This window comes from Hyphomonas sp. (assembly GCF_041398465.1).
GTDB lineage: Bacteria > Pseudomonadota > Alphaproteobacteria > Caulobacterales > Hyphomonadaceae > Hyphomonas.
Window position 1 is genome coordinate 111,965 of sequence record NZ_JAWKUS010000005.1, and the last position, 56,055, is coordinate 168,019.

General features: G+C 60.2%; 56 protein-coding genes, 1 pseudogene and 1 riboswitch (2 of these 58 only partly in view). Of the genes and pseudogenes, 39 read left to right on the forward strand and 18 right to left on the reverse strand.

Annotation, left to right across the window (positions count from 1 at the left end):
• The 6 genes in view from metH to R3C98_RS15590 are tightly spaced (at most 3 nt apart) and all read right to left on the reverse strand, a layout consistent with a single transcriptional unit that may run on beyond the window.
• Positions 1–962, reverse strand: partial view of a methionine synthase gene (gene metH, locus R3C98_RS15565; protein WP_371314993.1) — the 5' portion only. Its footprint begins 1,669 nt before the window's first position; the window shows 962 of its 2,631 coding nt (coding positions 1–962); the start codon lies at positions 960–962; its stop codon lies beyond the left edge, outside the window.
• Entirely contained in the window at positions 959–1,387 is a 429-nt protein-coding gene (locus tag R3C98_RS15570) for a gamma-glutamylcyclotransferase (protein ID WP_371314994.1), read from the reverse strand. Before R3C98_RS15570 ends, metH begins: the two co-directional genes overlap by 4 nt.
• Positions 1,384–2,457 carry a homocysteine S-methyltransferase family protein gene (locus tag R3C98_RS15575; protein WP_371314995.1) on the reverse strand — a complete coding sequence of 358 codons (1,074 nt, stop codon included), beginning with the start codon at positions 2,455–2,457 and terminating at the stop codon, positions 1,384–1,386. The genes R3C98_RS15570 and R3C98_RS15575 overlap by 4 nt, the downstream gene beginning before the upstream one ends.
• Entirely contained in the window at positions 2,458–2,886 is a 429-nt protein-coding gene (locus R3C98_RS15580; RefSeq protein ID WP_371314996.1) for a VOC family protein, read from the reverse strand.
• Between the two features lie 3 nt (positions 2,887–2,889).
• Positions 2,890–3,777, reverse strand: coding sequence for a methylenetetrahydrofolate reductase [NAD(P)H] (gene metF, locus R3C98_RS15585; protein ID WP_371314997.1), 888 nt, complete (start codon positions 3,775–3,777; stop codon positions 2,890–2,892).
• On the reverse strand, positions 3,774–4,751 hold the full coding sequence (locus tag R3C98_RS15590; protein ID WP_371314998.1) for an ArsR/SmtB family transcription factor: 978 nt from the start codon (positions 4,749–4,751) through the stop codon (positions 3,774–3,776). The genes metF and R3C98_RS15590 overlap by 4 nt, the downstream gene beginning before the upstream one ends.
• A 150-nt stretch (positions 4,752–4,901) precedes the next feature.
• On the opposite strand from R3C98_RS15590, the gene R3C98_RS15595 reads away from it, so the two are divergent.
• The 6 genes from R3C98_RS15595 (at position 4,902) to R3C98_RS15620 (ending at position 11,146) form a co-directional block, all read left to right on the forward strand.
• Positions 4,902–5,666, forward strand: coding sequence for a VacJ family lipoprotein (locus R3C98_RS15595; RefSeq protein WP_371314999.1), 765 nt, complete (start codon positions 4,902–4,904; stop codon positions 5,664–5,666).
• 34 nt (positions 5,667–5,700) lie between these two features.
• The gene (locus tag R3C98_RS15600) at positions 5,701–6,327 is read left to right on the forward strand and encodes a phospholipid-binding protein MlaC (protein WP_371315000.1); all 627 of its coding nucleotides are present in this window, start codon (positions 5,701–5,703) and stop codon (positions 6,325–6,327) included.
• A gap of 471 nt (positions 6,328–6,798) precedes the next feature.
• The gene (locus R3C98_RS15605; protein WP_371315001.1) at positions 6,799–8,649 is read left to right on the forward strand and encodes a tetratricopeptide repeat protein; all 1,851 of its coding nucleotides are present in this window, start codon (positions 6,799–6,801) and stop codon (positions 8,647–8,649) included.
• 34 nt (positions 8,650–8,683) lie between these two features.
• Entirely contained in the window at positions 8,684–9,256 is a 573-nt protein-coding gene (locus R3C98_RS15610; protein ID WP_371315002.1) for a hypothetical protein, read from the forward strand.
• A 45-nt stretch (positions 9,257–9,301) separates the two neighbouring features.
• Positions 9,302–9,805, forward strand: a complete 504-nt coding sequence (locus R3C98_RS15615) for a tellurite resistance TerB family protein (protein ID WP_371315003.1) — start codon at positions 9,302–9,304, stop codon at positions 9,803–9,805.
• Positions 9,806–9,952: 147 nt separating this feature from the next.
• Entirely contained in the window at positions 9,953–11,146 is a 1,194-nt protein-coding gene (locus R3C98_RS15620) for a murein L,D-transpeptidase (protein ID WP_371315004.1), read from the forward strand.
• Between the two features lie 6 nt (positions 11,147–11,152).
• Here the strand turns inward: R3C98_RS15620 and R3C98_RS15625 are convergent, their stop codons facing one another.
• The 5 genes from R3C98_RS15625 to R3C98_RS15645 form a co-directional block, all read right to left on the reverse strand.
• Positions 11,153–12,817: an amidase gene (locus R3C98_RS15625; protein WP_371315005.1), complete on the reverse strand. Its 1,665-nt coding sequence runs from the start codon at positions 12,815–12,817 to the stop codon at positions 11,153–11,155.
• Positions 12,818–12,832: 15 nt separating this feature from the next.
• On the reverse strand, positions 12,833–13,897 hold the full coding sequence (locus R3C98_RS15630; protein WP_371315006.1) for a glycosyltransferase family 2 protein: 1,065 nt from the start codon (positions 13,895–13,897) through the stop codon (positions 12,833–12,835).
• Between the two features lie 83 nt (positions 13,898–13,980).
• Positions 13,981–15,645, reverse strand: coding sequence for an energy-dependent translational throttle protein EttA (ettA, locus tag R3C98_RS15635; protein WP_371315007.1), 1,665 nt, complete (start codon positions 15,643–15,645; stop codon positions 13,981–13,983).
• 84 nt (positions 15,646–15,729) lie between these two features.
• Positions 15,730–16,032 carry a YciI family protein gene (locus R3C98_RS15640; RefSeq protein WP_371315008.1) on the reverse strand — a complete coding sequence of 101 codons (303 nt, stop codon included), beginning with the start codon at positions 16,030–16,032 and terminating at the stop codon, positions 15,730–15,732.
• A 21-nt stretch (positions 16,033–16,053) separates the two neighbouring features.
• A complete protein-coding gene (locus R3C98_RS15645; RefSeq protein WP_371315009.1) occupies positions 16,054–16,686 on the reverse strand; it encodes a tetratricopeptide repeat protein in 633 nt (210 codons plus the stop codon).
• Positions 16,687–16,819: 133 nt separating this feature from the next.
• Between R3C98_RS15645 and R3C98_RS15650 the strand changes: the two genes are divergently transcribed.
• The 5 genes from R3C98_RS15650 (at position 16,820) to R3C98_RS15670 (ending at position 22,577) form a co-directional block, all read left to right on the forward strand.
• Positions 16,820–19,129 carry a DPP IV N-terminal domain-containing protein gene (locus tag R3C98_RS15650; protein ID WP_371315010.1) on the forward strand — a complete coding sequence of 770 codons (2,310 nt, stop codon included), beginning with the start codon at positions 16,820–16,822 and terminating at the stop codon, positions 19,127–19,129.
• Entirely contained in the window at positions 19,126–19,347 is a 222-nt protein-coding gene (locus tag R3C98_RS15655) for an RND transporter (protein ID WP_371315011.1), read from the forward strand. The genes R3C98_RS15650 and R3C98_RS15655 overlap by 4 nt, the downstream gene beginning before the upstream one ends.
• Before the next feature lies 1 nt (position 19,348).
• A complete protein-coding gene (locus R3C98_RS15660) occupies positions 19,349–19,912 on the forward strand; it encodes an NUDIX hydrolase (RefSeq protein WP_371315012.1) in 564 nt (187 codons plus the stop codon).
• Positions 19,913–19,931: 19 nt separating this feature from the next.
• A complete protein-coding gene (locus R3C98_RS15665) occupies positions 19,932–20,351 on the forward strand; it encodes a DUF1330 domain-containing protein (RefSeq protein WP_371315013.1) in 420 nt (139 codons plus the stop codon).
• A 459-nt stretch (positions 20,352–20,810) separates the two neighbouring features.
• A complete protein-coding gene (locus R3C98_RS15670) occupies positions 20,811–22,577 on the forward strand; it encodes a carboxylesterase/lipase family protein (protein WP_371315014.1) in 1,767 nt (588 codons plus the stop codon).
• Here the strand turns inward: R3C98_RS15670 and R3C98_RS15675 are convergent.
• A complete protein-coding gene (locus tag R3C98_RS15675; RefSeq protein WP_371315015.1) occupies positions 22,563–23,030 on the reverse strand; it encodes a GAF domain-containing protein in 468 nt (155 codons plus the stop codon). The two genes, R3C98_RS15670 and R3C98_RS15675, sit on opposite strands and share 15 nt — an antisense overlap.
• A gap of 140 nt (positions 23,031–23,170) precedes the next feature.
• Here R3C98_RS15675 and R3C98_RS15680 point away from each other — a divergent pair, with 140 nt between their 5' ends.
• The 6 genes from R3C98_RS15680 to R3C98_RS15705 are packed head-to-tail and all read left to right on the forward strand — an operon-like array spanning position 23,171 to position 29,431.
• On the forward strand, positions 23,171–24,019 hold the full coding sequence (locus R3C98_RS15680; RefSeq protein ID WP_371315016.1) for a DUF4129 domain-containing protein: 849 nt from the start codon (positions 23,171–23,173) through the stop codon (positions 24,017–24,019).
• Positions 24,016–25,242, forward strand: coding sequence for a DUF4350 domain-containing protein (locus R3C98_RS15685; protein WP_371315017.1), 1,227 nt, complete (start codon positions 24,016–24,018; stop codon positions 25,240–25,242). Before R3C98_RS15680 ends, R3C98_RS15685 begins: the two co-directional genes overlap by 4 nt.
• Positions 25,229–26,185, forward strand: coding sequence for an AAA family ATPase (locus R3C98_RS15690; RefSeq protein WP_371315018.1), 957 nt, complete (start codon positions 25,229–25,231; stop codon positions 26,183–26,185). The genes R3C98_RS15685 and R3C98_RS15690 overlap by 14 nt, the downstream gene beginning before the upstream one ends.
• Positions 26,182–27,495 (forward strand): DUF58 domain-containing protein, encoded by a 1,314-nt coding sequence (locus R3C98_RS15695; RefSeq protein WP_371315019.1) that lies wholly within the window; start codon positions 26,182–26,184, stop codon positions 27,493–27,495. Before R3C98_RS15690 ends, R3C98_RS15695 begins: the two co-directional genes overlap by 4 nt.
• Positions 27,496–27,500: 5 nt before the next feature.
• The gene (locus R3C98_RS15700; protein ID WP_371315185.1) at positions 27,501–28,493 is read left to right on the forward strand and encodes a stage II sporulation protein M; all 993 of its coding nucleotides are present in this window, start codon (positions 27,501–27,503) and stop codon (positions 28,491–28,493) included.
• Positions 28,490–29,431: an RDD family protein gene (locus R3C98_RS15705; protein ID WP_371315020.1), complete on the forward strand. Its 942-nt coding sequence runs from the start codon at positions 28,490–28,492 to the stop codon at positions 29,429–29,431. Before R3C98_RS15700 ends, R3C98_RS15705 begins: the two co-directional genes overlap by 4 nt.
• Before the next feature lie 62 nt (positions 29,432–29,493).
• Here the strand turns inward: R3C98_RS15705 and R3C98_RS15710 are convergent, their stop codons facing one another.
• A complete protein-coding gene (locus R3C98_RS15710; protein WP_371315021.1) occupies positions 29,494–30,084 on the reverse strand; it encodes a hypothetical protein in 591 nt (196 codons plus the stop codon).
• Between the two features lie 427 nt (positions 30,085–30,511).
• Between R3C98_RS15710 and atpD the strand changes: the two genes are divergently transcribed.
• From atpD to R3C98_RS15780, 14 genes and pseudogenes are all read left to right on the forward strand, one after another.
• A complete protein-coding gene (gene atpD, locus R3C98_RS15715; RefSeq protein WP_371315022.1) occupies positions 30,512–31,957 on the forward strand; it encodes a F0F1 ATP synthase subunit beta in 1,446 nt (481 codons plus the stop codon).
• Positions 31,954–32,397, forward strand: coding sequence for a F0F1 ATP synthase subunit epsilon (locus R3C98_RS15720; RefSeq protein ID WP_371315023.1), 444 nt, complete (start codon positions 31,954–31,956; stop codon positions 32,395–32,397). Before atpD ends, R3C98_RS15720 begins: the two co-directional genes overlap by 4 nt.
• Positions 32,394–32,669 carry an AtpZ/AtpI family protein gene (locus tag R3C98_RS15725; protein ID WP_371315024.1) on the forward strand — a complete coding sequence of 92 codons (276 nt, stop codon included), beginning with the start codon at positions 32,394–32,396 and terminating at the stop codon, positions 32,667–32,669. Before R3C98_RS15720 ends, R3C98_RS15725 begins: the two co-directional genes overlap by 4 nt.
• Positions 32,669–32,932: an ATP synthase subunit I gene (locus R3C98_RS15730; RefSeq protein ID WP_371315025.1), complete on the forward strand. Its 264-nt coding sequence runs from the start codon at positions 32,669–32,671 to the stop codon at positions 32,930–32,932. Before R3C98_RS15725 ends, R3C98_RS15730 begins: the two co-directional genes overlap by 1 nt.
• Complete coding sequence (locus R3C98_RS15735) at positions 32,932–33,633, forward strand: F0F1 ATP synthase subunit A (protein WP_371315186.1); 702 nt, start codon at positions 32,932–32,934, stop codon at positions 33,631–33,633. The genes R3C98_RS15730 and R3C98_RS15735 overlap by 1 nt, the downstream gene beginning before the upstream one ends.
• Positions 33,630–33,878, forward strand: coding sequence for a F0F1 ATP synthase subunit C (locus tag R3C98_RS15740; protein ID WP_371315026.1), 249 nt, complete (start codon positions 33,630–33,632; stop codon positions 33,876–33,878). The genes R3C98_RS15735 and R3C98_RS15740 overlap by 4 nt, the downstream gene beginning before the upstream one ends.
• Positions 33,875–34,600, forward strand: coding sequence for an ATPase (locus tag R3C98_RS15745; protein WP_371315027.1), 726 nt, complete (start codon positions 33,875–33,877; stop codon positions 34,598–34,600). Before R3C98_RS15740 ends, R3C98_RS15745 begins: the two co-directional genes overlap by 4 nt.
• Positions 34,584–36,083 (forward strand): F0F1 ATP synthase subunit alpha, encoded by a 1,500-nt coding sequence (locus R3C98_RS15750; RefSeq protein ID WP_371315028.1) that lies wholly within the window; start codon positions 34,584–34,586, stop codon positions 36,081–36,083. The genes R3C98_RS15745 and R3C98_RS15750 overlap by 17 nt, the downstream gene beginning before the upstream one ends.
• Complete coding sequence (locus R3C98_RS15755; protein WP_371315029.1) at positions 36,080–36,889, forward strand: F0F1 ATP synthase subunit gamma; 810 nt, start codon at positions 36,080–36,082, stop codon at positions 36,887–36,889. Before R3C98_RS15750 ends, R3C98_RS15755 begins: the two co-directional genes overlap by 4 nt.
• 75 nt (positions 36,890–36,964) lie before the next feature.
• Positions 36,965–38,041 (forward strand): helix-turn-helix domain-containing protein, encoded by a 1,077-nt coding sequence (locus R3C98_RS15760; protein WP_371315030.1) that lies wholly within the window; start codon positions 36,965–36,967, stop codon positions 38,039–38,041.
• Between the two features lie 131 nt (positions 38,042–38,172).
• Positions 38,173–38,826, forward strand: a pseudogene (locus R3C98_RS15765) (TonB-dependent receptor plug domain-containing protein); the annotation flags it as partial.
• A gap of 65 nt (positions 38,827–38,891) precedes the next feature.
• A protein-coding gene (locus R3C98_RS15770) for an IS3 family transposase (RefSeq protein ID WP_371312552.1) occupies positions 38,892–40,030 on the forward strand; the annotation gives its coding sequence in 2 pieces (ribosomal slippage) (positions 38,892–39,150 and positions 39,150–40,030; 1,140 coding nt in all).
• Between the two features lie 50 nt (positions 40,031–40,080).
• Positions 40,081–40,968 carry an alpha/beta fold hydrolase gene (locus R3C98_RS15775; RefSeq protein ID WP_371315031.1) on the forward strand — a complete coding sequence of 296 codons (888 nt, stop codon included), beginning with the start codon at positions 40,081–40,083 and terminating at the stop codon, positions 40,966–40,968.
• 216 nt (positions 40,969–41,184) lie between these two features.
• Positions 41,185–43,353 (forward strand): acylase, encoded by a 2,169-nt coding sequence (locus R3C98_RS15780; protein WP_371315032.1) that lies wholly within the window; start codon positions 41,185–41,187, stop codon positions 43,351–43,353.
• A gap of 51 nt (positions 43,354–43,404) precedes the next feature.
• On the opposite strand, the gene ygiD is transcribed toward R3C98_RS15780, so the two are convergent.
• From ygiD to R3C98_RS15795, 3 genes are all read right to left on the reverse strand, one after another.
• Positions 43,405–44,190, reverse strand: coding sequence for a 4,5-DOPA dioxygenase extradiol (gene ygiD, locus R3C98_RS15785; RefSeq protein ID WP_371315033.1), 786 nt, complete (start codon positions 44,188–44,190; stop codon positions 43,405–43,407).
• Positions 44,187–44,837 carry a YceI family protein gene (locus tag R3C98_RS15790; protein WP_371315034.1) on the reverse strand — a complete coding sequence of 217 codons (651 nt, stop codon included), beginning with the start codon at positions 44,835–44,837 and terminating at the stop codon, positions 44,187–44,189. The genes ygiD and R3C98_RS15790 overlap by 4 nt, the downstream gene beginning before the upstream one ends.
• 107 nt (positions 44,838–44,944) lie before the next feature.
• Positions 44,945–45,817, reverse strand: a complete 873-nt coding sequence (locus R3C98_RS15795) for a LysR family transcriptional regulator (RefSeq protein ID WP_371315035.1) — start codon at positions 45,815–45,817, stop codon at positions 44,945–44,947.
• A gap of 115 nt (positions 45,818–45,932) precedes the next feature.
• On the opposite strand from R3C98_RS15795, the gene R3C98_RS15800 reads away from it, so the two are divergent.
• The gene (locus tag R3C98_RS15800) at positions 45,933–46,508 is read left to right on the forward strand and encodes an NADPH-dependent FMN reductase (RefSeq protein WP_371315036.1); all 576 of its coding nucleotides are present in this window, start codon (positions 45,933–45,935) and stop codon (positions 46,506–46,508) included.
• Between the two features lie 11 nt (positions 46,509–46,519).
• Here the strand turns inward: R3C98_RS15800 and R3C98_RS15805 are convergent, their stop codons facing one another.
• The gene (locus tag R3C98_RS15805; RefSeq protein ID WP_371315037.1) at positions 46,520–47,167 is read right to left on the reverse strand and encodes a TetR/AcrR family transcriptional regulator; all 648 of its coding nucleotides are present in this window, start codon (positions 47,165–47,167) and stop codon (positions 46,520–46,522) included.
• Positions 47,168–47,276: 109 nt separating this feature from the next.
• Between R3C98_RS15805 and R3C98_RS15810 the strand changes: the two genes are divergently transcribed.
• The 7 genes from R3C98_RS15810 (at position 47,277) to R3C98_RS15840 (ending at position 55,486) form a co-directional block, all read left to right on the forward strand.
• Positions 47,277–48,269, forward strand: coding sequence for a phosphotransferase family protein (locus R3C98_RS15810; RefSeq protein ID WP_371315187.1), 993 nt, complete (start codon positions 47,277–47,279; stop codon positions 48,267–48,269).
• A 27-nt stretch (positions 48,270–48,296) separates the two neighbouring features.
• A complete protein-coding gene (locus tag R3C98_RS15815) occupies positions 48,297–49,523 on the forward strand; it encodes an acyl-CoA dehydrogenase family protein (RefSeq protein ID WP_371315038.1) in 1,227 nt (408 codons plus the stop codon).
• 19 nt (positions 49,524–49,542) lie between these two features.
• Complete coding sequence (locus R3C98_RS15820) at positions 49,543–50,580, forward strand: alcohol dehydrogenase family protein (RefSeq protein ID WP_371315039.1); 1,038 nt, start codon at positions 49,543–49,545, stop codon at positions 50,578–50,580.
• Between the two features lie 113 nt (positions 50,581–50,693).
• Positions 50,694–50,884: riboswitch (cobalamin riboswitch) on the forward strand.
• Between the two features lie 163 nt (positions 50,885–51,047).
• Complete coding sequence (locus R3C98_RS15825) at positions 51,048–52,895, forward strand: TonB-dependent receptor plug domain-containing protein (protein ID WP_371315040.1); 1,848 nt, start codon at positions 51,048–51,050, stop codon at positions 52,893–52,895.
• A gap of 8 nt (positions 52,896–52,903) precedes the next feature.
• A complete protein-coding gene (locus tag R3C98_RS15830; RefSeq protein WP_371315041.1) occupies positions 52,904–53,746 on the forward strand; it encodes an ABC transporter substrate-binding protein in 843 nt (280 codons plus the stop codon).
• A complete protein-coding gene (locus R3C98_RS15835) occupies positions 53,743–54,732 on the forward strand; it encodes a FecCD family ABC transporter permease (protein WP_371315042.1) in 990 nt (329 codons plus the stop codon). The genes R3C98_RS15830 and R3C98_RS15835 overlap by 4 nt, the downstream gene beginning before the upstream one ends.
• Positions 54,725–55,486, forward strand: a complete 762-nt coding sequence (locus R3C98_RS15840) for an ABC transporter ATP-binding protein (RefSeq protein ID WP_371315043.1) — start codon at positions 54,725–54,727, stop codon at positions 55,484–55,486. The genes R3C98_RS15835 and R3C98_RS15840 overlap by 8 nt, the downstream gene beginning before the upstream one ends.
• Before the next feature lie 134 nt (positions 55,487–55,620).
• Here the strand turns inward: R3C98_RS15840 and R3C98_RS15845 are convergent, their stop codons facing one another.
• Positions 55,621–56,055 carry the 3' portion of a hypothetical protein gene (locus tag R3C98_RS15845; protein ID WP_371315044.1) on the reverse strand. 162 nt of this gene lie beyond the right edge of the window, so only the last 435 of its 597 coding nucleotides appear in the window; its start codon lies beyond the right edge, outside the window; its stop codon occupies positions 55,621–55,623.

Sequence of the window (56,055 nt, forward strand, 5' to 3'; positions counted from 1 at the left end):
CCGTGAACCAGCGCATGTTCCAGACGTTTCTTCACTGGCGCCTCGCGCCATGACAGGTCCTTGACGGCCGTCTTGCCTTTCTGGCCCTTCAGGCCTTCAGCGATCTCGATCAGGCGTTCGGTCGCATCGTCACGGCGATTGAGGATGACATCTTCGACCCGCTCACGCAGTTCAGGCTCAATGTCGTCATAAATGTCCAGCTGGCCAGCATTGAGGATCCCCATATCCATGCCTGCCGGAATGGCGTGGTAGAGGAATACAGAGTGCATCGCCCGGCGCACGGGTTCGTTGCCCCGGAAGCTGAAAGACACGTTCGAAAGGCCACCGGAGATATGACAGCCCGGGCAGGTTTCCCGGATAACGCGCGCAGCCTCGATGAAATCCACGGCGTAATTGTTGTGTTCCTCAATTCCCGTCGCGACTGCAAAGATGTTGGGGTCGAAGATGATGTCTTCCGCCGGGAAGCCGACCTCTTCGGTGAGTATCTTGAACGCCCGCTGACATATCTCGACTTTGCGATCTTTCGTGTCGGCCTGCCCGACCTCATCGAACGCCATGACGACGACAGCCGTACCATAGGACAGGCATTTTGCCGCCTGCTCACGGAAAATGCCCTCGCCTTCCTTCATGGAGATCGAGTTGACGATGCACTTGCCCTGAACGCATTTCAGGCCGGCCTCGATCACCTCCCATTTGGAACTGTCGATCATCACCGGAACCCGCGCAATATCCGGTTCGGCGGCAATCAGGTTCAGGAAGGTGCGCATCGCCTCGGCACCATCCAGCATGCCTTCGTCCATATTGACGTCGATCACTTGCGCGCCGTTCTCCACCTGCTGGCGGGCAACCTCAACGGCATCTGCGTAGCGCCCTTCCGTGATCATGCGACGGAATACGGCGGAGCCTGTCACGTTGGTGCGTTCACCGACGTTCACAAAGGACTGGGAAGCGTTAGAAGTCATTTTCTCGTTTTTCCGGCGTCGAGCGGCCAGTTGCCATCGGCGACGGGTGGGAACCCATCAACCGGTTTGTTGTACCAATAAATCCAGGCGGTCTCGCCGGTTTCGTTTCCTGTGCCGTCGCACAGCGGAATGCGCGTGCGAATATAGAGGCTGGTGGCCGGGTCGTCGGTCACATCCTCGAACTCATCCATGGGGCCGATAATGGATACATCGCTCATTTTCCAGCGAATGCCGTGGCAAAGCTCATCGCCAGCCACCACGCCGGGAAAACCACCCAGATCGACCATCCGCCCACGGAACCGGCATGGTGCACCAAAGACACCCGCACTGCCGAGCGGCAAGTCTGCTGGCTGGCCTGCAGCACCGAGTTTCAGGAGACCGTAGAAGACGAAGAGGTCTCCGGCCTGAACGGGCGGGTTGGTCACGAAGCCACCTCGAACGGCTCCAGCCCGGCAAGGCGCATCGTGTGCTTTTCCGGGGCCGGATCACGCGGCTTCACACCTTCCACGGCTTTGGCGATGGCAGCGATGTGTTCTGGCGTGGTGCCACAGCAACCGCCCAGAATGTTTACGAGGCCGTCTTGCGCCCAGCCGCCAACAGCGCCGGAGGTCTGTTCCGGCTGTTCGTCATACTGGCCCATCTCGTTCGGCAGACCGGCATTCGGATAGGCAGCAACCAGCGTGTCCGCGATGCGGGAAAGCGCAGCGATGTGCGGACGCATCAGGTCCGCGCCGAGCGCGCAGTTGAACCCGATGGCGAACGGCTTGGCATGGCGGACCGAATTCCAGAAGGCTTCCACAGTCTGGCCGGAAAGCGTGCGGCCAGACCGGTCGGTAATCGTGCCGGAGATCCAGATCGGCAGCTTTTCCATGCCTTCGGCTTCAAGGTCCATGATCGCCTTGATGCAGGCCTTGCAGTTCAGCGTGTCGGTGATCGTTTCGATCAGATAGAGGTCGACGCCGCCCTCGTTCAGCGCCTGGATCTGCTGGCGGTAAGCCTCATACACTTCATCGAAAGTAACAGAGCGCGCGCCGGGATCATTCACATCCGACGACATGGACAGCATCTTGTTCAGCGGCCCGATGGAGCCTGCGAGGAAGCGCGGCTTGTGCGGCTCCTTCGCGGTCCACGCATCGGCCGCAGCCCGGCCGAGCCTTGCGCCTTCAAGGTTGATGTCGCGTACGGATTGCGCGTCCAGCTTGTAGTCGTCCTGCGCAATGACCGTCGCACTGAACGTGTTCGTCTCGGAAATGTCTGCGCCAGCGCCATAATAGGCGTCGTGCAGATCGGTCACGATGTCGGGCCGCGTGATGCAGAGGATGTCATTGTTCCCCTTCATCTGGCCCGGATACTTCGCCTCGGTGAAGCGGTCACCGCGATAGTCCGCCTCTTCCAGGCCGCGCCGCTGGATCATGACGCCCCATGAGCCATCGAGAATGAGGATGCGTTCTTTCGCGGCTGCCTTCAGCGCAGCAATCCGTTCCTGCCTGGTCATCTAGAGCTCCATGGTTCCATCTTCGCGCAAAGGCGAATGAGGGTTGTAGGCGACTTCCCGGAGGTGGCCGTCCGGATCCGCGAAATATCCGGAATAGCCGCCCCAGAAGACTTTCTCCGCGGCCTTGATCAACTGGCCGCCAGCCTCGATCGCGCGGATCATGGCGTCATCGACAGCCTCTTCGCTCATCTGGTTCCAGGCCAGCGTGACCGCCCGAAAGCCTTCGCCCCGCGGCAGGACGCCGGCGTCCTCTGCGAGCGGCTCCCGGCCATACAGACCAAGCGCGACGCCGCCCATATCAAAGAAAACGACCGCCTCTTGAGAAGCTGGTGCGCGCTTCAGGCCGAGCTTTTCGTAGAACGCTGCCGAGGCCTGTACATCAGAAACTCCGAGGGTGACCAGCGTGATGTGGATTGGATTGGAAGACATGGGTCAGGCCGCCTGAGCAGGGTGAGGTTTCAGGCCGAGCAAGCGGCAGGTGGACAGGGCCAGCCCCGCCCGGTTCAGCGTATAGAAGTGGAAGTTCTGCACGCCCTGCTCGGCGAGCTTGCGGCTGAGATCTGCCGCGACATTCGCCGTGACCAGTTCGCGGGTTTCCTCGTCGTCGTCGAGGCCATCATAAAGGTCTGCCAGCCAGTCCGGTATAGTCGCGCCACAGAGTCCACTGATCCGTTGTAGTCCGCGGAAGTTCGCCTGAAGCATGATACCGGGCACGATAGGCATGGTCACGCCGCCTGCCCGGGCCTTGTCCAGGAAGTTCAGATAAGTCTCCGGCTCGAAGAAGAATTGCGTGATGGCACGGTCTGCTCCAGCATCCTGCTTGGCCTTGAGAAAGGCAATCTCGGCATCCCAGCCCAGACTCTCAGGGTGAAGCTCCGGATAGCAGGACACTGAAATCTCGAAACATTTTCCGAGTTCAGGCCGATGCTCGCGCAGGCCCCGGATCAGGTCCACCGAATCCCGGAAGCCACCCGGATGCATTTCGAACTTCGCCCCCATCCCCGCCGGCGGATCACCCCGCAGCGCCACGATGTGCTTCACCCCCGCCTGCCAGTACTCCTCGGCAACCGCCAGCACTTCCGCCTTCGTCGCCGACACACAGGTCAGGTGACCAGCCGGTTTCAGGCTGGTTTCCTGGGCGATGCGTTTGACAGTTTCGTGAGTCCGTTCACGGGTGGACCCGCCGGCCCCGTAGGTAACAGACACGAAGTCCGGCGCCATGGGCTCCAGGCGCTGGACGGTATCCCACAGGCGGTTTGCCATGGCATCGCTTTTTGGCGGGAAAAATTCGAATGAAACGTGGGGCGTAGAGGTGCTCATGCAGCGGACTCCTGCGCGTTTGCGGACTTTTCGGCGGTCCAGATATGGACGGTAAGTCCTTGTTCGTTTTCGGGTGGCGGCGCGAATGCACGCGGCTCGGACAGTTTCAGTCCGGCCGCAGCAGTCCACCCCTCCATGGCGTCAGGCGAGAGGCCAAGGCGGTGGTGACCATGTTCGGTGCGGAGAAATTCCAGGTCATGCGGGGCAAAGTCCACGACAAGAAGCCGCCCGCCGGGCTGGAGGATCCGTCCGGCTTCGGCAATCACCCGGTTCGGCGCATCAACATAGTGTAGCACCTGATGGATGATGACGAGGTCGGCCGAAGCATTCTCGAATGGAACGGCCGTGACGTCTCCCTGACGGACACGTGCGACGGGGCTGCCGTGACGCTCCAGATTTGCGCGGGCCACCGTCAGCATGTGATGACTGAGGTCGATCCCTTCGGCCTCCACAGCACGCGGAGCAAAAAGCGCGAGCATCCGGCCGGTACCGGTGCCGAAGTCCACAACCCGGCGAAAGGGCCCCGGCCCGGCAATCTCGAGCAAGGCCTGTTCTATCGCTTCGTTCGGGTAGTGGAGTGTTCGAATGGCATCCCAATTGTCTGCGACGGACGAAAAATATGCTTGCGCAGAGGCAGCCCGCGTCGCGCTGACTTCGTCGAGACGTTCTGCATCCCGTAATATTTCGGGCACTCCGTCTCCTAGTTGCTCGAATAGGGAATCCAGGAATATCCGGCCATCACCCCGGCTTGCGGCGCGGTAAAAGACAAAAGATCCCTCGGGCAATCGCTCAACAAGCCCAGCCCCCGTCAGCGCTTTCAGGTGGTGCGACAGGCGCGGTTGGCTGAGGGAAAGAATTTGCACGATTTCACCGACGGAAAGGTCGCGTTCACGCAGAAGTGCGAGAATACGTAAACGGGTTGGCTCTCCAGCCGCCCGCAGCCGCTCCAGCGTAAGGTCAAATCGCTCGCTCATGAAGAACATATAAACATTCTTTTATATGTTTTGCAAGAAACCAAACCGCTGTTGCAGCATAGTCGCATGTAATCGGAATTACATAAGTGCGTGTTGCGTCAATTGGGGGAAACAACCATGTACCGGTCCAGGAAATGGGAAATCGCAATCATGAAATTCCGAATTGCGGCCACCGCGATGGCCTTCACGCTCGGTGCATGCGCCACAACTCCGGCAGATCCATCAGACCCCGGTGCTGTCGCCGATCCCTATGAAGGTTTCAACCGGCAAATGTTCGCGTTCAACAATGGCGTGGACAAATATGCACTTGGTCCGGCGGCTGGCGCGTACAAGACCGTCACTCCGGAATTTGCCCGCGACCGGATCGGCGATTTCCTGCGCAATCTTCGCGCACCCGTTATATTTGTGAACGACGTATTGCAGGCGGAACCGTCAAGAGCGGCCGATACGTTCGTTCGTTTCACCATCAACACGACCGTCGGCATTGCTGGCCTGTGGGACGCTGCAGGACAAATGGGTGTGGAGCGCCACTCCGAAGACTTCGGCCAGACGCTGGCCGTTTGGGGCATCGATAGCGGCCCCTACCTGGTCATGCCCATAGTGGGTCCGACCACACCGCGTGATCTTTTCGGCATGGGTGTAGACCACGCCATCGATCCATTGACGTGGACAGAATTCGACGGCGATCCCGACCTCGACGACAAAATTGCCACCGGCCGGGGTGTATTGTCTGCGCTGAATGCGCGTGTCGCACTGGAAGATCAGATCGAACAGCTGAACGCGCAGCCGGAACCGTATGTGGCCCTTCGCCGTATTTATTCATCTCAGCGTCAGACTGAGATTCGTAATGGTCGTCCGGTGGATGATTCAGAGTTGTACGAAGATCTCCCAGATTTTGACGAATTTGACGAATAGCCAAGCAGACACGACTGAAGCAGGAGCTCGCCCTTTGAAACGCCTTGTGACCCCCGCCATCGCCCTTGCTGCGCTTGCCGCGCTGGCGCTGCCGGCTGCAGCGGACGCAAAAACAGAAGCCTATGTTCAGAAGAATGCCAGTGAGGTGCTGGCGTCCCTGAACGACCCATCCCTCAATGCCGACGAGCGCACTCAGAAATTCAATGCCTATATGGACGAATTCACGGACATGAAGGCTGTCGCCAATTTCGCAATTGGCAAGTATGCCCGCCGTTTCAATGAGGCTGAGCTCGCTCAATACCAGAAGGTTTTCAGGGATTACGCGCTTTCAGTCTACGAAAACGAGCTCGATGCCTATCGGGGCGAAGCGGTGGTCGTGAAAGATTCGGTCGACCGGTCCGAAACCGATTCGATCGTGAATACGGTCATCCGCCGCGATGACGGCAAGGACATGGACGTCCGGTGGCGCGTGCTACTGCGCAATGGACAGTACCAGGTGGTCGATGTCGCGCTGAACCTCGACGGAAACCTGATCTGGCTTGGCATAGAACAGAGGGCGCAATTCCTCGCCCTGCTTGATCGCACAAACGGTTCGGCTCAAGCGCTCATCGACAAGATCGAAGGCATGACCAAAAAGCTGGAAAGCGAAAAGCGCACCTGATTTTCCTGGCTCAATCCGCTGGAAAATGGCCCGTTTCCCTCGTGGAAGTGGGCTTTTTCTTGTTCGGTGGCACATAATCTCTGCGTCGAAGCACCGCGCAAGCGCCGCCTCGGCTGACGACCGACTCTTGTACAATATACATACACCGTTGCGCCGGCATTGAACGCCACATGACCGGCGGCGATTGAGGTGTTATGGTTAATTCAAGGCGGCAAGACGGTGCGGTGCTTTCGCGGTACCGTCTGACAAGTCGGAAGACTGCTGGAACTGGCGGGTGAGGCGATGACGGCACAAACAACTCGGTTCGGGAAAATCTGGACCGCGCCTCTCAGCGCGATGAGCTTTCTGTTGATCGTCAGTTGTGCGTCCGCGGCCCCAGGCACCCCCACTGAAGCTTCGGCAAATACCTGGTCAAATCTGGGTGATTGCTTCGACCGAACGGTTGTTGTTCCGGTGACCGGAGCAGAGGCGATGGCGCAAACCTGCAGCGGCAGCTCCGCCGCCGCTGATCCATCCCGAAGCGGCATCGAGCGAGCAAGCGCCTTTTTCAATGCTGCCAGCGCCTATAATGCCATCGCGGCTGCAGGTTCCGCGAGTGCACTCTGCGCAAGCCCTGGCGCTTGCAGTCAGATGGCACTTAGCCTGCTGGACCAGTCCCTCACATCGCAGCAGGACAACCAGGTCAGCACGACCGGCAGCGCAACCCAGGTCGCTATAAATAAGCGCTTCATCCTGCGTCGGATGCTAGAACGCAGCCGGGCCCTGCGCGGCGTCGCCAATAGCGGAACCGGGAACGCGAGCTGCGGCACGAGAAACAGCTGCTTGACCGACGCCGCTGCCCTGCTTTCCTCGATCTCTGTCGACATTCCGCCGGCTTCTGAAGCGCCGGAAGCTGCACGCCTTGGCTGCGAGATTCTCGACACACGGTGGCGCGTGAACAGCGAGATCGGCCGTGAGCGTGAGTATCTTTATGTCGAAGACCTGAGGCGCCTTGTGAGTGCGTGCCCAGACGATGCAGCGGCCGCGTCCGACCAACTCGCTGAAATCTCTTTTGAACGAGCAGAGCGCGTCAAGGAAGACCTGGTGAAGGCTGATCCCCTTCCCTCGATCGAAGCATCACTGGGCGCGATTACCGACTATCGCGATACGCTGGACACCGACCGGTTCCAATTACCCGCCAATCGAGGCATGGGCGCCGTATATCAGGCGCTCGCAAAACGCGACCCGGCCGGCACCCGCACTTATCTGGAAAGTGCAGTGGCTGCGTACCGGAATGCGGTGACACTCTCTGCATCCGGAACACCAGCCGAGCGCGCAGGAGACTACGAACACCTCGGCACGTCACTCCTGTCTCTGTCCAAAGTATCCGGCGCACCAGGATCGACAGAGCGCTTGGCACTTTCCCAGCAGGCCGCAAGTGCTTTGCAGGACTCCATCAATCTTGCTCCCACTCCTGCGCGTTACACCTTGCTGGGCGACGCATACGAAGACACCGGGCAGTGTACTCTGGCAATCCCGGCATACCAGGCGGGCATTCCGGGACTCACAGGCGCAGACAAAATTTCCACAATCCTGTCGCTTTCATCCGCCTATGATGTCTGCGGGCAACCGGACCTCGCGCTGCAAACGCTCAAGCAAGCAAATGCCGAAGGGGATGTCTCCGCCGATGTCCGCTACGAGATTGGTCGCAAAGAGTTCGACAAGGGGAACTTTGCGGCCGCGCTCACCGCACTGCGTGCCGCAGAAAGCGGACTGAACGGGATGCAGGCGGCCGAAGCCAACTACATGATGAGCGTAGCCGAGACGATTACCCACCCCGACGGCTGGCAGAAAAATGCGCTCGAACACGCTGAGCGCGCTGTGTCACTGAATGCACGGAGCCGGGCGTACAACCGGCAAGCCTGTCTGGCGACCATTCTGAAGGGCGGCAAGACGGTGAAAGACGGAAGCGCCGTTGCCCGTTGTCCTGGATCAGGCGAGCCGGAAGCCAGTCTCCTTCGAGGCATGTTCTTCCTGAAGCAGGCCCAATCGATGGATGTCAGCGCCTACAACCTGGCCTCCCAGACCCAATGGCGCAGTATCCTGAGAGCTGCTGAAAACGAATTCGCCAATGGACTGAAAGCGCTCGCAGACGTGAGCGACCATGAACGCGTGGTTTGGTTCGATGACCTGCAGGCAGACGTTGATCTGGCGGCCAGGCTCCAACAAGGCCAGAAGGTGATCCAGCGCTGCAATCGGGAGATCACGCTTGGCCCGCAGGATCCTGTCTGGAATGATCTGAATGCCTTTTACGGTCATTACGGAGTGCTCAAATGCTCCTGACGTTTACGAACATTGAGAATGAGGAAAACTGGGTATGACGGTGCCAACAGTCCAATCCCCCGACAATTCGGACATGCAAGTGTTCCAGTCCGTGCCCACTCATAACGACATGATGGCCCTCGCCGGCCAAGTAAAGGAAGCCAAGCGCGGACAAGCCCGGCTCCTGATCATGGTCATCTTCCTGGCCGGTGTCCTCGCCGCAGCAGTGGTCGCGCTGTTCATGGTATTTTCGAACACGAGCGCTCAGCTGGTAGAGGCAGATCAGAAGCTGGCAACCCAAGCTGCAGAAATGAAAAAGCTCGAGACCCAAGTTTCAAACCGCGACCAGGTGATTGCGCAGCAACAAGCGACCATTGCGAGCTACGCTGGCTTCCAAAGCATCGTTCAGCTGCAACAACAATCCAAGGCGCTGGAAAAGGACATTGCCGACCTTCTGGCCCAGCCCAGCCGGGCGAATGCCCCCCGCCGCTTGAAAGAATTGCCGGACAATGTGGAATGGCTGGACGATGTCATTACCGCCCTCACAGAACGTCGGGAGGCACTGGCAGAATTGAAATCCGATGTCGAAGCCTGGCCGCCGGTTCCGGCGCCTGTCCGGCCTGATTGATCCAGCCGTTTGCCTCAATAGCCATCGAAGCAGGAGTATCCGCCAATGGGCGATCCACAAGACACCTCCCCGGCATTGTTCGGCCCGATCACTGCCGAAAAGAAATCAGGCTTCAACATGCAGGAACTGGTCACGGAGTTTCCGGACCATCCGAACGACTGGACCATACCGGAAGCCTTTCTCTGCCTAATTCTGTCCGCCGCTTTCGCAGACGGCCGGATCGCGGAACAGGAGCAAGAAGAAATCCGGGCACTTTCCCGGCGTTCCCGCACCCTGAAGAACCTGGATCAGAATGAACTGGCTCAGGTGAATCGCGTTGTCCTCAAGCGCCGTGCCGACCGGCCAGACTGGTTGGGCGAAGCCTGTGAGGCCCTGCCGAAAGACATGCACCTCGCGGTCTTCGCACACTGCCTCGACATTTCCCTCGCGGATGGAGTGCTGGTCCCGGCGGAAGCGGAATTCCTTGAGAAGCTGATCAGCCTGCTCACCATCACGGAAGAGGAAGCGAGGCTGATCACAAAGGTGATTTCGCTGAAGAACCGCTTCTAAGAAGGGATTCCTCCCGGAGCTCAAGTCATGCAAATTCGGCGGATCGGTCCCTCGGCCGCGTTGCTCGCAGCGCTCGCCGTTTGTACACCAGCCTGCACACAAACACCGCCGCCGGCCCCGCCCCCCATACCGGAAGCAGTAGGCGCAGTGCCGGTTTCAGAGACTGAACGCGGACAGCAGGAATCCGCTGAAGCTGCGATCCTCATCGACGCCATTCGGCGAATGCCCGAGCACGGGCTTCCGCTGTCGGTGTACGGACTGGAAGAAGCCGAAGCGCTAACCGGGGAGGCCCAGCGCGCCGCACTGGCGCAGGCTTGGCAATTGGCCGCGACCCATCTGGCACGCGGGTATCTCGATCAGGAAACCCTACACCCCCGGACAGAACCCGACATAGCCGAAGTGAATATGTATGCGGCAGTAAGCCAGAAGGGCGCAGATGCACTCGTCTCCGCCTTGAGCCTGCTCGCGCCACAACACCCCTCCTATATTGCCCTGCGGCGAGAATTAGCGCGCCAGGAAGCAGCGATGAACGCCGAAACCGATCCCGGAAAAGTTCGGCTGCATACTGCGCGCATCGAACAGCTCCGCGTAAATCTGGAGCGCTGGCGTTGGTTACCCCATGACCTCGGTGACAGGTCGGTACTGGCCAATATCGCCAGTTTCGATGTGACCACCTTCGAGAAAGAAACCCCGACCTCAAGCTATGCCGCGATATTCGGAATGGCTCAACGCCAGACCCCCATCTTCTCTGACAAGATCGAGTACATCATCTTCAATCCGTGGTGGGAAATTCCGGATAGCATCGCGCGGAAGGACAAGCTGGCTCAGTTCCAGCGGGATCCGGGCGCAATCGAACGATTGGGTTATCAGGTTCTGGATCGGCAGGGCCACCAGGTTTCACCTGACACGATCGATTGGAGCACGATTTCTCCTGAGACCTTTCCCTATCGCCTGCGCCAGGCACCCGGCCCGAACAATGCGCTCGGGCAGGTCAAGATCATGTTTCCGAATTCGCACAACGTCTACCTGCACGACACAAACGACAAGAGCCTGTTCGACTCCGAACAACGAACCTTTTCGTCAGGTTGCGTCCGCGTGCAGAACCCGCTGGATTTGGCCGCGTGGGTCCTCGAAGACGTGCCAGGCTGGGACCGCAGGACCATCGAGACAGTCGTGAACTCCGGAGAGGAAACTCGGGTCGACCTGGATCAATTCGTCCCGGTCTACGTCGTATACATGACGGCAACCAGCAATTCGTGCGGGGATGTCACCTACCTGAATGACATCTACGGCCGAGACAAAGCGGTGCTGGCCGCCCTGAAGGCACTATCCTCCAGGTGAGCCCGCCTACTTCGTCAATGCTGTAGAAATCTCCGGCCGCTCTTCCGCACTCGTCAGGTAATGCGGATCGGGCCTCAGCTGCGTCGCCTGTTCATAAGCATAGCCATAGGCGATGATTGCCGCATCATCGCCGGCAGACCCGATAAATGAAATACCGACGGGAATACCATGCACATTGCCCATCGGCACCGTAAGGTGGGGGTAACCTGCTTGGGCGGCCAACCAGCCGGCACCAGCCCATTCCGGCCATACATCTCCATTGACCGGATCGATACGAGGCGAAATGGGACCGGAAGGTGAAACGAGCAGATTCACATCATAGTCAGCAAGCAGACGATCAATCCCCTGCTCACGTGTGGAGAAACGCACGGCTGCTTTCGCACCGAGATATTCAGGATCGGTCAGCGGACCCCGTGCTTCTGAGTCGATGAAGAGACTCTGCCCGAACAGGGGCATTTCTTCATCCGCATGGACCTCGTTGAAGGCGATAAGCTCTCTCAGCGATTTTGTCGTTACCGTTTCGGGTGTTGTGGCCAAGTATGCGTTGAGGCTGTCCTTGAATTCAAACTCCAGCAGCGGCAGCGTGCTGTCCCAGAAGTTTTCCGCTGCGGGTTCAAACGCATCGATGTCAACCAGGGTCGCCCCCTGCGCTTCCATGACTGCCAGCGCCGCGGTGAATTTCTCCTTGATGTCCTTGTTGGAGCCTTCGGCGAAATGCAGCACACCAATTCGCATACCTTTAAGAGAGTCTGCTGACAGACCTATCGTGTAATCCTCGTCGCCTGGGTCCATCGCATTCATCATCATTGCGGCACCGCGCACTGTTCGCGTCATCGGACCAGCCGTGTCCTGTGATGGTGAGATGGGCACAATGCCTTCCTGTGAGATCAGGCCCACCGTGGGCTTGAACCCGACAATCCCGTTGACATTGGATGGACAAATGATCGACCCATTGGTTTCGGTGCCGACCGCACCCGCCGCAAGCGATGCCGCAACTGCCACGCCAGAACCTGAGCTGGACCCGCATGGATTACGATCCAGCATATGCGGATTGCGAACTTGTCCGCCAATTGAGGACCAACCGCTCATGGAGTCATTGTCGCGGAAATTGGCCCACTGGCTTAGATTTGTCTTGCCGAGGATGATCGCCCCCTGCGCCCTCAGTCCGGAAACGAGCGGGCTATCGCGCCCTGTGATGTTGTCTTTCAAAGCAAGAGAGCCGGCTGTTGTCGGCATCGGATCGAGGCTTTCGATATTGTCCTTGAGCAGAACAGGGACGCCATCCAGGGGACCGAGCGCTTCACCATTCTTGCGGCGCTGATCGCTGGCCCGGGCAAGCGGCAGGGCGTTGGGGTTCAGCGAGATGATGCTCTGAAGGCGGGGGCCGTCCCGATCGAGCAAAGCGATCCGGTCCAAATAGGCCTGTGTCAGCTCTTCCGAAGTGATTGTTCCTGCTGCAAGGTCATCCGCAAGTTCCGGAAGGGTTTTGGCGACAATGCCGGTCGCTTCATAGGATGGTATCACAGCTAGTTCCTCCTGAGCGGCAGGCTCGGGTGGTCCACCGCAACCGCCCAACACCAATGCCATCAGCGAAGCTGTCACAAGAATTCTCATGCCGAATACCCCTTCACGTTCAAGGGGTGAGCCTAGCCGACAGGCGGCAGAGGACAAGGGCTATCGTGTGCTCTAACCTGTAACGATTCCGAGACGCTGGCGTAGCGTGCGCCCAAGACTGTTCATCCAGGCAGGACGAGCCGCGACATCGATCTTCCATGAGAGCACGGTACGGGCAACGCCGCCCGGCAACAGACCGATCAGGACCCACCAGACATTCCGCGGCAAAGCCTTGCTGCCAAATCGCTCTCTATTGGCTGCGCGCAGCTTTCGCAGCAGGCTCCCACGCGTATCAGCTTTTACCGGGTGGAGTTCTGGTTCGAACAGCAGGGAGACGAGCCGTTCCTGCAGGTGCCCGGCATCGCGCTCACCCAGATCATCAGCGGTCGACAGACCCTGACGGGCTGCATGGTCCCTGATGCAGGCGAAGCACGCTTGTTGGTGACCGATGCGCCAGCGGGCGCGCTTTGCGTAGGCTTTGGCAAATTGAGAATGCTGGGAGCCGTGCAGACGGTAGGCCGAAATCGGCTGATCAAAGCCTTTCGCGACAGCATGAAGCGGCACGGTTGCAGACAGGTAGCCATCGCCGCCCTGCCGGAACGTCTCCGAATCCATCGGCATGACCTGTTCCAATGCTGTTCGGGTGTATACGAGACCGGAGGTGATCGTACCTGAGTAATGCCCCATCTCTCGCAGTTGCGCGGCTACATCGCCATCCGCCAACGGCACCTGCGGCGGCGGGAACAGACCTCCGAGCTTCCCCGCTTCATCGGCATAGTTCATCCGGTAGAGATACATGCCAATTTCAGGGTCATAATTTGAAAGGATGGCTTTCCCGGCACCGGGCAGCAGGAAATCATCCGCATCGAGGAACATGACCAGATCGCCCGTCGTCCGGGCATATCCGGCGTTAAAGCCGCCGCCATGCCCCTGATTCACTTCCTGAAGGACAGGAATGATCCGGTCGCCGTAGGAACGGATGATGTCCCGCGAATTGTCCTTCGAGCAATCGTCGACAACCACGAGTTCGATCTCGATATCCTGCGACAGGACGCTCTCGATCGCCGTCGCAACAAAGGCGGCGTAATTGTAGTTCGTGATCACGACCGAAAGTTTCGGCGAAGCACTTGTCGTCATATCGGGCTCCCTGACGCCCCGTCCTTACGCAAGATTCGCACCGAATTGCGCCAAGGGCGACGTCAGGGACAGATAAATTTCGCCTATCGCGCGAATTTCTTGAATTTCAGGCGCTTCGGATTCACCGCATCTTCGCCCAGACGGCGCTTCTTGTCCTCGAGATAGGACGAGAAATCACCCTCGAACCATTCGACATGGCTGTCGCCCTCGAAGGCGAGGATGTGCGTGGCCATACGGTCGAGGAACCAGCGATCGTGGCTGATAATCACGGCACAACCCGGGAACGCATCGAGGCCCTCTTCCAGCGCCTGCAGCGTTTCCACATCGAGGTCGTTGGTCGGCTCGTCCAGCAGCAGGACGTTGGAGCTTTCCTTCAGCATCTTGGCGAGGTGGACGCGGTTCCGCTCACCGCCCGAGAGAAGCCCGACCTTCTTCTGCTGGTCAGAGCCTTTGAAGTTGAAGGCGCCGACATAGGCGCGCGAGTTTACCTCCACGCCACCAAGATCGATCACATCGGTCCCGCCGGAAATTTCTTCCCAGACATTATTCTTGTCGTCGAGCTTGTTGCGGCTCTGGTCGACATAGCCGAACTTCACCGTATCACCGACGCGCAGCGTGCCGGCGTCCGGCTCTTCCTGGCCGAGGATCATCTTGAACAGGGTCGACTTACCGGCACCGTTCGGACCAATGACGCCGACGATACCACCGGGCGGCAGCTTGAAGTCGAGGTCTTCGATGAGGAGATTGTTGCCGAAGCCCTTGCGCAGGCCTTCGGCCTCAAGGACGACGTTGCCGAGGCGCGGACCGGGAGGAATGCGGATCTGGGCGGTGGAGACCTTCTCGCGTTCAGCTTCGGCGGCCTTCTGCTCATAGGACTGGATACGGGCCTTGGATTTGGCCTGGCGAGCCTTCGGGCTGGAGCGAACCCATTCGAGTTCCTTGGCCAGCGAGCGCTGCTTGCCGCGCTCTTCGCGCGCCTCCTGCTCCATCCGCTTGGCCTTCTGTTCCAGCCAGTCGGAATAATTGCCCTGGTAGGGAATGCCGCGGCCGCGGTCGAGTTCGAGGATCCAGGTCGTGATGTCGTCCAGGAAGTAACGGTCGTGGGTCACGAGGATGACGCAGCCCGGGAAGTTGATCAGGTAGTTCTGCAGCCAGGCAACCGTCTCGGCGTCGAGATGGTTGGTCGGTTCGTCCATCAGGATCATGTCCGGCTTAGACAGAAGCAGGGCACAGATCGCGACGCGGCGGATCTCGCCGCCGGACAGCTTGGTCACGTCGGCATGATCATCCGGACAGCGCAGGGCCTCCATAGCCATCTGGATCTTGGAGTCGATGTCCCATGCGTCTGCGGCGTCGATCTTCTCCTGCAGCTCGGTCATCTGCTCCATAAGCTCGTCGGAATAGTCTTCGCCCAGCTTGCCGGAGATTTCGTTGAACTGGTCCAACATCTGCTTTTCCGGACAAGCAGCGGCGATATTCTCGAACACCGTCTTGCTCTCATCCAGTTTCGGCTCCTGTGGCAGGTAGCCGACTTTCACGCCGTCAGCGGACCAGGCCTCGCCGATGAATTCCTTGTCCTGCCCCGCCATGATGCGCAGCAGTGTAGACTTACCGGAACCGTTTACACCGACCACACCAATCTTGGCGTCGGGGAGGAATGAGAGGTGAATGTTTTCAAACACCTTCTTGCCGCCCGGGTAGACCTTGGTGAGCCCTTGCATGTGGTAAACGTATTGAGGTCCGGCCATGGCGGAAGAATCCTGTCTGCGGAAGTTATGTCGCCGCTGAGTTACGCACTCGCCCCATAAAATCAAGCGCGCAGGTGCCCGCCGTCAGCGAACCGGGGCCAGCAGGGACGCCATGGGAAGGATATCCCACCGGAAACCGAGCCCTGCACGGATAACGGGGTCGTGGTCGCAAAGAACCCGGGCGTCGGCTTCATCGTCTGCTTCGGCGATCGCAACACCCCAGGTGCCATCCGGATCCATGACCGGACCGGCAGCAAACACGGAACCCGTGTCGATCAGGTGGCGGATATAGTCTGAATGACGGTCCATCGCTTCCAGTTCAGACGCGGTGGCATCAGCTGGGAAAGTCCGCCGCGGAGGCACGAGCTTCATCAGGAAAAAGGCCATGGCTTTCCGGGCCCCCTTCCGTCAGCTGGCCCGGCGGAACGCCCGGTCCTGCTCTTCGGTACTCATGGCACGCTCCAGACGACGAAGTTCCCGAGCGGCACCGGTATTCCCAAGTCGTTCGGCTTGCCGGAACCAGCGCCATGCCTTGACCAAATCCTGCGGGCAGCCATGACCGCCAGCATTGGCAATGCCAAGATTGAAGGCGCACCGGCTGTCGCCCAGCGAAGCGCCGCGGCTCCACCAGTTGCGGGCAGCCGTTGCATCGGCTGATCCACCCTGCCCGGATATCAGCATCAGACCGAGATAGGTGATCGCGTCCGTTTCGTCCTGCTGGGCAGCCCGCAGGAACAGAAACCGGGCCCGGCCGTGTTCTTTCGGCCCGCCGAGCCCGTGGAAACACATAAATCCAAGATTAAACAGACCGGTAGGAAGCCCTGCGCTTGCCGCCTGGTGGTAGTAAGCCCGGGCGGCGACAAGATCCTGCCGTACACCGCGCCCGGCATGGAGCATTGCGCCATAATAGTTCGCTGCTGCAACATGGCCGGAATCCGCGGCGCGGCGCATCAGGTCAGCACCACGAAGCAAGTCGTTGCCGCCTCGGTCTGGAGCGACCAGGGTAATTGCTTCCTGAAACAATCCCACCCCATTCATCATGGAACTCACTTTATTGTGAGGTCTCCGCTTGGCTAGAGGGCGAATGCAGTCCGCATGGAAAAAAAGGCAAGTCGCTGGTTTCACGGGCACGAACGGATGACAAATGCCAGTATGCACGGCTAGGGTCCCCGCGATGAGACCCGCCATTTACACCCTGTTTACCGTCATCGTTGTGGCCGTGTCTGCGATTGTCCCTTCGATGGCCGATCCGCTGCAAAATACGTTGGAGACCAAAATATTGACCAACGCGCCAGACACCCTGCCGCTTGACCGCCTTTATGCCTCGCCCTCCCTGTCCGGACCAACCGCCCGGATGGTCAAATACTCCCCCGACGGAACACGTGTGACTTTTCTCAAATCACGCGTGAATGAGCAGAATCGGTTCGATCTCTGGCAGTACGACGTCGCAACCGGCAAGCAGAGCATGCTGGTCGACTCCTTGCTGCTGGAACCAAATCTTGTCGAGCTGTCCGAAGAAGAAAAAGCGCTAAGAGAGCGCAAGCGCATTTCGGGTACGATCGGAATTGCCGATTACAGCTGGGGCGTAAATGACACAATTCTCATACCGCTTGGGGGTGACCTTCATCTTGTCACCCTGACCCCAAATGGACCAATGATCAGACAACTGACCCATAGTGACGCGTTCGAATACGATGCTCGCGTTTCGCCGGGTGGAACCTATGTCAGCTTCGTGCGCGATGGTGCAGTTTACGCCATTGAAATCGCCACGGGGAAAGAAACCCGGCTGACTCCGGAAGCGGATCCGGAACACGCCATCAGCTACGGCGTTTCGGAATTTGTCGCACAGGAAGAAATGAAGCGCTTCACAGGTTATTGGTGGAGCCCGGATGAACGTTATGTGGCTTTCACCGAAGTTGACGAAAGTGAAGTGGAAATCATCCCCCGCTTCGACATCGAAGCGGACAAAGTCACAGTCATCGAGCAGCGCTACCCGCGCGCGGGGCGTCCGAATGCCAGGGTTGCTGTCTATGTGAATGACCTCAGGAAAAAGCGTACCGACAAGATTTATGAAACCGGTCCGGGTAGCTATCTGGCCCGCGTTTACTGGACCACCTCAAGTCTATGGTTCCTCACTGTCAACCGGGATCAGACTGAGATCACGTACAATCGCACAGACTCCCGACCCTGGCGCATTTGGTCGCCCTATACGGAGCAAAACTCCAAATGGGTAAACCTATCCAAGGATTTTCGTGAATTGCCAGACGGCCGGATTCTCCTGACGACTGAAGACGGAGGCATGCGCCATGCCATTGCGATACCGCCGAACGGACATGGCGACACAGACATCATCACACCACCCGATCAGGTGCTCGACTCCATCGAAACCGTTTCACCTGATGGCAAAACGCTATTCTATACAGGGTATGCAGATACCGTACTGGAGCGGCATCTCTACAGCGTGCCGCTAGACAAGACCGCACCGCCCGTCCGCATCACTGAAGCCGGAAGGTTCTGGGATATCAAGCTGAGCCCCGATGGGCAGAGCTTTATCGGAACTTCGTCATCTCCTGCTCAACCACCCCAGACAGGACTCTATCAGATCGACGGAAGCCTGATCGGCTGGATTGAAGAAAATGCGCTGGACAAAGACCATCCGTATGCACCCTACCTGTCCAGCCACATGGTACCGGAGTACGGGACCCTGACGGCGGAAGACGGGCAAGATCTTTATTATTCACTTCTCAAGCCACCAGGCTTCAATCCCAACCAGAAGTATCCCGCTATTATCGAGGTCTATGGCGGCCCCCACGTGCAGACGGTAAAGCGGGCATGGGGCAGCCTTTCAGATCAGTTTTTGGCAGGGCAAGGCTATATCGTCTTCCGCCTCGACAATCGCGGCAGCGACAATCGCGGCCGTCAGTTCGAGGACGTCATCTATCACCGGACCGGCGGCCCGGAGGTTCGGGACCAGCTTGTCGGCGTGAGCTGGCTGAAAGCTCAACCCTATGTCGATGCCGGTCGCATCGCGATTCAGGGCGGATCATATGGTGGATACATGACCCTGATGACGATCCTGCAGGCTCCGAAGGACACCTTCGCTGCGGCGGTCTCGTCCGCCCCGGTCACCGACTGGAGCCTCTACGATACATTCTACACGGAACGCTACATGGGCACGCCGGAAAGAAATCCAGACGGCTATGCAGCATCCAATGTCCTGCCGATTGCAGGGAACCTAAACACCCCCCTTCTGCTGATACACGGCATGGCTGACGACAACGTCACCTTCGACAACTCAACGCGTCTTATGGCCACCCTGCAACAGGAGAAGAAATCGTTCGAACTGATGACTTACCCCGGCCAACGTCACGGCATTCGCGGCGAGGCACTTCAGACGCACCAGATGAAGACACGGCTGGACTTCCTGGACCGCCACCTGAAAGCACGGGCAGATGAAACAGCTCCAGGCCAGGATCAGCCATGATGGAATTGCTCGACAAAATCCCATGGAGTCTTGCGGTCTTTGGTTGCCTGACACTCGGTCTCGCACCGTTTTTCCCGGAACCGCATATCTGGGAGAAACTCAAAATGCTTGGCGGGGGAAGTCTGCAGAAGCCAGTCGATATCTTTGACCTTTGCTTCTACGCCGCGCCGTGGCTCCTGCTCTTCGCGAAGCTCGCTCGTATGGCCATGGCGAAATGACATGAAGCCCTGGACCATTCTCTCATCGAAGCAAGTCTTGCGCGATCAGTTCATGGGGCTGCGCACCGATCGCTGCATGCGTGACGACGGGCATATCGTCGAAACCTACCATGTGACGGAGTTGACTGAATGGGTAACCGTCATCCCACTGACGGCTTCCGGAAACGTCGTTCTGATCCGGGAATACCGGCACGCGGCTGGCGTATTCACGCTCGGCTTGCCGGGTGGTGTTTCAGATCCAGGCGAGACAGACTGGCCTGCGGTCGGCGCGCGCGAACTTCGTGAGGAGACGGGCTATTCCGCACAGGAGATGCATCATGTCGGCACCTGCTACCCCAATCCAGCCACCCAGAACAACCGGTTGCACTATTATCTTGCGCTAGGCTGCCGTTTGACCGGCTCCCAATCGCTGGACCCTAATGAACAGATCGAAGTTCTCGAAATGCCGTATACCGATTTCCTCGAATACGGCACCCTGGAGGTGCAACATGCCCTGCATGCGGCCGCACTCTTCTACACCGAACGCTTCCTGACGCAGCACCCGAACCTGCGTCCGGCCAAGTAACAGCAAAGAGGAACCGACCATGCCTGCTTTTCAGCCCACCGCCGACCAGTTCCGAGCCTTCCGCGACGACCCGTTCGATGGCCCTATCGCACAGGTGAATATTCTGAAATTCCGCGTGAAAGCAGAATACCAACCAGAAGACCCCGAATACGGCAATGACGAAGCAGGCAGCATCGCCTACCAGCGTTATGCGGACGCATTCGGCGCAGCTGCAGCCGAGGTCGGAGGACGGTGTCTGCTGATGGGAGAAGTTGAACGCTATTTCATCGGCAATGGCGACTGGGATGCCGTCATGGTGATGTTCTTTCCAGACCGGAAGGCCTTCATCACAACGCTCAACCACCCGGACTACAAGTCGATGGCACGCCACAGGGAAGCTGGTCTCCTGTGTCAGGAATTGCTTACCACGCGCCCGTTCCGGGCAGAAGGAATCCTTTAGCGGCAGGCTTTGTTCCCCTGACAGATGAGCGCCTCCGCGCCGCCTCACCCAAGACGTGTGCGCCAGGCGGGATAACCTGCGTGGAGCCGTCCAGCGCCTATTCTGCAGTCATCAGAGCCGCATTGCGGTTCGATACCGCCCAACTCAGCAAACAGCGCCAGTCCTCAGCCAGTTTGACCAGCGCACAGCCAACCAACAAATAGTACCTGTTTTTCAATGCCGTAGAGGCGCCAGGCAGCCCATTCAGCTGAACACTCAGCATCTCAAGAACAAATATCACCGATGGCACACAGCATCTCACTATGGTGCGGGCAGCCCCGCCGCTTTTCCCCACACAGGCGATCTTGTGTCCTTGTTAACACGGCGGTGGGATTCTCCGGTTTAAACGGACGGACAACTCGGTGACACCCACGCATCGACTGGTATACTCTTTGCACGATGCGGGGTCGGGTAGATTGCATGAAACGCCTTAGTATCATTCTGTTTTTTCTGCTGATCGCGGCAGGCGCATGGGGTTGGTTCAGTCTGACTGCCCCAGCGAAGCCGCTGGCATTGGCGGAACCACTGAGGATCAATCAGGGCCTTGTTCTGGGCGGCATCGACGCCGACAATTCCGATATCCAGGTCTACAACGGCATACCATATGCTTCCGCCCGCCGCTGGGCTGCGCCAAGCCTGCCGCCCCAGTGGGGTGCCATGCCGCGCGACGTACGGACTTATGGCGCGGAATGCATTCAAGCCCGCAAGGGCATGAACGGGTTCGTAGACGGTGTCATTGATGGGGCCGGCTTGCCATGGTGGAAAAGGTTTGCTGCCAAGAAATACCTAGCTGCGATGCCGGCTCCGGCCGAAGCGGAAGACTGTCTCTTCATCAACGTCCGCACATCGAATGTCGGTGGCGAAACCTTGCTGCCCGTCATGGTCTGGATCCATGGCGGTGGGCACCAGGCCGGCGCCGGTTCTTCAGATCTCTATCAGGCCAATGCATTGGTTGAGAATGGCGTCGTGCTGGTGACCTTCAACTACCGGCTCGGTCCGTTCGGCTACATGGCCCATCCGGCCCTGACCGAAGAGACAGGCACTTCCGGAAATTATGGCCTGCAGGACCAGGTCGCGGCCCTTCGCTGGGTGCGTGACAATATCCGGTCTTTTGGTGGCGATCCGAACAACGTGACCATCTTTGGCGAAAGTGCCGGCGCGCAATCCGTCAGTGAGCTGATGGCGACATCGATGGCCGACGGGCTCTATCACAAAGCCATCCTTGAAAGCGGCACCAGCAGCTACAACGCCAAGTATCTCGATGAAGCTCCCCTACCCGGGTCACGCAGTGCAGAAGAGGTCGGCGAAGAATTCCTCAGTACTTTCGTCGGCAAGGCCGCGACCGCGGCAGAACTCCGCTCAATCCCCGCTGCATCGATCATCACGCGTGCCGAACAACGCACGGATCTGGTCGGATATTTTGAGCCGAACGTGGATGGAAAAGTCCTGACCGACACGATCGGCGCGACGATCCGCTCTGGTGATGCGCCAAAAGTTCCCGTTCTGGCCGGCTATAATGCGGACGAAGGCAGCTTGTTCTACAACGGCTTCCAATCGCCCACAGTGCTGTCGCGAAACATCATCGGCACGCTCGATGAGCGTGAGCAGCGCCTTGCCGAAGTGTTTGGAGAAAACCCGGCCAAAGCGCTCGAAGCCCTCTATGGCATGGACAAGATGGCGACGTGGGATGAAGGGGCCGCCGACATGCTCGGCGACGACATGTTTGGCGTCCATATGCGCTTCCTCGGTAAAGCCAACGCCACGTCCGGTCATCCGACCTGGATGTACTTCTTCACCCGCGCCACGCCGACCCGCGCACAATCCATCGGCGCCTATCATGGATCGGAAATCCCGTTTGTGTTCGGCTCACCTTCCCCGCTCCTTCCCATGTCGGACAAGGACGAAAAGCTGGCCGAAACGATGCAGGCCTACTGGACAAATTTTGCCCGCGCCGGTGATCCGAACGGGCCGGGCCTGCCAGAATGGCCTGCTTATGACGCAAACACGGATGAGTGGCAGGTGCTGGACCATGAAATTCTCACGGTCGCTGGAGTGCGTGCCCGCAAACTTGATATCCTCGAAGAGCACCTGATCGATCGGATTGACGCCGTGACCCGGGCCACTTCTCCGCAGGCGCCGTACGAGGCGACCCTGATGACGACGGTACCGAAATCAGGCGACGAGTAGGATCTCGCAAATCGCAGCCAGTCCTTCGCGATCGACCTCGTCGAACGCATCCGGTTGCGTGGAATCGACATCCAGAACAGCGGCCAGCTGCCCGTCCCTGTCGAACACTGGCAGGACAATCTCTGAATTGGTCGCGGAATCACAGGCGATATGCCCCGGGAAGGCATGCACATCCGGCACGATGATCGGCTCGAGCGTGGCAGCGACATGTCCGCAAACTCCCTTGCCGAAGGGAATTCTCAGGCAGCCGAGGGTTCCCTGGTACGGACCAACGACAAGCTCGCGTTCCTTCAGCGGGTCCACGATGTAGAAGCCAGTCCAGAAAAAACGGGGCCGGAAGGCCTGCGCCAGAATGCAGCTGGCGGTCGCATAGCGGGCCGTGACCGAGGTTTCGCCGGTCACAACGCTTTCAATTTCCGCTTTCAGGTCGCGATAAACCGCCGCCTTGTCCATGGTTTGCCTCATCTCTGCCTTGGCCGCGCTATATCGGTTGGCCAGACCGGCTTCGCAATAGGGCGTTGAAGCAAGCTGCGACGTCTGAAATAGTCGGTCTGTAAAGGTGGGCCGTCCGGCTGCCAGCAGAGGAGTATCCGGTGCGGTTGTGGTTGAGGACAGGAATTGCCCTTGCGCTCGCCTGCCTGCTTGCCGGAACCCTCTCCGCGAGCGATGCCAAAGCTCAGGGGACGAGCGACGAGAACGCGCCCCACACCGGTTCCATCATCGTACCTCCTTCCGTTGAACCCGATCCGGTCTTCGACGAGGAATTCACTGACAATGAGTTTGTCTATGAGGCTGAGGACTGGCGCCCGCAAACAGACCTCGATGCGCTCGACCGTGCTCATGCAGCCTATATCAAGCGCGGAGACATGCAGCTGGAACGCCCTGAATGGGAAGCCGAGCCACTGACGCCGCCGGACCCTCCACCACAATGGCTGAAATGGCTGGGTGACCTGCTCGGCAATTTGTCACCGCTCTTCCAGTTCATGTTCTACGCCGTGATCGCTGCTGTCGTGGCCGGGTTCCTTTATTTCGTATTCGGTGAGGCGATCCGCGTTCGCTTCGGCAAGCGCGGAGACGGTAAAGTCGATCAGGGCGACGATGTCCTGGTCGATGTACGCCCGGATGCGAGCGTGGCCCGCGGCCTTCTTGAAGAGGCCGACGCGCTGGCCCTCGCCGGTAAGTTTGCCGAGGCCGTCCACCTGCTCCTGTTCCGCTCGATCGAGGATATCCAGACCCGTCTGGAAGGCGGGGTGCCCAAGTCCCTCACCGCCCGCGAAATCGGGGGCCTGCGCAATCTGCCGGAGCAGGCAAAGCGTGGTCTCGACCCGATCATCCGGATCGTGGAGCGGAGCTTCTTCGGAGGCCGTGCTGTGGATTCAGAAGGCTGGCAGGCAGCGCGCGCGTCTTATGAAGACTTCGCTTTCGGCGAGGGCTGGGCATGAGCCAGACCGCACAAGCCTCCGCGGCGCCGTTTGCGGCCCGCACCGTCGCCATCCTGATCGCAGTGGCTGTCTTCTCTTTTGGTGCCATCATGGTGCTGGCCGGATGGTCGCCGGAACTGCGAGACCGTGACCGCGCCGGGGACCATCCCTTCTCTACCTCTGCCATCGGGTACAACGGCATAGTCCAATTGCTGGAGGCACAGGGCTACCCCGTCGAGATCTCGCGCTTCAAGAGCAATCTGGACAGTAATTACGGACTTATGGTGCTCACCCTCTCTACGCGAGGCATGCACAAACCCCTGCAGGAATACGACCTGCAACCTGACACACTGATCGTTCTGCCGAAATGGTCAGGCATGGTCGACTGGAGCAACCCCTCCCGCCTGAAAGATACAGACCTCGCAACCGAAAGCTCGATCATCAGCGTACTGGAAGACCTGGGTATCGATGCGGACATCGTCAGAGCTGATGTGCCAGATGGAGTGGAGACGCCTTTCGGCCGGATGGCACTCAAGCCGGACCTGAAACTCCAGCTCTTGCAGTCAGATGAACTAACCCCCATCGTTCGCACCCCTGACGGTGCGCTTCTGTCAGAACTGTCTGGCCGCGGCGTTTATATTCTCTCCGACCCGGACCTGATCAACACGTTTGGCCTTGCCGAGCGCGAGAACGCCCGCTTCGCAATGCAGATGTTCAACCTCATGCGGTATGACGAGGATGAGCCAATTGTCTTCGATGCCACGCTGCACGGTTTCACCCGCTCCGAAAACCTGCTGCAGATGATGTTCGACATCCCGTTCTTTGGTGTGACGCTCGTCGCACTGGCCGCCGCTCTTCTTCTGGGTTGGGCCGCTTCGATACGCTTCGGCCCGCCTGCCCGCGAGACTCGTGCCATCGCCCTCGGCAAACAGGCGCTTGCCGACAATTCGGCGGGCCTCGTTTCCATGGCGCGGCGGGAAACGCGAATGGCGCCGGGATACCTCTCCCTCATCCGGCGGCGCCTTGCCCGGCAGATCGGCGCGCCGCGAAACCTCACCGAGGCACAGCTTTCCGAATTGTTCGACCGCCTTGGTCCGGAGGACGTCTCCGGCAAGACCTTCTCACAGATTGAAGCCGGCATGCGCGGCCCTGCCGCAAGCCGGGAACACTTGATGCACAAGGCCCGCGACCTCTGGCGCTGGCGCCGCGATATTCTCAGGAGATCCATGAATGACCCCAGCTGACATCCGAGATCTGGCCGCGCGCATCCGCGGCGAAGTCCGAAAGGCCGTCATCGGCCAGGACACGACAGTGGACTTGCTCCTGACGGCGCTGTTCTCGTCCGGTCACGTTCTCCTTGAAGGACCACCCGGAACGGCCAAGACGCTTCTGGCGCAGTGTTTCGCACGCTCCATCTCGCTGGAGTTCGGGCGCATCCAGTTCACGCCGGACCTCATGCCCGGCGATGTTCTGGGCACGAACCTGTTCAACTTCCAGACCAATGAGTTCACCCTGACCAAAGGCCCGATCTTTACCGACCTGCTTCTAGCCGACGAAATCAACCGGACACCGCCGAAGACGCAGGCCGCTCTGCTGGAAGCGATGCAGGAACGGAAAGTCACGATCGATGGCGATGCCTATCAGCTGAACGAACGCTTCATGGTGATTGCCACGCAGAACCCGATCGAGCAGCAGGGCACTTACCCACTGCCGGAAGCCCAGCTCGACCGCTTCCTGTTCAAACACACGCTCGACTACCCTTCCCGCGAGGAAGAGTTCGCTATCGTCGCCCAGCACGGCACCCGGACCGGCATGAAAACACCGTCGGCCTTCGGCATTGAACCCGTCATCTCGCATGACGAACTCAACGCCGCTGTGACGTCTGTTGCGGAGACGAAAATCCAGGATGATGTGATCGGGTACGTCGTCGACATCATCCGTGCGACGCGAACCTCTCCGGCCCTCGAAACCGGTGCGAGCCCCCGCGCCGCCGCCGCGCTCGCGACGGCCGCTCGCGCCCGCGCAGCGCTCGATGGTCGAGACTTTGTCATCCCGGACGACATCAAGACGCTCGCCCTGCCAACACTGCGCCATCGCGTGCTGCTGTCCCCGGCGGCCGAGATCGAAGGCCGCACGACCGAAGAAACCCTGATGGCGATTATCGAACAGACGGCGGCGCCCCGGTGATTTCCCCGACCGCCCGCGCGATCTTCCTGATGCTGTTCGGCTTGCCGATCATGATCGGCGTGGCCTTGCTGGCTCCAAATCTCTGGACGTTTTCTGCCGGATGGATCGCACTGGTCGGCGGCCTGATGGTCTTCGACGCGATGATCGGCCCGGCGCTGCGCGCCTTCGAAGCGGACATCGTGGCGCCCCCTATCCTCTATGCCGGCGACAGCGATCCTTTGCCGGTCACCTTCCGCTTCACCCGCGGCAGCCTGCCCTCGCGTTTGGAGGTTCAACTGGAAACAAGCGAGCTGCTCGAAGACATTCCCACGCGCGGCCTTCGCGGCTGGGAAGGAAATGAACGTCGCTATGAATTCACCCTCACGCCGCTGCGGCGAGGCACAGCCAGGCTTGTCCGCCTCTGGTGCCGCTGGCGCGGTCCGCTCGGCCTCGTCCAGAAGCGATACATTCGCGACCTCGACACCGAGATCGTCGTGACACCCAATATTCGATGGGTGAAGGACGAGGCCGTCCGGTTGTTTTCCCGCGACGCGGAGTTCGGCATCAAGACACAGATCGAGCGCGGCGACGGCAGCGAGTTCGATGCCCTACGCGAGTTTGCCGCCGGCATGGACCGGCGCGCCATCGACTGGAAGCATTCCGCCCGGCACCGCCACCTGCTCGCCAAGGAATTCCGCACCGAGCGGAACCACAATATCGTCTTCGCTTTTGACACTGGCCGCCTGATGAGCGAGCCGCTGGGCGGCGTGCCGAAGATCGACCGGGCCATCAATGCAGGCCTCCTTCTTTCTTATGTGTCCCTGCGCAATGGCGACCGGACGATGTATTTCGGCTTCGATGCCAAACCCGGACTCGCGAGCGGCTTCCTCGCAGGCTCCCGCAGCTTCCCGCGGATGCAGAACCTTGCCGCCCGGCTCGACTATTCTGCGGAAGAGTCCAACTACACACTCGCCCTTTCCACCCTGGCCAGCCAGCTGGAGCGGCGCAGCCTGATCATCATCTTCTCCGATTTCGTCGACACGATCTCTGCTGAGCTGATGCTGGAAAATGTCCGCCGGCTGACCGACCGGCACCTTGTCCTGTTCGCGACTTTCGAGGACGAAGCGCTCTCCTCCATGGCCGATGCGCCACCCGAAACCACCGAAGATGTCTCCCGGGCGGTAATCGCCGGCAATCTCCTGTCAGAGCGCGATGTCGTCCTGCGCCGGCTCCAACGGATGGGCGTCCAGATCATCGAAACGCGGCCCGAGCAATTCGGCGGCGCGCTCCTCTCGCGGTATCTTGAGATCAAGAAGAGGGACATGCTGTGAGCGACATGCTGAAGTCCTATCGCTTCCGCGAGGAGCGCGAGGCCGACTGGCGCAAGCTGGACCTGATCCTCACGCGCGCCGAAAATTCCGGCGTCAAGGCGCTGTCGGACGAAGACATGATGGCGCTGCCGCACCTCTACCGGCAGGCGGTTTCCTCGCTTTCGGTCGCGCGCTCAATCTCCCTCGACCAGAACGTCATCACCTATCTGGAAGGGCTCTGCACGCGGGCCTATTTCTACGTTTACGGCGCCCGCACGTCGATGGGCGAGCGGATGGCTCAGTTCATCCGCGCCGACTGGCCGGAAGCCGTGCGGGGCGCCGTCTTCTCCACCATCCTCGCTGCCCTCTTCCTGTTCGGCGGCGCGGCGCTCGCCTTCTTCCTCTGCCTGCAGGACATGGACTGGTACTGGACCATCCACGGCCACAGCTTCGGCGAGATCCGCACGCCGGATGCGAGCGTCGAGGAGTTGCGGTCCACCATCTACACCGAACCCGGAGAGATCGGGCAGGACCGGCTGACCGCCTTTGCGGGCTTCCTGTTCAATAACAATGCCCAGATTGCCTTGTTCGCCTTTGCGCTGGGCTTTGCTTTCGGCATTCCGACGGCCTGGCTGCTGGCGTGGAATGGCATAATTCTGGGCTCCATGTATGCGGTCTTCTGGGACAAGGGGCTCGGCTATGAATTTACCGGCTGGCTGCTGATCCATGGGGTCACCGAATTGTTCGCCATCGTCCTGGCGGGCGCAGGCGGTTTCGTCATTGGCGGCGCGGTCGCGTTTCCAGGGCGCAAGTCCCGTCTGACTTCGGCGCGGCTTTCCGGACAGAAAGCAGCCACCATTGCGATGGGCTGCGTGGTGATGCTGATCATCGCCGCCGTGCTGGAAAGTTTCGGCCGACAGCTGATCAATTCCGACACGATCCGCTATGCCATTGCCGGCACGACGCTGGTGTTCTGGCTGCTCTACTTCTACCTGCCCCGGCAGAGGCCTGGCACATGACGGATCAGGCCGCCCCACCCGTAAAGCAGATGGAGATCGAGGCCGCCCGCCGCCGCCGGGCGCGCATGGCGGAGACACAGCGCCTCAACAAGATGATGCGCGTGCTGGTCACGCCGGAAGGCGCGAAACTCCACCTGAAGCTCGCCACCGCAGCGGAACGGGCCGGTGCCTTTGCCATGGACGTGGCCATCCAATGGGCGATCGTCATCGGCACCCTGCTCGGTCTTTCCTACGGCGCAGCCTCCATGGGCATCGAGAATGTGAACCTCGCCTTCGCCTTCTGGCTTGTGTTCTACTTCTTCGTCCGGAACTTCTATTACATCTTCTTCGAGATCGGCCGGAAAGCCGCGACCCCCGGCAAGCGGGCGCTGGGCTTGCGCGTCGCGTCCCGCGATGGCGGACGGCTGACCGCAAATGCCGTGCTCGCCCGGAACTTCACGCGGGAAGTGGAGATCGGCTTGCCGATCCAGTTCCTGCTCATGGGCGGAGACCAACTCGGCGCCTGGATGGCGCTCTTCGGCCTGCTCTGGTCGGGCGTGTTCCTGTTCTTCCCGGTCTTCAACAAGGACAAGCTGCGCGTCGGTGACCTGATCGCCGGCACCTGGGTGATCAAGGCCCCGAAAGTGAAGCTGATGGGCGACATTGCGCAGGTGACCGTCACCTCCCCGCGCTCCAACATGTTTGCCTTCACACCGGAACAGGCAGACGCCTATGGCATTCACGAACTCCACGTTCTTGAAGACGTGCTGCGCCAGTCGACAAGTGACATCAAGCAGCAGGTCGCTGAACGCATCCGCACCAAGATCGGTTGGACGGCACAGCCCGGCGAATCCGACACTGCCTTCCTCGAAGCCTATTACGCAGCCCTCCGCCGACGGCTCGAACAACGCATGCTGATGGGCGACCGGAAAGCCGACAAGTTCGACGTGCGGCGTTAGCGCCAGCACCCTTGCCCGGAAACGCCTCAGCGTTCCGGCAGAATCCTTGATTTTGAGAAGGATCAGCTTGAATCCGGCCAGCGTTTCAGCGCTTCGAGCAGTTGTACGGTGAGGCCGCCGGAGACGAGGGCGACAGCGGCGGGCATGCGGTGCGTGTTCGGGATGGGCGGCACATGCGGCCTTGCTTCCCCCGCTGCCTGCCAGCGCTGGATCGTTCGGGCGAGACATTTCGCCCGGCGCTTGTGATGCTTCATTGTGTCCAGCATGGCCTGCCACCGGGCGATCAGCGGCGCGGCAGGGACGGGTCCGGGTACGGGCAGCGTCACCGGGCCTTTCATGAAATGCGGACACGGGCGCGATGGCGCAGGCACCATGGAGAAGATGTAGCGGTATTCAGCGTCTTCCTGTTTCGGCTCGTAATAATTGCTGCCCACGCGCGGCTTCAGCGGCGCCAACTCCATCTGCAGCGCCAACAGGAAGATCAGACGGCGGAGCAGCACGGCCAGCCGCTTCAGCTCTGCGCGCACTTTGCGGTTCAGCGATTTCGAGATCGTCTCAGGTGTCTTGTAGAGGTCGACATTCACGCCCGCTTCCGCAATTGCGCGGGCGAGCGTGTTGAAAGCCTGGGAGAGGAAAGCGATGCGGTCTGTCATGGGGCTGAGCGTGCCATGAGAGGTTTATGGGGTGGATAGAAAGCGGCCCTCACCTCCCACTGCCTTCGGCAGCGGGCCCCTCCTCTCCCGCGAGCGGGAGAGGGGTATTCTTTCGTCATTTCAACAGATTCGAGGCGGCGCCGGGTTCACCCCTCTCCCTCCGGGAGAGGAGGGACCCGCGCCCGCAAGGGCGTGGGAGGTGAGGGATTGGCGGCAGTCTATCCACTCCCGGAAACGAGGCATGACCAGAAGCGCACGAAATCTGACTACGCCATGATCATGCATGACTTGTCATGACTATAACGGACTAAGCCGGACTATACCGGATCATGCCGCCCCGGCCGTCGGCACCTGAGCCGCAGCACAGCGGCCCACTGCCGCACGGAACGCATTCCGCCCCTCTGCGCCATTGCGGGCGGCATCCCAAATGCTATGCTCTGGCACGTATTGGAGCCGGGAGGGTGGTTTGCCTGACCAATTGGCAAGGGTCACATCCGTTCGAGGTCCGGTGATAGACTTCGCCTGTGACGGCGCACTGCCAGCCATCAATGACGCCGTAATCGTGGACCCGGATGGATCCGCTATCGTGTGCGAAGTTCAGGCCCATATCGATACACAGCATTTCCGCGCCATCGCGCTGCAGCCGACGCAGGGCCTGTCCCGCCTGATGGAGGCGCGGATGACCGGCGCGCCGATCACAGTGCCCGTGGGCGATGCTGTGCTGGGAAGGCTCCTGAACGTGGTGGGTGATATCGGCGATGGCGGCGCGCCCCTGCCAGCCGATACGCCGCGCCGATCGATCCACCAGCCATCGCCACCGCTCGCAAAGCAGAGCCAGCAGGTGCGATTGTTCTCGACTGGCATCAAGGTGCTGGACCTGCTGGCCCCGCTCGCCCAGGGCGGCAAGGCGGCCCTGTTCGGGGGCGCAGGTGTCGGCAAGACGGTGCTGGTCACCGAACTCATCCATGCCATGGTGAAAGACTATGACGGCGTGTCGGTGTTCGCAGGCGTCGGCGAGCGGTCCCGCGAAGGGCACGAAATGCTCCATGACATGACCAATTATGGTGTGCTGGACCGCACCATCCTTGTCTATGGACAGATGAACGAGCCGCCGGGCGCGCGCTGGCGCGTGCCGCTGACCGCGATGACGATTGCCGAACATGTGCGCGACACCGACCAGCGCAATGTCCTGCTGATGATGGACAATGTCTTCCGCTTTGTTCAGGCCGGCGCGGAAGTCTCGGGCCTTCTGGGGCGGATGCCGTCGCGCGTGGGATACCAGCCGACGCTGGCGACGGAAGTCGCCTACCTGCAGGAGCGCATTACCTCCTCCAGCCGCGCCGCCGTCACGGCGATCGAGGCTGTCTATGTGCCGGCAGACGACTTCACAGACCCGGCCATCGCTGCGATCAGCACCCACATGGACAGCATGGTCATGCTGTCGCGGGATCTCGCGGCAGAAGGCATCTATCCGGCGATTGACCCCTTGCGCACGACCTCCACACTGCTGGACCCGATGATCGTGGGGGAAGACCATGTGCAGACAGCTACGGAAGTCCGTAAGCTGATCGAACATTACAGCGAGATGCGGGACGTGATCGCCCTGCTGGGCGTGGAGGAACTCAGCAGCGACGAGCAGCTGCTGGTTGGCCGGGCACGCAAGCTGCAGCGGTTCCTGACACAACCTTTCTTTGTTGCGGCCGCCTTCACCGGCATGGAAGGCCGCAGCGTGCCGACGCATGAGACAATTGCCGGCTGCCGCGCGATCCTGTCGGGAGCGTGCGACGACTGGGATGAACGTTCGCTCTACATGATCGGCTCGCTGGACGAAGCCCGCGCGAATGAAAACGCACGGCGGAAGGTGGCCTCATGACGGAGGGTCTCAAGCTGACCGTGACGACGCCGCTGCAGATCATCCTGCAGGAGGAAGCGGTTGCGTCCCTGCGCGCCGAAGACGCAAGCGGGGATTTCGGGATCAAGCCGGGTCATACGGATTTCCTGACCGTGATCGATGCCGGTGTCATGCGTTGGCGGATGACGGAAGGGCCGTGGCGCTATTGCGCGCTGCGGGGCGGCATCTTCAGCGTGACCGGCGGCAATGAGGTGCGCGTCGCCTGCCGGGAGGCTATCGTCAGCGACGACCTCACTTCGCTCAGAGCGCGCGTGACAACGGCGCGGAAGGAGGCGCTGGACGAATCCCGGCGGGCCCGGGCGCAGGGCGTGAAGCTCTATGCACATGCCGTCCGCAGGCTCATGCACGAACTGGCCGCTGGCGGTGATACGCTGGGCCTGCAGCCGGATGCCGACAAATGAGCGACGACAGCGACCGCACCGAGGAAGCCGCCCGCCGCGCCGACGCACTGGACAAGGCCGGCAAGGCGGACCCTGAACCGTCGCTCGCCCGCCGGTTCGCGACCATCGGCGCACTTGGCTGGATCATTGTCGTGCCTATCCTGACCGGGCTGTTCATCGGCCACTGGCTGGACCGGTGGCTGCACACCGGCATCACGATGGCGGCGGCCCTGCTGATGGCCGGAGCTGCGCTCGGCTTCGTGCTGGCGTGGCGATGGATAGAGGAGCAATGATGCCAGACCTGAATTCTCTCCTCCTTGCCGGATTGGCCGGTCTTGCCGGGTTCGGCGCTGGCTGGCTTCACTTTGCAAGCCTGGAATGGGTCGCGAACCGGATCGTCGAGGGCCGGTTGTCGGCCATTGCGCTGCAACTTGGCCGGATCGTGCTGCTGGTCGGTATCCTGTTCCTGCTCGCGAAAGGCGGCGCGCTTGTGCTGTTGTCCGGGGCCGCAGGCATCCTGCTTGGCCGGGTGATCGTCCTGAGGGGGACGCGGTGATGGAGTCGTCTCCGTTCAATGTCGAGACCGCATTCACGATCGGCCCTCTCGCGGTCAGCTGGCCGGTTGTGGTGACCTGGGGCATCATGGCTTTTCTGACGGCCGTGTCTTTCATCATCACCCGCCGCCTGTCGCTGAAGCCGGGCCGGGCACAGGCCGTCCTTGAACTGATCGTCAGCACGCTCGACAGCGAGATCCGCGAAACCGTAGCTGGCAATCCCGCCCGGTTCCGGCCACTGATCGGCACGCTGCTGATTTTCATCCTGGCGGCCAACTGGACCTCGCTTGTTCCCGGTGTCGAACCGCCGACGGCCCATCTGGAAACAGATGCCGCGCTGGCCTCCATCGTGTTTCTTGCATCGATTTTCTGGGCCATCCGGTCCCAGGGCGTCGGTGGCTGGCTGGGCAGTTTTGTCCGGCCCAGCTGGCTCATGTTACCGCTAAACGTGATCGGTCAGATTACGCGGCACTTTTCACTGATGATCCGGCTGTTCGGCAATGTCATGAGCGGCGTGTTCGTGATCAGCATTGTGCTCTCGCTCGCCGGCCTGCTTGTACCCATTCCCCTGATGGCGCTCGAAATGCTGACCGGGGCGGTGCAGGCCTATATCTTCGCAACGCTGGCGCTGGTCTTCGTCGGATCGGCCGTCAGCGAAGCCGCCACAGAAAATGAACCGAAGCAAAAAGGAACCGAAGCATGAATGACTTTATCCAGATCACCAGCGTGATCGCCGCGACGTTTGCCGTCGCGTTCGGCGCGCTGGGCCCGGCGCTCGCAGAAGGGCGCGCGGTCGCTGCGGCGCTGGAAGCCATCGCCCGGCAACCGGAGTCCGCGGGCACCATTTCGCGCACCCTCTTCGTCGGCCTCGCCATGATCGAGACCACGGCGATCTACTGCCTTGTCGTTTCCCTGCTCCTGCTCTTCGCCAATCCCTTCACGCAATGAGTTTTGACTGGGTCACCTTCGGCTTCCAGATCGTCAACGTCCTGCTGTTGCTGGCGATCCTGCAGCATTTCCTGTTCCGGCCCGTCGCGGATGTCATCGCGCGCCGGCAGGCAGCGACCGACGCGGCCCTGAATGCTGCCGACAAGGCGAAGGCGGAGGCCGAGGCCGCGACCCGGAAAGCCCTTGCCGAAGCCGATGCAACAGCATCTGCGCGGCAAGACGTGCTCGCCAAGGCGCACAAGGAAGCCGAAGCGCAGAGCCACTCGCTTATCGACAAGGCCCATGCGGAAGCCGCGAGGATCGTCGCCGAAGGCAAAGCAGCCCGCGAACGCGGCGCCAGCGATGTCGAAGCCCAGGCACTGGCCCGCGCACGAGACCTGGCCGCCGTGATCGCCGAGCGCGCCCTGACAGCGCAGCCACAGGATTTCGGCAGCTATCTGAGCCGGCTGATCGCGTCTCTCCAGAACATGCCGGCCGCCGAGCGCGGGGCCCTGCTGAAAGGCGGGAACCTGAAACTGCGGACCGCTGCGCCGCTCTCCGAAAGCGAAGAGTCTGTGGTGAAGTCCGCCCTCGCCCCGTTCGAGATTGATCCCGACATCGCAACAGCGCCGGAATTGATCGCGGGTCTTGAGCTGCAATCGGACAGTGGCGCCATCCGGAACTCCCTCGCCCACGATCTCGAACAAATCACGGAAGCGATGCGCGATGACCGGCAGGGCTGATCCGGCTCTCGACCCGCTGAAGGTCCGTATCGCCAGGGTCCAGCTCGGCGCCGAAGCGGAGGAGCGCGGCAAGGTCATCGCCATCGCCGACGGCCTCGCCACGGTCGACGGCCTTCCGGGAGCAGAGCTGAACGAGATCGTGACTTTTTCGACCGGCGCGCGCGGCTTCGTCCTGACCCTGGAAGAAGACCATCTGAACGTCGCCTGCCTCGACCCGGCAGACGATGTCGCCGCTGGTACGCGGGTCACCCGGACGGGTGTGCTCGCATCCGTGCCCGTTGGCGAAGACCTGTTTGGACGGGTGCTGGACCCGTTGGGACGACCGCTGGACGATGGGCGGCCACCCGACAGCGAAGAGCGGCTGCCGGTCGAACGCCCGGCTCCTTCCATCATTGACCGGGATTTCGTGAGCGAACCCGTGGAAACGGGCCTGCTGGTGGTCGATGCCCTGTTCGCAATCGGCCGCGGCCAGCGTGAACTGATCATCGGCGAGCGCCAGACAGGCAAGACATCGATCGCCGTCGACACGATTATCAACCAGGCGAACAGCGATATCATCTGTATCTATGTCGCCATCGGCCAGCGGACCTCTGCTGTCCGGCATGTGATCGATGCTGTGCGCGAACATGGCCGCATGGAGCAGACGATCTTCATCGTCGCCGAAGCCTCTGCCGAGCCCGGCCTGCAATGGCTGGCGCCATTCTCCGCCACATCGATTGCCGAATGGTTCCGCGATCAGGGCAAACATGTGCTGATCGTCTATGACGACCTGACCAAGCACGCCGCGACCCACCGCGAACTTGCACTGCTCTCCCGGCAACCGCCCGGCCGTGAAGCCTATCCCGGCGACATCTTCTATCTTCATGCACGGCTATTGGAGCGCGCATCCAAGCTCTCGAAGGCGCGCGGCGGCGGATCGCTGACGGCCCTGCCGATTGCCGAGATCGAGGCCGGAAACCTTTCGGCTTATATTCCCACGAACCTGATTTCGATTTCCGACGGCCAGATCGTCACATCGCAATCGCTCTTTTCTGCCAATCAGCGCCCGGCAATCGACATCGGCCTTTCGGTCAGCCGGGTTGGCGGCAAAGCCCAGTGGGGAACCATGAAATCCGTCTCCGGACGGTTGCGGCTCGACTATGCGCAATACCTCGAGATGAAGATGTTCTCGCGGTTCGGCGGGTTCGGGGACGAGGCCATGGCCGCGCGGATGAAGCGGGGGGAGCGCATCGCGGCGCTGCTCGCCCAGCCAAGGCTCTCTCCACTGGACCTGCTGATGCAGATCGCCCTGCTCAGCGCCTTGAACGAAGGCCTCCTGGATGAGGTCGAGCTTACAGAGATATCTCACCTCAAAACCGTATTGCCGCAGATTTTCGCGGCGGACTCGGCTTTCTCCGAACTGGACCTGACCGCGGACAAAGTGGGAGAAGACGCAAAAGCGGTAATTCTGGAGGCAGTGCGCAACGCGCTGAAGCAGGCATGAGCCAGCGGCCGGAAGAGATCCAGCACCGGCTGCGTAGTCTGGATGAAATCGGCGATGTCGTTGGGGCGCTGCGGGCCATCGCCTCCAGCCATGCGAGTTCTGCGGAGACCGCCATGCAGGCAATCGCCGCCTATGCCGGAACGGTTACCCACGCGCTCGCGATTTCCATCGCAGCGGCTGCGCCGCATGTGGAACCGGAAGGCCCGGGGTTGTTGCTTGTCGTCGGAGCAGCTCAGGGCTTTTGCGGCGGGTATCCGGAACACATCGAAAAAATGGCCCAATCCACACTCCAGCCCGGCATGGGCCTGGTTGTCGTCGGTGCGCGAACGGCGGACATGTTGAACGCAGCCGGGCTTTCCGTGCTGTGGTCAGATGACCTACCCGGCCATCCCGCCGCCATTCCGGCGCTTGCCAGTCGCACGACGGATGTACTGGTTGAACAATCCGCGCATTTTCCCGGCCCGATACGCGCGCTGACCGGCACACCGCATGGCGGGCATGCCGCTGTTGTTTCGCGTCTCTTCCCGCCGGAACCGACCGAAGGGGTAACCTCTCAGGTTCCGCCGCTGATGACCCTGCCTGCGGCAGACCTGTTGACCGGCCTGCTTCAGGAAGCGCTTTTTGCCAGAGTGGCGCATGTGATGATGCAGGGTGCCGAGACAGAGGCCCGCGCACGGGTCGAAGCGATGGCGAGAGCACAGAACAATTTGCGCACCCGTCGTACGGAAGTTGAACAGGCCTACCAGCAAGCCCGGCAGGAACAGATGACCACCGAGATGATCGAGCTGTCTGCTTCACGGCAGTGAGGCAGGTCAATTCTACAATGGTCTCACCCGGGCCGCAGCCGCTCCTGTATTTCCCGCAGCAGGAAATATCTATATATGGGCAGAATGAGTGTTTCTCGCGGCAGCGACAGAATTGTTTTCGAAATCGGGCAGATCGCTCCAATTCTGGCGTGGGCTGAAGAGGCCGGCGTGGATGTGGACCGGGTCGCTGGCCGGATCGGCATTGAACCGGATGTGCTTCAGAACGCCCCCCACACGAAGCTGCCGCTGGCTGACTACTTCCGCATTCAATCCGAAATCGCCAGATCGCTGGACGATCTGACGGCGCAACTGTCAGAACGCAAGCTGCTCTACCAGAGCGGCTCGTTCGTGGTGTCACAATTGAAATCCGCGAGGACCCTGCAGGATACGATCCGCAGTCTCGCCTCCTATTTCAACATGCTGCATGGCGGGAACTACAATCTGGTTCGCCAAAGCGGTGAAACGCTGACCTTGGTGCTTGATGACTCCGATTTCCCCTATCGATTCAGGGATAATCAGGCGCTACTTCGCTTCGTCCGGGACGCGCTGCTCATCAAGGTCTTCTGCCTGATCGACAGTTTGACCGGCGGTGTCGCCAGCAAGGCCCTGACTCGCGTCACCCTTGTTCGTCACCGCCATGACATTGAAGGCACCCTCACATCATTCTGGGAAGTGCCCGTTCAATACAATAAAGCCGTGTACGAACTTGTGTTTGACTACCAGATTGCGTGCCAGCAAATTGCACCCGCCACGAACGCAGACCTGAGTACTGACGGTATTTTCTCGCGTATCGTTCATCACCTCGAAAACATCGAATCCGAGACAGATACTCGGCCCTTCGCAATCCGCACGGAAGAGCTGATTTCCGAGGGACTTGAGACCCAGCAAGCCGTTGCCAATTCATTTGGTATCAGCGTTGCGACGCTCAGACGGCGCCTGAGCGAAGAACACACATCCTTCCGCGATCTCCTGCTGAACCACCGCATGGACCGGGCAAATGCAATGCTGACGCGCGGCACGTCCGTATCGGAGGTGTCTGACTTGCTCGGCTATTCCGATGTGCGCGCCTTCAACCGGGCATTTAAAAAAGTGCGGGGCATATCTCCTGCCGTATTTGCCCGGAAAGATGATGTAATTAACGAGGGCGCGTGAGCGAAACTGTTCACTGGGCCTGAGCCGTCCCGTCATCGAAATCCTGTTCGTCTTCTGAATTACTCCCGCAAAATACAAAAACTGCGGAGGAAATCGTGAAGCAGCAGAAATTTGACACGCTTAAGTTCGGCCTGGTTTCAGCGATTGCGCTGACGGGCGGCCAGTATCATGCCTGGGCACAGGATGCCGACGAACAGGAAGACAGCGCCCGCACACTGGGCCGTGTGACGGTGACCGCCCAGCGGCGCGAGGAAGACCTCCTCGATGTTCCTCTGTCGGTCACGGCGATCGGGGCGGAACGCCTGGAACTTACCGGTGTGGTTGATATCACTTCCATCCAGCGCTCCACGCCAAACGCCACGATCGAAGTCGCGCGCGGCTCGAACTCGACGCTGATCGCCTTCATCCGCGGCGTCGGCCAGCAGGATCCGGTCTGGGGATTTGAACCCGGCGTCGGGCTTTATGTGGACGACGTCTACATTGCACGCCCACAGGGCGCGGTGCTCGACATATTCGATGTTGAGCGCGTGGAAGTTCTCCGCGGCCCGCAGGGCACCCTCTATGGCCGCAACACAATCGGCGGCGCGATCAAATACATCACGAAGCCGCTCGGCAATGAGCCAGACCTGAAGGTCAAGGCGAATCTCGGCAGCTACAGCCAGGCCGATGTGATTGTCTCCGGCTCCACACCGCTGAGCGACACATTCGCCGTCGGCGGCGCCATCGCAAAGTATACCCGGGACGGCTTCGGCAAGAACCTCAACACAGGTGCCGAACACTACGATGGTCTGCCTCCCGAAAAGTGGTCCGTTATTTGAGTTAGTTCCGGCTTCAGATATGGAGCTGAGACATGGGCAAGAGAGCCAAGCCTGAAGAGATTATTGCGAAACTGCGGGAGGTGGAGGTTCGCCTCGCTCGCGGTGAAACTGCAGCTTCGGCGGCGCGCGCCGTCGGTGTGACCGAACAGACCTACTACCGCTGGCGCAAAGAGTATGGCGGCCTGCAGGTCGACCAAGCCAAGCGCATGAAAGATATGGAGAAGGAAAACGCCCGGCTTCGGCGCGCAGTCTCTGATCTCACGCTGGACAACCAGATCCTTCAGGAAGTCGTGCGGGGAAAGTTCTAAGCCCTTCGCGTCGTCGTGCTGCAGTCGATCACGTGGTGGAAGAGCTTGGCGTCTCCGAACGCCGGGCTTGCCGTGTGATCGGCCAGCACCGTTCGACCCAGCGCAAGCAGCCCATACGGCGAGATGATGAGGACGCCCTGACATCGGCGATTATCCGCCTGGCCGAACGGTTCGGCCGGTATGGCTATCGCCGGATCACGGCGCTCCTCAGAAATGATGGCTGGCATGTGAACGAGAAGCGGGTTTACCGCATCTGGCGACGGGAGGGGCTGAAAGTGCCGATGAAACAACCAAAACGCGGTCGTCTCTGGCTGAATGATGGCTCGTGTGTGCGGCTGAGGCCGGCGCACAAAGGCCATGTCTGGTCCTATGACTTCGTGCAGGACCGCACCCATGATGGACGTGTGTTCCGCATGCTGTGTGTGGTCGACGAGTTTACACGGGAGTGCCTCGCCATCCGAGTCGAGCGAAAGCTGAACTCACGGGATGTCCTCGACACGCTGGGTGAGCTGTTCGTTCGGCATGGGCCGCCGGAACACATACGCTCTGACAATGGCCCTGAGTTCATTGCAACAGCCCTCCGTGACTGGCTGGCACGTATCGGCGTGAAGACGCTCTATATCGAACCGGGAAGCCCATGGGAAAACGGATACTGCGAAAGTTTCAACTCCAAGCTCCGGGACGAGTTGCTGGCGAGGGAAATCTTCTTCGATCTCAGGGAGGCCCAGATCCTGATCGAAACCTGGCGGCGGCACTACAACACCGCGCGCCCGCACTCTTCTCTGGGCTACCGGCCACCCGCTCCACAAACCATCTTGCCCGCGGCGTTCATACCGCCTTACTGTGAGGAGGTAGCGGCATGAACGCCGCTACGTGAAAACCGCCGGACTAACAAAACCGGTGGACCACCCCTGTGGGGCAGAGCACATCTCTCCCCGACAAACGGGACGTCTTCTACCAGTCGGCTGATGGTTTACGTCTCTATGCGGCGGACTATGGCCCTGTTGATACGCCGCTGACCGTGCTCTGCATGCACGGCCTGACGCGAAACCATAAGGATTTCGACCCCCTTATTGGCAAGCTGAATCTGCCCTGCCGCTTCATTTCGGTCGACGTCCGCGGCCGGGGGGCATCGGAACGCGATCCGAACCACGCCTATTCTCCGGATGTGTATGTCGGCGACATGACTGCCCTTCTGAACCAGCTTCAGATCGACAAGGTGACCCTGATCGGTACGTCCATGGGCGGCCTGATGGCGATGATCATGTCCCAGGTGTTGAAGGATCGCATTCAGGGAATTGTGCTCAATGATGTGGGCCCGGCGGTAAACCCGGCGGGACTGAAGCGTATTGCCAGTTATACAAGTGGCGTCAGGGCATTTCCCGATTGGCAGGCAGCCGCCGAAGCCATAGCGGGCAGTCAACATACGGCTTTCCCGGACTTCACGCAGTCCGACTGGCTCAAATTCGCCCGGCAAACTTGCCGTGAAACGGACGAAGGACAGGTCGAATTCGACTATGATCCCGCAATCACCAAAAATATGGACGTTTCAGGCGCCAGCTGGAAAGTCAACTTCATGATGTGGCGCGTATTTGGCCGTATGAAGAAGATACCCCTGCTGATCATCCGTGGAGAATTTTCGGATATCCTCACGCCTGCGACCGCTCAGCGAATGTGCCGCAGGCACAAGCAATGCAAATTGGTGACCGTACCGAATCGCGGGCATGCCCCGATGCTGTCCGAACCTGAGGCCGTCTCGGCAATTGCCGACTTTCTGGCAGCGCAGATGGCATCGGCCTGACACCTCCGGTGCGGTGCACCTGCCGGGACCGCGTCAATTTGCTTCTGAACACACCTGCCTCTGAGCGATGGTTGCTGTCTTGCGGCTCTGAATTGCCCGGATATTCACCAGAGAGCTGGATAATTGAGGTCTGGCTTTCATCATCATTTTCGTGACACCGCTCACCCGGCGTATCTACGGTGCAGAACCGCGGGTGCATCGACGAGGGATCACAGAATGATATTCAAACACCTGATGACCGGAATGGTCGCCGCAACGGGCGGCATCGTCCTGGCAGCATGCGCAGGCGCATCGCTGAGCTCTGAGGCCGGTGCCCCTGTCGCGGTGGCTGCTGAGGTCTCACCCGAGGCCCCGGCGCCCAAGGGAGAGATTTTGTGGGACACCTATGGCGTACCCCACATCTACGGCGACGATGCCGAAACGGTGTTCTACGGCTATGGCTACGCTCAGGCGAACAGCCACGCCAACACGATTTTACGCCTCTATGGTGAAGCGCGAGGCAAAGGCGCCGAATACTGGGGCGCCGCCTACGAAGACACAACCAAATGGCTGGTCATGAATGGCGTGCCAGCACGCGCCCAGGTCTGGTACGATGCTCAGACGCCGGAATTCAAAGCTAAACTCGACGCATTTGCAGCCGGCATGAATGCCTATGCCGAGGAACACCCGGAAGCGATTGATGACGACGTGAAAATAGTCCTGCCGATTTCTGGCGTCGATGTGGTTGCCCACGCCCACCGTCTGATGAACTTTGTCTATGTCGCCTCGCCAAACCGAACCATCGGCGAAGGTGATCCGCCGGAACTGGAAAAGCAGGGATCGAACACCTGGGCCGTTGCACCGTCCAAGACGGCGAGCGGCCACAGCATGCTTCTGCAGAACCCGCACCTGCCCTGGAGCATGCCCTTCTTCATCTACTACGAGGCCCACCTCGTCGGCCCGGATTTCGAAGTCTATGGCGCAACTCAGGTGGGCCTGCCGGTGATCCGTTTTGCATTCAATCAGCAGATGGGGATCTCCAACACCGTGAATGGAATGGTCGGTGCGACAACGTACGAACTTAGCCTGAAGGACAATGGCTACCTGTTCGATGGTGAAGTCCTGCCCTTCGATGTCGAGGAGACGAGCTACAAGCTGAAGCAGGAAGACGGCAGCCTGCTCGATGTGCCTGTCTCGATCCGCTCCACGGTCCACGGCCCGGTATTCGAGCGGCCGGATGGCAAGACGGTCGCGCTTCGCGTCGCGGGTCTCGACCGCCCCGGAATGCTGAACCAGTATTTCGACATGGTCACGTCTGACAGCTATGACGAGTTCCACGAGGCCATCTCCCGGCTGCAGGTGCCGACCTTCAATATCTCCTACGCGGACCGCGACGGGCATATCGAATACATCTTCAATGGCATGGCGCCGAAGCGTTCGTCCGGCGACATCGATTTCTGGCGGGGCCTGGTACCGGGGGATACATCCGAATACCTCTGGACCGAGATCCATGATTTCGACGACCTGCCGCGTGTGACGGACCCGGAATCCGGTTTCATTCAGAACTCGAATGATCCGCCATGGGAAGCCACCCTGCCCGTTCCTTACAAGCCGGACGACTATCCGGCCTATTTTGCCCCCCGCACGCCGCTGTCGATGCGGGCTCAGAATTCTCTGAAGATGATGACGGGCGCCGATGACATCACGTTCGATGAGTTCGTCGAACTGAAACTGTCGGCTGAGGCGTTGATGGCAGACCGGGTTCTTCCGGACCTGCTTGCCGCAGCTGCTGCAGACGAAGATCCAGACATGCAAAAAGCCGTCGAAACGCTATCTGCGTGGGACAGGACCTTCTCGGCCGACAATCGCGCCGGCGTCCTGTTCGAAGAATGGGCGAAGCTGTTTGCTGGTCCGCGAATGTCAGGACAGGACGGCTTTGCCGTTGCGTGGAGCGCGGAAGACCCGATCAACACGCCGTCCGGTCTCAAGGATCCGGCCTCCGGTGTGGAGCTGCTTCGCAAGGCAATCGCCATAACCAAGGAAAAATTCGGCGTCATCGATCCGGTCTATGGAAACGTGTCCCGTTTCATTCTGGAAGACGTGAATGTCCCCGGGCACAGCGGCTACGGTAACCTCGGCTCGTTCGACGTGATCACCTGGTCTGAGCCCAATGAAGATGGCGTCCGCACACCGGCTCATGGTGAGACCTGGGTGGCGCTCGTCGAGTTCTCCACGCCCATCAAGGCCTATGGACGCATGAGCTATGGCAACTCCCGCCAGCCCGGCACGACGCACTACAGCGACCAGCTGAAGTTGCTATCGGACAAAGAGTTCCGCGAACTCTGGCTGCAACGTCAGCAGGTCGAAGACCACCTCGAACGGCGCACCCCTCTCAATCCCGACTAATGCTTCCAAAGTCGGGAAAATTGAGAAAATATTGTCGGTCCACGGCTTGGATCAGGCCGGTGTCATCCCGACCGAGAAACAGGTCATTGAGAGCGACCCCATCGTGTAGCTCTGCAGGAAGGCTTCGGCCTTCCCTTCACCTTCGGCGGCAACACCTGCAATATAGGCAAGCGGGAGGAAGTGGTCCGGGGTCGGAACGGCACGTGCCAAGGCAGGATGACTAAGGACCTGGCTTAGATGACCGGCATCTGCCGCCATCTGGTCGACGACCGCCTGATCAAAATCAAGTGCCCAGTCTTCACCGAAATCGGGTTTCCCCCATTGCACAAGCCGCAAATTGTGCACAACGTTTCCGCTTCCGAGGATCAACACGCCCTCATCCCGGAGTGGAGCAAGCTTCCGCCCGAGCCTGAGATGATAATCAAACGGCTTCATTGCATTGATGGACAACTGGACCACCGGGATGTCGGCCTCAGGGAACATGTGAGCAAGCACGCTCCAGGTTCCGTGGTCGAGGCCCCATTGGTCCTTGTCCTGCCCGATCCAGTCCGGCTTGATCAGCTCCGCGACGCGGGCAGCAAGTTCGGGCGCACCGGAGGCCGGATATTCGTAGTCGAACAAGGCCTGCGGAAAGCCATAGAAATCGTGGATTGTCCGGGGATCCGGCATCGCCGTCACGACCGTGCTTCCAATGAACCAGTGCGCCGAGATGGCGAGGATCGCCTTCGGCCTGGGAAGGTTCTGGCCGAGCGCTTCCCATGTCGCGGTGTACTGATTTTCCTCAAGCGTGTTCATCGGGCTGCCATGCCCGATGAACAAAGCCGGTATCCTGCTCACTGATCTGCTCCATTGTCCGGTTCGACCAGTTTGAATTCTGCTTCGAGATGCAGGTCCACGTCATCGCTGATCATGGGCACACCATAGCTGACACCGAATTCCGAGCGCTGGATTGTCGCATATCCATCGAAGCCAAGTGAGAACTTACTGTCGAGCGGATTGACGCCCGCTTTGTTGAAATCTGCCGTGAAGCTGACCGGCCTGGTGACACCCCGGAGGGTGAGGTCGCCGGACACAACCGCCGAGTCGGCATCGGTCAGCTCAACGGACGTCGCCGTGAAGCTTGCTTCCGGAAAGTTTGCCACATCGAAGAAGTCGGGCGTCTTGAGGTGGTTGTCGAGCGCCGCGTTCAGTGTTCCGACGGAGTTCACATCGATTGCTGCTTCAAGTGTGCTGGCTTCCGGGGCGGCCGGATCCAGATCCATTGTGGCAGACACGCCGCTGAACTGGCCAGTATAGGTCGAGAAGCCCATATGGCTGACGGACCAGGTGATTTTTCCGTGCGCCGGGTCGAGCACATAGGTACCGGCCGGAATGGTCACGGCTTCGGCTTGTTCGTTGCCAGCGCTCTGGGCAATGGCCGTCATGGCGCCGGACGCGAGAAGGGCAGCGATGGCGGCGCCGGCGAAAACTGATCTACGGGACATTTCTAACTCCTGCTTCTGGTGCCAGGAAGATGTATGCGGACACTCCCCTCCACCATTGTCGAAGTAGGTTTAATGGGCATGCGAAAGCGTATACCCAAAAAGCGCCCCTAGCCGTCCGGGTTTAGCAGAGGGGCATTCTCTTCAAACATCGCGATGAGCGCATCCATTGTCGCGCGAATGCGGGGGGTTTGCCGCATGTCCGAATGCACACCGAGCCAGATATCCCGCTTCAGATCAGGAGACTCCGGCAACACCCGGACCAGCCGATCGTCCTGATCTGCGCGGAACCTTGGCAAAAGGGCGATCCCGCCCCCGGTTACAGCTGCCCAGAAGAAAACTTCACGGCTGTTGGATCGCATCTTTATCTTTCCATTCGGAAACTGCTTCTCCATCCAGACCGCTTCCGGAAGGTGCGCCTGATCGTCCATGACGGTGATCAGCTGGGGCGCATCCATGTCAGCACCTCTCAGATAGTCTGCGCTGGCGAAAAAATTCAGCGCGATCGCCCCGATCTTGCGGGCCACGATCTGGTTCCCGGTGAAGGGCGCCATTCTGATCGCAATATCTGCCTCCCGCCGGGCGAGGCTCAGCGCCTGCGTCGCCGGGGCGAGTTCGACATTGATGTTCGGATGGTCCTTTTGCAGCGCAATCAATGTCGGCGTCACGAACTGTGAGGCAAGCGTATCCACCGTTGTGACGCGAACATCCCCTTCCATTTTGATGTCGCCGCCGAAGATCAGCCGCTCGGCGGCAAGCGCTTCCTGTTCCATCCTTTCGGCATTCGCCAAAACGCTTTCACCGATAGGCGTAAGGACGAACCCGTCAGGTGTCCGCTGAAGGAGCTTCGCACCAAGTGTCTCTTCCATGGCCGCCAGCCGCCGTCCCACCGTCGGCTGCGTCAGCTTGAGCGCCCGCGCCGCGCCAGACAGCCTGCCCTGACGCGCAATTTCCAGAAAAGTGTGAAGATCATCCCATTGCATCAGAACGGTATACATAAACGCATAGCGACTAGGCAAACATTCCCGGTCCCGAAACTGCGCCTGTCCCCCTATTTCCTGCCCAACACTCAGCAGTTCGAAAATTCAGGAGGTTCTCATGTCTTCGACCAAGAAAGTGGCAGTCATTACCGGCAGCCTTCGCGCCGAATCCAAAACACGCACGATGGCAAAGGCGATCATCGCTGAAGCCCCGGAGGGGCTGAGCTTCGAGTTCGCCGATATCGGCGACCTGGCCCTCTACAATGAGGATCTGGAGACAGACACGCCACCTGCGCCTTGGACCGCATTCCGCGACCGGATCAAAGGCGCAGACGCCGTTCTGTTCGTTACCCCGGAATACAACCGGTCTGTGCCCGGCGCCCTTAAGAACGCGATCGATGTCGGCTCGCGCCCGTACGGCAAGGCCGTGTTCTCCGGCAAACCCGCAGCGATCGTGACGGCCTCCCCGGGTGGTATCGGCGGCTTCGGCGCAAACCACCACCTGCGTCAGTCCCTCGTGTTCCTCGACATGCCCGTCCTGCAGCAACCGGAAGCCTATATCGGCGGCCTCTGGGAAATGTTCGACGACGAAGGAAATGTGAAATCGGAAGATACACGCAAATTCCTGCGCGCAATCGCTGATGCCTTTGCAGCTTTGATTGAACGTTCAACCAAGGCCCTGGAAAACGCCTGAGCGGGGCCAGGTCACGCCAGAGCCGGAGCCTTTACGATCGCCGCGATGGTCTGCACGAAATGCTCCAGCACGCGGGTTGTCGACCAGGTCGAGTGCGCGCGAGACGAGTCTGCAAGACGCGTCTCGCGTGCCGACAGGACACCACCAAGATAGGCTTCGATAAAAACGATCCGTTCAGTCTGGTCGCGTTTGGGCAGATGGTTCATCCACCCCCGCAGTAGATCAATGCATCGCTGGTAGCCGGTATTCCAGCGGTTCTCGAGCGCGCTCATGAACAGATCCCTGTGCGCCATGGCAAACAGAACGACAAAGCGGTTATAGCACTCTTCCTCCCCCGGAGGTGCCAGGTCGATGGATGGGAACACCAGGACACGGATCACATCGTCCAGTTCGGGTGGACGGCCGCTTGCGGCAAGTTCATCCAGCGCCTGATTGCGCCGTTCGTCGATCAGCCGTGCCCCATCGACGACAATTGTTCTAATCAATTCAGCCTTCGAGCCGAAATGGTAGCCCACTGCGCCATGATTTTTTTGTCCCGCGGCAGCAGCGATCTCGCGAACGGTGACACCATCCACGCCCCGTTTGGCAAACAGCTTCAGTGCCGCGTGCTTCAGCGCATCGACGGCATCGCTCTCATTTTTTTCTTGCAGGCGGACCATGGGGAAGGCTTGCAATCTGATCCTCCTCGCGTCAAGCATATTATCCAATTGATTTAATCGGGAGGAATCGTTGGATACGCCGGTAGACCTGGAAACACTGGCAAGTTGGATGGACAGCCAAGGGCTGGGGAACGGTCCGATTGAGCAGGCCGAGCGCCTTGCCGGTGGCACCCAGAATATTCTCCTGCGTTTTCAGCGCGCCGGACGGACATATGTGCTGCGCCGCCCGCCGCCTGTTCTGCGCGCCAATTCCAACGAAACCATGCGCCGGGAAGCGCGTGTGCTGGCCGCGCTGAGTGGCACCAACGTACCGCATCCGGGCCTCATCGCGGCGTGCGAGGACGAAACAGTTCTCGGCGCGGCCTTCTACCTGATGGAACCCATCGATGGGTTCAACGCCACACAGGGCCTGCCGGAGCCATTCGCGAGTTCGCCGGAACTGCGTCACCAGATGGGCCTCTCGCTCGTCGATGGGATCGCGGCGCTCGGCGCGGTGGACTATGTCGCCGTCGGGCTGACCGGCCTCGGCAAACCCGAAAACTATCTCGAACGTCAGGTCAGCCGTTGGAAAGGGCAGCTCGAAAGCTACGCCGAAATTCCGGAATGGGATGGCCGCAAGGACCTGCAAGGCGTCAACCGTATCGGCGACTGGCTGGACGAGAACCGGCCTTCGGGATTCCGCGCGGGCATCATTCATGGCGATTACCATCTCGCCAACGTCATGTTCCGGTTCGACGCGCCGAAACTGGCAGCCATTGTCGATTGGGAACTGACGACGATCGGCGATCCACTTCTGGATCTTGGCTGGCTGATGGCAACGTGGCCCGATGAAGCGGACCGCTCAGATGCAGGAACTGTGGCCGTTCAGCCCTGGGAGGGTTTTCCGACAGCGGAAGAACTCATCGCCCGCTACGCGTCCCAGTCAGACCGGGACCTTTCCGGCATTCACTGGTACGGCGTGCTCGCCTGTTACAAGCTGGGCATCATCCTTGAAGGCACCTATGCGCGCGCCTGCGCTGGCAAGGCGCCGAAGGAGACCGGCGACGATTTGCACAGAAGAACCATATGGCTGCTCGAACGCGCATTGCGCTGGATCAGCTGAGTACAGACAAACCCCGGAGGAACAGAGATGCTGTTTGAGCATAGCCAGAAGACGAAAGACTTGATTGCCCGCGTTGAGACCTTCTTCGACAAATATGTCTATCCGACTGAAGAAGAATATCACGCCTGGGACGAGGACCCGGCGAATTTGTGGAAGCGCTGGCCCGGCATCGACAAGATCAAGGAACATGCGAAGGCTGAAGGCCTCTGGAACCTGTTCCTGCCGGAAGAATATGGCGAATACAGCGCCGGCCTCACCAACATGGAATATGCGCCGCTGGCAGAGATCATGGGCCGCGTGCCGCACTCATCCGAATTCTTCAACTGTTCGGCACCAGATACGGGCAACATGGAAGTTCTGGCGAAATACGGCTCGCCTGCACAGAAAGAGAATTGGCTGAAACCCCTGCTCGCTGGTGATATCCGCTCCGCCTATGTGATGACCGAGCCGCAGGTCGCCTCGTCTGACGCAACCAATCTGGAACTGACGATCCTGCCGGACGGTGATGACTATGTCATCAATGGCCGGAAATGGTGGATCTCCGGTGCGATGAACCCGAACTGCAAGATCTGGATCGTCATGGGCAAGACACTGCTGGACAATCCGCGTCACCAGCAGCACTCGCAAATCCTGGTCGAACCAGACACACCCGGCATCACCATCGTTCGCCACCTGACTGTTTTCGGTTCGAAGAATTCGCCCGGCGGCGAATGTGAGCTGCGCTTCGAGAATGTCCGCGTTCCGAAGGAAAACATGATCCTCGGCGAAGGCCGCGGGTTCGAAATCGCACAGGGCCGTCTCGGCCCGGGCCGTATCCATCACTGCATGCGCTCGATCGGACAAGCGCAACGGGCGCTGGAGATCATGTCCCGCCGCGTCGAAAACCGTGTTGCCTTCGGCAAGAAGCTCGCCGATCAGAGCTCAATCCGTCAGGACATCGCGCGAAGCTTCTGCGAAATCGAGATGGCCCGCCTCCTGACGCTGAAGGCCGCCGACGCGATGGATCGTTTCGGCAACAAGGACGCCAAAGACCTTATCGCCGCGATCAAGGTGGTTGCGCCTCAGATGGCCCAGACCGTGTGTGACCGCGCCATCCAGGCTCATGGCGGCATGGGCGTCAGCGACGACACGCCGGTTGCCCGCTTCTTCACTCTGAACCGCTTCCTTCGCATTGCGGATGGTCCGGACGAAGTTCACATGTCTCAGCTCGGCAAGCTGAAGATCCGCGAATACAACGCCATGCCGGTTCGCTAAGGCTCGGGAGGAACGCACCATGAAAGCACTCGTCTATCGCGGGCCGAAGGATATCGGGCTCGAATCCATTCCCGACCCGATCCTGGAAGATGACCGCGACGCGATCATCAAGGTCGACAAATGTTCCATCTGCGGCAGCGACCTGCACATCTATCATGGCGAAACCTTTTCGGAGGACACCGGCTATTGCGTCGGCCATGAGGCCGTCGGTGAAGTGGTCGAGGTCGGCCGCTCCGTCCGCCAACTGAAGGTCGGCGACAAGGTCATGATCTCGGCCGCGGTCGGGTGTGGACAATGCCGCTCCTGCCTCGCCGGGAATGTCGTCAATTGCGAAACCAATTCAGGTCGCTGCTACGGTCTCTCAAGCGCACTGCAGGGCTGCCAGGCCGAAGCCGTGCGCGTGCCAGCAGCCGACTTCAATGCGGCCCGCATTCCGGAAGGCGTCACAGCGGAACAGGCGCTGATGCTGACGGATGCCCTGGCGACTGCCTGGTTCGGGGCCCGCAATGCAGACATCGCGCATGGTGCAACGGTCGCTGTGGTCGGGCTCGGCCCCATCGGCCTGATGGCTGCAGAAGGCGCGCTTGCGATGGGTGCGGCCCGCGTGTTCGGCATCGATCTCGTCGAGGAACGTCGCGCCATGGGGCGTGCCATAGGCCTCGAAACGCCCGACCCTGCTGAAGCCAGAGAATATATTCGCGAGGCCACCCATGGCCGGATGTGCGATAGCGTGATTGAAGCGGTGGGGCATTCCGCGACGATCCGTGCGGCGCTCGGACTCGCCGGGCGCCGCGGAACGGTGTCGGTCATCGGCGTCAATCAGGACCGGTCCATGGACTTCCCGATGGCAAAGGCCTTCGCAATGGGGCTGACCTTCCGGATCGGTACCTGTTCGGTAACACAGGAATGGCCGGAACTTGTTCCGCTGATCCAGTCCGGCCGCATCAAGCCGGAACGCTATATCAGCCACACACTGGACCTGTCGGAAGGCGCACACGCTTACGACCTGTTCGACCGGAGGGCTGAGGGCGCAATGAAGATGGTTCTGGATATCTGATCCGGGCTCATCCCCGATCAGAGCCGGACAAAGCACGGAGCATGGCAGTGATTTCCTGCCCATGCCTCCGCGTCAGCCGGTGCGGCGCCTATTGACAGGCGTTCGCAACTGCAACAACTAACGCACCAGATGGTGCCCTTTAAAACAGGGCCTAGAGGGAAGCCGGTGTGAATCCGGCGCTGTACCCGCAACTGTCAGCCAGGAGCTGATGGCCATTAAGCCACTGGAGCCGTGAGGTTCTGGGAAGGCGGCCTGAAGCGTAGATCGGCGAGCCAGGAGACCTGCCATCGCGTCGTTCGTCCGGAGGCCGGGAATAGTTCTCGCGGGCGGGAAGGCTGATGCCTCTCCTTTTGTAACGACATCCGAAAAACCGGCCTGGCCGCCCGCATGGCGAATCCCATGTGGCCAGAAATTGTCGTTATCAGCACCTGTCTTTCGGGCGGCGGGGTGCGATGAGGGGTAAACCCATGTCTTACAGAACAGCTCTGCTCACCACAGCGGTTATCAGCATTGCCATGCCGTCATTCGCGCAGGAAGCCAGCAATCAGGAAACACGGCTCGATCCGGTCACCATCGAAGGATCACGTCTTGGCCAGACCCAGACGGAAATCGGTTCCAGTGTCAGCATCATCACCGCCGAAGACCTCGAGAAACTGGATTTCGATTTCGCCCTCGACGCTGTCGCCGCAGCACCCGGCGTCACGATCAATCAGAATGGCAGCTATGGCGGCGCAGCCAGCGTGCGCATTCGAGGCGCCTCCACCGGGCAGACGCTCGTCCTGATCGATGGGGTTCCAGCCAGCGACCCTTCCATGACCGATGGCAGCTTCAATTTTGCTTATCTCGATACGGATGACATTGAACGGATCGAGGTTCTCAAGGGCCCGCAATCCACGCTCTGGGGCTCAGATGCGATTGGCGGGGTCGTTTCCATTCTCACGAAGGTCCCGGAGGAGCGTCTGGGCGGCTCCGTTTTTGCCGAATACGGCTCTTTCAATACGCTGCGCGGTGGCGCTTCCATAAGCAACGCGAACGAAGTGGGCGACTTCCGCCTGTCAGCCAGCGCGCTCTCCACAGATGGCATTTCAAAAGCTGATGAAGCCAACGGAAATGGCGAGGAAGACGGCTATGAGTCCACCACTCTCTCTGCCAAGGGCGGCCTGAACCTGCCATCTTCCGCGCGTCTCGAAGCGAGCGTTCTGTGGAACGACGCCGAGGCCGACTATGACAGTTATATCTTTGGCGCTGAAGGCAGCGTCGGAGATGGCGATGAGCGCACACAGAACGAAACCTTGTCAGGACATGTTTCTCTGGAAGTGCCTCTGTTTGACGACCGGTTTCAAAACACCCTGATGGTTGGATATTCCGATATCAGCCGGGAAAACTTCTCGAATGGCGCCCCAAGCTATTCTGCAGAAGGTGACCGCCAGATTTATCGCTATCAGGGCATCTTCACGGTCGATGACCGCAACAAGCTCTCCTTTGGGGCCGAGCGAGAGGAAACCTCCGCTGATGGGCTGGAGGCCTCGATCGACGGTGTGTTCGGGCTCTATGAGTTCAAGCCCAATGAGACGCTCACCCTGACAGGCGGCATCCGCGTCGATGATCACGACAAATTCGGCTCGGAATCCACCGGCCGGATCGCAGCGGCCTATAACCCAACAAGGCAGATTGTTCTGCGCGCCAGCTGGGGACAGGGATTCAAGGCGCCGAGTATTTTCCAGTCGACCTATATCTGTACCTTCTGTGGCCTGACCGAGCCGAACGCAAACCTGCAACCAGAAAGCTCCGAAGCCTTCGACATCGGTCTCGATTGGACTTCCGAAGACGGCCGCGCCAAGGCTGGCATGACTTACTTCGACCAGGATACGGAGAACATGATCGATTTCTCCTATACGGCCGGATACGACAATATCGCAGTCGTGAAATCACAGGGCATGGAACTCTATGGCTCCTACCAGTTCGCTGAATGGCTCGGCATCGCAGCGAACTATGCGTACATTGATGCCGAAGACGGCAACGGGAATGCGCTCTGGCGACTACCGAAACACTCAGGGGATGTGACCGTGTCGCTCGACCCAGAAGGACCGTTCTCAGGTGCCGTTCTGGTGAGGTTCAACGGCGACGAAGCCAACACGGACGGATCGACGCTTGATGGCTGGACCCGGGTTGATCTGACCGGAAGCTACGATCTGACCGAAAGTGTCGAACTGTACGGCCGGATCGAAAACCTTTTCGACGAGCAATACCAGCAGGTGCTCGGCTACGGCACGCCCGGCCTGTCTGGCTCTGTCGGCATCCGGTTGCGGTACTAGGTGACGCAATGTCGAGACTGATGATCCTGCTTGTGTTGACCGGCCTGGCTGCCTGCGGCGTTCCCACCCAGACGCAGGCACCGGATTCCCGCCGGCCCATGAGGATTGTCAGTCTCGACTACTGCGCCGACCAATATGTCCTGAAACTCGCCGACCGTGATCAGATCCTCGCGCTCTCACCAGAAGCGGCGAGAGACTATTCCTACATGCATGACGCCGCGGCGGGACTGCCCACAATTCGTCCTGTGACGGAAGATGTGCTTCTTCTGAAGCCGGACCTCGTCGTGAGGGCCTATGGTGGCGGACCGGACGCGGAGGTATTCTTCAAGCGTGCGGGCATCCCCGTGCTGACCGTGGGCTGGACCACCAGCATCGATGGCGACGACGCAGGTTCGATCCCGAGCATCATACGGCAGATGGCCGACGGCCTTGGCCAGAGCGAACGTGGCAGCGAACTCGTGTCGGAGTTTCACAACCGCCTCAACGCCATCAGCAAGCGAACGGGCGGCAAGACTGCGCTCTACATGACACCTGCCGGTGTTACCAGTGGCCCCGGTTCCATGATTCATGAAATGCTGGTCAGCGCCGGGTTCGAGAATTTCGAACAAGAGCCCGGTTGGCGCTCTCTTCCACTTGAACGGCTCGCCTATGGACAGCCGGATGTAATCGCCGCCGCTTTCTTCGATCAGTCCGGCCCCGCTCCGGACTCCTGGAGCCCGATGAAGCACCCCGTCGCCGAACGGCAGATGCAGGACCAGCCAGTCATTCAGCTGCAAGGCGCATGGACCTCCTGCAGCGCGTGGTTCATGATTGACGCCATTGAGGCGCTGGCAGAGGGGAGTGACTCATGATGCAGCGCCTCCTGATTCCGGCCCTCGCCCTCGCCTGCCTTGTCGCGATCTTTACGGCCTGCCTGCTTGGTTCCACCCCCCTGCCAGTGGAGCGCGTTCTCGCGGCCTTGGTCGGCGGAGCAGACATTGGCGACCGGCTTGTCGTCTGGCAGATCCGTCTGCCGCGCGCCTGTGCGGCTTTCTTCACCGGCGCAGCGCTAGGGATCAGCGGCGCGGCTTTGCAAGGTCTCCTGAGGAACCCGCTTGCCGAGCCCGGTGTCCTTGGCGTGTCGGCATCGGCCTCGCTCTTTGCGACGTTCTCCCTCTATTACGGTCTCGCGGCGCTCTCGCCCTGGATCCTGCCGCTTTCGGCCATTACCGGTGCCATGGCCGCTACCATGCTCATCGCCTTCGCCGCACTCCGGACACAGTCAGCCGTCACGCTGATCCTGATCGGTGTCGGCCTGTCGAGCTTCTCCGGTGCGGCAATGAGCCTGCTCATGAACCTCGCGCCAAACCCGTTTTCGCTATCCGACATGATCAACTGGATGCTGGGCACAGTCGCCAATCGCAGCTGGCAGGAAATAGGCCTGGCCACACCTTTCCTGGTCTCCGGTACCGCGATCCTGCTGGCGTCGCGGCGTGGCCTCTCTGCCCTCACGCTTGGGGAAGAAGCGGCCAGCGGCATCGGTCTCGACCTGCGCACACAACGCATCCTCACCGTTCTTGGCGCCGGGCTCGCCACCGGCGGCTCCGTCGCCCTTGCCGGAGCGATAGGGTTTGTCGGCATGGTCGCGCCGCATCTCGTCCGCCCCTTTGTTCAGCATGATCCCGCCCGCTCACTCGTGCCTTCTGCCCTGCTTGCCGGGTTGATCCTTGTCATTGCAGACATTGGCGTGCGTATCATGCCGACCACGAACGAATTGAAACTCGGCGTCGTCGCCGCCTTGATCGGCGCGCCTGCCTTTGTGTGGATCGCCATGCGGAGAGGTGCGCACAATGGCTGAACTCCTGACTCAGAATCTATCGGTCGAAACCGCTGGCACCACATTAGTGAAGGACGCGAACCTGCGTCTGGTCCCCGGCGAACTCGTGGCCCTGCTCGGCCCTAATGGCGCCGGAAAGACCAGCCTGCTGCGTGCCGCACTTGGCTTGCAGAAACGCACGGCCGGCTTTGCCACGCTTGACGGAACCGACAGCCAAAAACTGTCGCCCATGAAGCGTGCCCGCCGCATCGCCTACCTGCCCCAGCAGCGCTCACTCGCCTGGCCAAACACGGTTCGCGATGTCGTCGCCCTCGGCCGGTTCACCTACGGCGCCGCCCCCGGACGGCTTGGCCAGCAAGATGCCGCAGCGATCGATACGGCGATCGAACGCTGTGATCTTCTGCATCACATGGATCGGCCGACCGACACGCTTTCCGGCGGAGAACTTGCGCGCGTCCATTGCGCCCGCGCTTTTGCGGCTGAAGCGCCGCTGCTGATCGCAGACGAGCCCATCGCTGCACTCGACCCGCGCCACCAGTTCAGGATCATGGACATGGTCCGCCAGTTCGTCGACGAGGGGGGCGGTGCGCTCGTCGTACTGCATGATATTGCGTTGGCCGCACGTTATGCGACCCGCATGGTCTGGATGAAAGACTCGCGGATCGTGGCTGACGGTCCGCCGGAGGAGACGTTGACGCCCGGCCGGCTCGCAGAAATCTACGGCGTGCGGGCACGCGTTGAAGGCAAGTCCGTTGAAATCGAAGGCACGCTGTAAAGCCCGATGACCGGACGGATGCATCCGGAACGTTCCCTTCTCCTGAAACCCGCCACCCAGACGTATCTAAGCCAGCATCCTTATCCGGAATCGCTTCTGGCGATCCGGCAAGACTTTCTGTTTTGAGGCTCGCCTCAACTCGTATCAGGCCATCCCTTCAGCGCCGCGAGCAGCTGCACGGTCAGGCCACCTGACACAAGCCCAAGCGCAGCGGGCATACGATGCGTGTTCGGGATTGGCGGCACAAAGGGCCTAGCTTCTCCCGCTGCTTGCCATCGTTCTATCGTGCGAGCCAGACGGCGTGCTCGGCGCTTGTGGAATTTCAACGTATCCAGCATGGCCTGCCAGCGGGCAATAAGAGGCGCCGCGGAGATGGGTCCGCGATGAGGCACAGATACCGGTCCTTTCAGGAAAGACGGACACGGCCCGACTGGCGGCGGCACCATGGTGAAGATGTAGCGGTACTCCCCATCCGGCTTTTTTGGCTCATAATAGTTGCTCCCGGCGCGGGGCTTTAGCGGGACGAGTTCCCGTTGCATTTGCAGGGCCACCACAAAGATCAGCCGGCG

Excerpts from the sequence above, each read along its gene's own strand:
- R3C98_RS15575 (WP_371314995.1), bottom strand. The coding sequence starts at position 2,457 with ATGACCAGGCAGGAACGGATTGCTGCGCTGAAGGCAGCCGCGAAAGAA.
- R3C98_RS15580 (WP_371314996.1), bottom strand. The coding sequence starts at position 2,886 with ATGTCTTCCAATCCAATCCACATCACGCTGGTCACCCTCGGAGTTTCT.
- metF (WP_371314997.1), bottom strand. The coding sequence starts at position 3,777 with ATGAGCACCTCTACGCCCCACGTTTCATTCGAATTTTTCCCGCCAAAA.
- R3C98_RS15590 (WP_371314998.1), bottom strand. The coding sequence starts at position 4,751 with ATGAGCGAGCGATTTGACCTTACGCTGGAGCGGCTGCGGGCGGCTGGA.
- R3C98_RS15595 (WP_371314999.1), top strand. The coding sequence starts at position 4,902 with ATGAAATTCCGAATTGCGGCCACCGCGATGGCCTTCACGCTCGGTGCA.
- R3C98_RS15605 (WP_371315001.1), top strand. The coding sequence starts at position 6,799 with ATGGCGCAAACCTGCAGCGGCAGCTCCGCCGCCGCTGATCCATCCCGA.
- R3C98_RS15610 (WP_371315002.1), top strand. The coding sequence starts at position 8,684 with ATGACGGTGCCAACAGTCCAATCCCCCGACAATTCGGACATGCAAGTG.
- R3C98_RS15615 (WP_371315003.1), top strand. The coding sequence starts at position 9,302 with ATGGGCGATCCACAAGACACCTCCCCGGCATTGTTCGGCCCGATCACT.
- R3C98_RS15630 (WP_371315006.1), bottom strand. The coding sequence starts at position 13,897 with ATGACGACAAGTGCTTCGCCGAAACTTTCGGTCGTGATCACGAACTAC.
- ettA (WP_371315007.1), bottom strand. The coding sequence starts at position 15,645 with ATGGCCGGACCTCAATACGTTTACCACATGCAAGGGCTCACCAAGGTC.
- R3C98_RS15640 (WP_371315008.1), bottom strand. The coding sequence starts at position 16,032 with ATGGCCTTTTTCCTGATGAAGCTCGTGCCTCCGCGGCGGACTTTCCCA.
- R3C98_RS15645 (WP_371315009.1), bottom strand. The coding sequence starts at position 16,686 with ATGATGAATGGGGTGGGATTGTTTCAGGAAGCAATTACCCTGGTCGCT.
- R3C98_RS15650 (WP_371315010.1), top strand. The coding sequence starts at position 16,820 with ATGAGACCCGCCATTTACACCCTGTTTACCGTCATCGTTGTGGCCGTG.
- R3C98_RS15655 (WP_371315011.1), top strand. The coding sequence starts at position 19,126 with ATGATGGAATTGCTCGACAAAATCCCATGGAGTCTTGCGGTCTTTGGT.
- R3C98_RS15660 (WP_371315012.1), top strand. The coding sequence starts at position 19,349 with ATGAAGCCCTGGACCATTCTCTCATCGAAGCAAGTCTTGCGCGATCAG.
- R3C98_RS15665 (WP_371315013.1), top strand. The coding sequence starts at position 19,932 with ATGCCTGCTTTTCAGCCCACCGCCGACCAGTTCCGAGCCTTCCGCGAC.
- R3C98_RS15670 (WP_371315014.1), top strand. The coding sequence starts at position 20,811 with ATGAAACGCCTTAGTATCATTCTGTTTTTTCTGCTGATCGCGGCAGGC.
- R3C98_RS15675 (WP_371315015.1), bottom strand. The coding sequence starts at position 23,030 with ATGGACAAGGCGGCGGTTTATCGCGACCTGAAAGCGGAAATTGAAAGC.
- R3C98_RS15685 (WP_371315017.1), top strand. The coding sequence starts at position 24,016 with ATGAGCCAGACCGCACAAGCCTCCGCGGCGCCGTTTGCGGCCCGCACC.
- R3C98_RS15690 (WP_371315018.1), top strand. The coding sequence starts at position 25,229 with ATGACCCCAGCTGACATCCGAGATCTGGCCGCGCGCATCCGCGGCGAA.
- R3C98_RS15700 (WP_371315185.1), top strand. The coding sequence starts at position 27,501 with ATGCTGAAGTCCTATCGCTTCCGCGAGGAGCGCGAGGCCGACTGGCGC.
- R3C98_RS15705 (WP_371315020.1), top strand. The coding sequence starts at position 28,490 with ATGACGGATCAGGCCGCCCCACCCGTAAAGCAGATGGAGATCGAGGCC.
- R3C98_RS15710 (WP_371315021.1), bottom strand. The coding sequence starts at position 30,084 with ATGACAGACCGCATCGCTTTCCTCTCCCAGGCTTTCAACACGCTCGCC.
- atpD (WP_371315022.1), top strand. The coding sequence starts at position 30,512 with ATGCTATGCTCTGGCACGTATTGGAGCCGGGAGGGTGGTTTGCCTGAC.
- R3C98_RS15720 (WP_371315023.1), top strand. The coding sequence starts at position 31,954 with ATGACGGAGGGTCTCAAGCTGACCGTGACGACGCCGCTGCAGATCATC.
- R3C98_RS15725 (WP_371315024.1), top strand. The coding sequence starts at position 32,394 with ATGAGCGACGACAGCGACCGCACCGAGGAAGCCGCCCGCCGCGCCGAC.
- R3C98_RS15730 (WP_371315025.1), top strand. The coding sequence starts at position 32,669 with ATGCCAGACCTGAATTCTCTCCTCCTTGCCGGATTGGCCGGTCTTGCC.
- R3C98_RS15735 (WP_371315186.1), top strand. The coding sequence starts at position 32,932 with ATGGAGTCGTCTCCGTTCAATGTCGAGACCGCATTCACGATCGGCCCT.
- R3C98_RS15740 (WP_371315026.1), top strand. The coding sequence starts at position 33,630 with ATGAATGACTTTATCCAGATCACCAGCGTGATCGCCGCGACGTTTGCC.
- R3C98_RS15745 (WP_371315027.1), top strand. The coding sequence starts at position 33,875 with ATGAGTTTTGACTGGGTCACCTTCGGCTTCCAGATCGTCAACGTCCTG.
- R3C98_RS15750 (WP_371315028.1), top strand. The coding sequence starts at position 34,584 with ATGACCGGCAGGGCTGATCCGGCTCTCGACCCGCTGAAGGTCCGTATC.
- R3C98_RS15755 (WP_371315029.1), top strand. The coding sequence starts at position 36,080 with ATGAGCCAGCGGCCGGAAGAGATCCAGCACCGGCTGCGTAGTCTGGAT.
- R3C98_RS15760 (WP_371315030.1), top strand. The coding sequence starts at position 36,965 with ATGGGCAGAATGAGTGTTTCTCGCGGCAGCGACAGAATTGTTTTCGAA.
- R3C98_RS15780 (WP_371315032.1), top strand. The coding sequence starts at position 41,185 with ATGATATTCAAACACCTGATGACCGGAATGGTCGCCGCAACGGGCGGC.
- R3C98_RS15790 (WP_371315034.1), bottom strand. The coding sequence starts at position 44,837 with ATGTCCCGTAGATCAGTTTTCGCCGGCGCCGCCATCGCTGCCCTTCTC.
- R3C98_RS15795 (WP_371315035.1), bottom strand. The coding sequence starts at position 45,817 with ATGCAATGGGATGATCTTCACACTTTTCTGGAAATTGCGCGTCAGGGC.
- R3C98_RS15800 (WP_371315036.1), top strand. The coding sequence starts at position 45,933 with ATGTCTTCGACCAAGAAAGTGGCAGTCATTACCGGCAGCCTTCGCGCC.
- R3C98_RS15805 (WP_371315037.1), bottom strand. The coding sequence starts at position 47,167 with ATGGTCCGCCTGCAAGAAAAAAATGAGAGCGATGCCGTCGATGCGCTG.
- R3C98_RS15810 (WP_371315187.1), top strand. The coding sequence starts at position 47,277 with ATGGACAGCCAAGGGCTGGGGAACGGTCCGATTGAGCAGGCCGAGCGC.
- R3C98_RS15815 (WP_371315038.1), top strand. The coding sequence starts at position 48,297 with ATGCTGTTTGAGCATAGCCAGAAGACGAAAGACTTGATTGCCCGCGTT.
- R3C98_RS15820 (WP_371315039.1), top strand. The coding sequence starts at position 49,543 with ATGAAAGCACTCGTCTATCGCGGGCCGAAGGATATCGGGCTCGAATCC.
- R3C98_RS15825 (WP_371315040.1), top strand. The coding sequence starts at position 51,048 with ATGTCTTACAGAACAGCTCTGCTCACCACAGCGGTTATCAGCATTGCC.
- R3C98_RS15830 (WP_371315041.1), top strand. The coding sequence starts at position 52,904 with ATGTCGAGACTGATGATCCTGCTTGTGTTGACCGGCCTGGCTGCCTGC.
- R3C98_RS15835 (WP_371315042.1), top strand. The coding sequence starts at position 53,743 with ATGATGCAGCGCCTCCTGATTCCGGCCCTCGCCCTCGCCTGCCTTGTC.
- R3C98_RS15840 (WP_371315043.1), top strand. The coding sequence starts at position 54,725 with ATGGCTGAACTCCTGACTCAGAATCTATCGGTCGAAACCGCTGGCACC.